The following is a 56,948-nucleotide window of genomic DNA, read 5'->3' as shown; positions in this document are numbered from 1 at the left end:
CGCACTGCTCCTCGGACCACGACTCGTACTGCTCCGCCGTGATCTGCTCGTGCATCCACGCCGGGGCCACCATCTCAGCCGCCATGGCATGCCTCCCGGACACTGTGCGGCGGGCCCGATCCCGCTGGGCTCAGCGTACTTTCCCCGCCCCGCCGACGCGTCGGACGCGTCGGGTGGGTCCGCCGTGGGACGGACCCACCAAGGAGCCGCGGCGCCTGTGCGGTGTGATGCGGGTGAGGACCTGGTGGCGGTCGGCGGCCTACTACGAGCAGGCCGTCGAGGCGGCGGGGAACCTGACGGCAACTTGCTCGAACGTGACACGCGAGGAGACCGACTCCGGAAAACTGTTAACCCCTTAATCGAGAAAGCTAGGGGCCAGCGTCGGCCACTGGAACGGTGCGAGGCCCGCTTTAAGCGCTTCTGTGCCTGGCTATTCCGTCTCCGTCGGGACCGTTGCGGGACGAAGTGCCTGCTGCGTCACTGAGGCCCACATGGTGAGCACTGTGAATGCGCATTAGGCGGGTTCGGCCCTGTCCCCGTACGGTCCTCACATCGAAAGCTCAACCGGCCAAACAACCAGGAGTCGACGTGCAGTTGGCGCACGACGAACAGAACGGTCTTGTCACCCGAACTCAGATCGCTGAACGTGCGGGCGTGGAGCGTCCGGCCGTGTCGAACTGGGCCCGGCGGCACAAAGACTTTCCCACCCCTGTGCGCTCCGGTGATACGGAGCTCTTCCAGGAGGCCGAGATCGCTCGGTGGCTGACGAACCGCACCGTTCCGCAACCGCATTTGCTCGAAGGGGAGCAGGCGGGAACCACCTACGCCGACCGATTCCTCCGAACCAACGGCGGCCGACCCCGGTCAGCGGAGCCGAAAGCCCCGCGGAGTACTCAGCGCATCGGGGCCGAGGACCAGAAGGCCGTCGACCAGCTGATGGGCCGACTCGCGGACCGGGTTCGAGGCCCGGCGCCGATGGCGGACTTCGTGAATCTCTGTCTCATCGTGATGTACGTACGACATGCTGAACCGGAGCGCTGGCGCCGGATCGAGGACGTCATGTCGGCAGGTCAAGGGGCCCGGGACGTGCAATCGCTGCTCCGTTCCCTCGGCGACATGGCGCAGGACACGCTGCGCCGGAACGGCGACCGCACTGACATGCGCAGCAGCTTGCTGCAACTGGAACCGCGGAGCTGGGCCGACCTCACCACGGCGGTACGGACGGCGGCAGGCACAGGCGTGGGTGCGTTCCAGCTCGTGTGGGAGTCCTTCAGCGCCCGGGAAGGGCTCCAGAGCTCGGAATTCTGCAGCCCGGTGGGCCTGGCCTCGTTGGCCGCGGCACTCGTACTGACCCCGGGGCAGAAGACCACGGTGCTCGACCCCTACATGAGAGGGGGAGAGATGCTGGCGGCTGCGTACCGCCACGTCGGAGGCGCGCGGGGGACCGTGTACGGCGAGACCCTCGACGGCCGGCTGCAAGCGGTCGCCAGCCTGTACCTCCTCCACCTCGGCGTACGGCCGAAGCTGACCAGCACCCGGTCCGATCGATGGCCACCGAATCACGAACACCGTGTCGACGTGGTGCTGACGAACCCTCCGTTCAACATGAGCGACGCGCCTGGCTCAGGGCGCCGGACGGGAAACTGGCCGTACGGATCACCACCACAGGGCAATGACAATCTCGCCTGGGTGCAGTACGCGCTCGGCGCGCTGGTTCCCGACGGTCGCGCGGTGGTGGTCATGCCGGTCAAGGCGGGCAACTCGGTGAACACCGCCGAGCGCGAGATCCGCCGCGCCCTTGTCCTCGGGTGGGCCGTGGAATGCGTCGTCACGGTGCCATCTCATCTGTTCTCCGCGACGCCTGTGCCGGTTTCCCTGTGGGTGCTACGACGAGCGGAGCATCCGGCGAGGGAAGGCATCCTGTTCGTCGACGCCCAGGAGTTGGGGACGAAGGTCCGACGTCGGCGCGTACTGCGGCACTCGGATCGCGACGCGATCACGGCCGTGGTCCGCCCGTGGCTCGACGGGGAGCAGTGCCCGGAGGACGAGTACGCGGTGCGTGCTGCCGAGCGAGGCTTCTCAGCAGTCGTCGTGGCCCGCGAGGTCGTCGCCGACGAGGAGTGTTCACTCCGTCCTGCCGACTACCTGGGGGACGGGAACTACGGCGCTGCTCCCGACACGGCCCGACTGCGCGAAGCCGGCGAGGCGGCGGCGGAGCATACGGACATGCTTCGTCTGCTGGAGCGGCGAGAGAGGGAAACGGGGAACGGCCACCGCACGGGTTCGGGACCCGGCGGCTGGAACGAGACAGTGCTCAAAGATCTGTGCGAGATCCAATCCGGCCCGTCCTACACCCGCCTACCAGCAGCGGCACGCACAGCGGACGCCGGTATTCCGCTCGTCTTCCCGCAGGATCTCGTCGAAGGGAGGATCGCGGACGAAACCCGGTACCGCGTGCCGTGGCAGACGGTCGAGCGCTTCAAGAAGTTCGAGTTGCTCCCTGACGACATCGTCTGCGTACGCACGGGCGCGCAGCAGCAACCCGCGCTGGTCTCCGGCCCGCAGGCCGGATGGCTGCTCAGCTCGAACGTGATGCGTCTGCGCGTACGCCTGGATGCCGGGATCGACCCTCTGTACCTCCATGCTTATTTGGGCCTCCGCTATGCGCGCGAGTGGATGTCCCACCGCGCGGCGGCTACGGCGGCCCCCTCGCTGAGCTCTGCGGCTCTGGGCCACCTTCCCGTGCGCTTTCCGTCGCTCGGACAGCAGCGGCGGAGCGTAGATCTTCTCGGTGCGCTCGGCCGACGTGCCGACGTGTACGTCTCGTACGCCTCGGCACTCGGTCGGCTGCGGGCCGAGCTCGCTGAACACCTGCTGCACGGCTCGGTCGAACCACTGTGACGGCCTGCCACCGCCGACTTCCCCCTGCGCGTTCCTTCTCCTCCTCGCCCGTGCCCTCGAAAGGATCGAGTCCATGCCCGAATCGACAGCGCGTTCCGGACGTACGTGGCAGCTGTGGCTGGCGCTGTACGTCGCCTGCTCCATGGTGGTCGGACTCTTCGTGAGCCTGTTGGTGCTCCGGTCAGGCGTTGACACGACTGATGTCGTTCTGGCAGGGGGAGGCGGCTTCGCCACCTCCTTCGCCCTGTGCCTCGCGCTGCCCGCGGCCGTGCGCGAACTCAAACGACAGAGCTGACCCGCACCGGCCGTCCGCGCGACTGAGCGCGGTCGGCCGAGGTCCTCGACTCACGAATGCGGTGAAGTCGGCGACGGCTTTCCGTAACGGCTCTGCCACTGTCCCCGGATGCTTCCGCTGCAGTTCTAGGCAACACGAAAGCCCCACATCTCTGATTTGGGGCTTTTCGCATAGAATGCATGGAGCGGGTGACGAGGATCGAACTCGCTCCTTTGGCTTGGGAAGCTGCGATCATGTTGGGCTCCATCGGGCCCTGACCTCCCGGACGGCTTTCGCTTCTACGACCTTCGTCAAGGCCGCGCTGATTTGTCAGCACTCGGACGACGAGCGGCAGCGGGACGTGGCCGCCGGGCTCGACGACATGGTCCGGGCCGAGCGTGCGAAGCACCACACCGACGACCATGCGCACCACAAGCAGAAGGCCACCGGCAGCTAGCAGCGCCCTTATGGTGCGGATGTGGTGCGCGCCCCGCCCACCGGTCTGGGCAACAAACAACCCCCGGGTCGATGACCTGGGAGTTTCTCATGGAGCGGGTGACGAGAATCGAACTCGCGCTCTCAGCTTGGGAAGCTGATGTTCTACCATTAAACTACACCCGCGTAAGACGTCAGCCAGCCGACCCATCGGTTGTGCCGAGCCGGTGTCTGATCGCCTCGTCACTGTACCTCATGCCAGGCCCCCGGCGCTGAAGCCGTGGGGTCTGAGTCTGTTTCAGGGGAGGGATCGGGCTGCGGGTGACCGGAGTTGGGGCGTACGGTGGGGGCGTTGGAGAGGGTCCGGGTGAGGTCGGAGTGCCGCCTGGAGGGCCATCCCGAACGTCCCGTAATGTGGCGTTTGTCGTCACGGCATCCCGCCAGATGTGACGCCGGCTCTTGGGGAAGGGACTCTAGGACTTGATGGAGCGCACCGTCGTCCGTTGTGCCGATGGGCACGTGTTCAGCACCGCTTCGTTCCCGATGCAGAAGGCCGAGCGACTCGGCCCCGGGCGGCTCGTCCGGTGTCCTCGCTGTGCGCGGTTGCGCAGCGCGGTACCGGTGACCTTGGAGAAGCGGTAGGGCCCAGCGAGGCCCACGGCCTGGCGCGCGGAGTCGTCCTGATGGTGGCGGGTCCGCGCGCCTTGCGTATCCTCGGGGCGTGCTTCTCTCAGACAAGGACATCCGGGCCGAGATCGACGCCGGGCGGGTGCGGATCGATCCCTACGACGAATCCATGGTGCAGCCGTCGAGCATCGACGTGCGTCTCGACCGTTTCTTCCGGGTGTTCGAGAACCACCGGTACCCCCACATCGACCCGTCCGTCGAGCAGGCCGACCTGACGCGGCTCGTGGAGCCGGAGGGGGACGAACCGTTCATCCTGCACCCCGGTGAGTTCGTCCTCGCCTCGACGTACGAGGTGATCACGCTTCCCGACGATCTCGCCTCCCGCCTGGAGGGCAAGTCGTCGCTCGGGCGGCTCGGGCTCGTCACCCACTCCACCGCCGGGTTCATCGACCCCGGCTTCTCCGGGCACGTGACGCTGGAGCTGTCCAACCTCGCGACCCTGCCCATCAAGCTCTGGCCCGGTATGAAGATCGGGCAGCTGTGCATGTTCCGGCTCAGCTCGCGGGCCGAGCACCCGTACGGCAGCGAGCGCTACGGCTCCCGGTACCAGGGCCAGCGCGGGCCGACCGCCTCCCGGTCCTTCCTGAACTTCCACCGGACCCAGGTATGAGCGACGTACGCGAGAACCTCACGTACGAGCAGTTCGGTACCGCCGTCCGCGAGCTCGCCCAGACCATCGCCGACGACGGGTATGAGCCCGACATCGTGCTCTCCATCGCCCGCGGCGGTGTCTTCGTCGCCGGCGGGCTCGCCTACGCCCTCGACTGCAAGAACATCCACCTGGTGAACGTGGAGTTCTACACCGGCGTCGGGACCACGCTCGAGATGCCCGTCATGCTCGCGCCCGTCCCCAACGTCATCGACTTCTCCGACAAGAAGGTCCTGATCACCGACGACGTCGCCGACACCGGTAAGACGCTCAAGCTGGTGCGTGACTTCTGCCTCGACGCCGTCGCCGAGGTGCGCACCGCCGTGATCTACGAGAAGTCGCACTCGCTCGTGAAGTGCGAGTACGTGTGGAAGCGGACCGACGACTGGATCAACTTCCCGTGGAGCGTTCTGCCGCCGGTGCGGAAACCTGGGGAAGCGGCCAAGCCGAACAGGGAAGCCCTCTGACCTGACCGTGTGAGCCCGGCCACCTCGGACCGGGCGCTTCCGGTCGGGGGACGCCGTCGTGTGCGGCCCCACCCCCGAGCGGGTTGAGTGGTCGTATGACCGGCCGCAGCAGCCCGCACGGCAGACGGGGTGACCTCCACCGGGGCGCCCGCTGGGGCGAGTGGCGGCAGAGCACCGTCCGTCGGGTCCGGGGCAGCCAGGCGGGCACGCTGTGGAGCCGGCTCTCCACGGTGGACTTCCTCGGGAACTCCTTCCAGCTCGCCGCGCTCGCCCTGCTGTGCTTCTTCCCGTTCCTCATCGTCGTGACGGCCGCGACCGGCCGGGACGCCGCCACCGCCCTCGTCGGCTGGCTCGGGCTGCACGGGCAGGCGGCGCAGGCCGTGGCGTCCCTCTTCCCGGCGGGCGAGGCCTCGGGCGGCGTCACCGCGGCGAGTGCTTGCCTGCTGGTCGTCGGCGCCGTGGCCGTCGCCGGTACCCTGCAGAGCTGGTACCGCAAGCTCTTCGACATCGCCCCCGGTGGGTGGCGGGACGTCGCGGCGCGGATCGGCTGGCTCGCCGGGCTCCTCCTCTACAGTGCCGCGCAGGCCCTGGCCGGCCGTGCGCTCGGCGGGAGCGAGCCGGTCCTCCAGGCACTGGTCGGCTTCGCGACGGCCACCTGCTTCTGGTGGGGCAGCATGTACGTCCTCCTCACGGGGACGGTCCGCCCGCGCACGCTCCTGCCGTCGGCCGTCGTCACCGCCCTGTGCTGGACGGGCCTGGGAGTGTTCTCCGCGCGCTACTTCTCCGGGCTGATCGTGGAGAACAGCCAGAGGTACGGTCCCATCGGCGTCGTCATGGTGATCCTGTCGTGGGTGATCGCGGTGGGGGTGGTCATCCACCTCGGCGCCGTGATCGGCTGCCTGTACCTGGAGCACCGTTCCGGGCGGCGTGAGCCCCACAGGTCGCACGGGTCACACCGTTGACGTCTGCTTCCGGACCCGCGAACGGGCCGGGGCCTCCCGATCGCCGGTGGATCGGGAGGCCCCGGCCGTTCACCCGGCGGGTTCGCGGGCGGCCCTCAGAACGTGCCCAGCTTCACGATCGACAGCAGGGCGACCAGCTGGATCGCGGACGCGCCCAGCGCCTTCGGCCACGGCAGGTCGTGGGAGCGGCTGACCATGATGGTCAGCAGGGCGCCGGCCGCCACCCAGGTCGCCCAGCCGAGGATCTGGACGAACGACGCGTCGCCGCCGAGGAACATGGCGACGACCAGCCGCGGGGCGTCGGTGAGCGACATGATCAGCATGGAGAGGCCGACCGTGGGCTGCCAGGCGCCGTCGCCGCCGAGCTGGCGGGCCAGGGTGTGGGTGACGACGCCGAGGACGAAGGAGCTCAGCACCATCGCGACGGCCGTCGTCAGGACTATCGGGATCGCGTTGGAGAGCGTCGCGTTGATCGCGTCCTCGCGCGCGGTGTCGAAGCCGAAGACGGCGAGCAGGCCGTAGAGGAACGTCACGATGAGGGCAGGGCCCCACAGCGTGTAGTCCCGCATCTGGAGGAACGTCTGGCTGGGCGACAGGACGACGCCCTTCAGCAGTTCCTTCCAGGGCAGGCGCGGGCCGACCGGGGCGGACGGGGCCGCCGCGGAGCCGGCGTGGTACGTCTCGCCCCGGCTGTACTGCTGGTGGTCGTCGATCGAGAACGCCTGGGTGTGCCCGGGGTTGTTCGCGGCGTAGGGGTCCGGGGTGCCCGGCCCGGCGCCGTACGACGACGGGTCGTCGCCGCCGAAGTACTCCGGCTCGCCGCCGCCCTGGCCGCCGTAGCCGCCGCCGTTCGCGGGAGGCCACTGGCCGCCCGCTCCGCCGCCGGTGGAGCCGTACGGGGGCTGCTGGCCGCCTCTGTACTGCGGCCGCTGCTGCGGGTACGGCTGCTGCGCCGGAGGGTAGCCGTACGACGGCCCCTGGGGCGCCTGCTGCCCGTACGGAGGGTCTTGGGGTCGCGCTTGCGGGGCGCGGCCGTCCCGGCCGCCACGTCCGATCCTGAATCCAGCCACGTCAACGAACGTACCTGGTCCCGGAGAGTGACGTGCCGGGCCTGCCCACCGGAGGCGGCTTTGCGGCCGACCTGTGACATCCCCTGAGGGGACCCGGACCCGGGGACGCTTCTGGCGGGGGCCGCACGGCACCACGGGATCGATCCCGGCGCCCGCACACGCCGGCGCCCGCACACGCCGACGCCCCCTGTCCGCGTCCGGGCGGAACAGGGGGCGTCGGCGGGGCTCGGCGGGCTCGGCGGGGTGCAGAGGTGCCGGGTGCCCGTGGCGGTCACTTGACCGGCTGGGGCTCCGGCTCGCTCTCCGTCTCGGACGTGCCCGCGGGGGGCTCGTCGTCGACGGGCGTCTTGACCGACTCCAGCAGGAGCTGGGCGACGTCCACGACCTGGATGGACTCCTTGGCCTGGCCGTCGTTCTTCTTGCCGTTGACCGAGTCGGTCAGCATGACGAGGCAGAAGGGGCAGGCCGTGGAGACGATGTCCGGGTTCAGCGAAAGAGCCTCGTCGACGCGCTCGTTGTTGATGCGCTTGCCGATCCGCTCCTCCATCCACATCCGCGCGCCGCCGGCGCCGCAGCAGAAGCCGCGCTCCTTGTGGCGGTGCATCTCCTGCTGACGCAGGCCCGGGACAGCCGTCATGATCTCGCGCGGAGGCGTGTAGATCTTGTTGTGGCGGCCCAGGTAGCAGGGGTCGTGGTAGGTGATGAGGCCCTCGACCGGGGTCACCGGGATCAGCTTGCCCTCGTCGACGAGGTGCTGGAGCAGCTGGGTGTGGTGGATGACCTCGTAGTCGCCGCCGAGCTGCGGGTACTCGTTGCCGAGGGTGTTGAGGCAGTGCGGGCAGGTGGCGACGATCTTCTTCGCCGACCTGGGCTTCTTGGTCTCCGGGGACTCGTCGTCCTCGCCGAACGCCATGTTCAGCGCGGCCACGTTCTCCATGCCGAGCTCCTGGAAGAGGGGCTCGTTGCCGAGGCGGCGGGCGGAGTCACCGGTGCACTTCTCGTCGCCGCCCATGATCGCGAACTTCACGCCCGCGATGTGGAGGAGTTCGGCGAACGCCTTCGTGGTCTTCTTGGCGCGGTCCTCCAGGGCGCCGGCGCAGCCGACCCAGTACAGGTACTCGACCTCGGAGAGGTCCTCGATGTCCTTGCCGACGACCGGGACCTCGAAGTCGACCTCCTTGGTCCACTCCAGGCGCTGCTTCTTCGCCAGGCCCCAGGGGTTGCCCTTCTTCTCCAGGTTCTTGAGCATCGTGCCCGCCTCGGACGGGAACGACGACTCGATCATGACCTGGTAGCGGCGCATGTCGACGATGTGGTCGACGTGCTCGATGTCCACCGGGCACTGCTCGACGCAGGCGCCGCAGGTGGTGCAGGACCACAGGACGTCGGGGTCGATGACGCCGTTGTCGTCGGCGGTGCCGATCAGCGGGCGCTCGGCCTCGGCGAGAGCGGTGGCCGGGACGTCCTTGAGCTGCTCCTCGGAGGCCTTCTCCTCGCCCTCCATGGTCTTGCCGCCGCCGGCCAGCAGGTAGGGGGCCTTGGCGTGCGCGTGGTCGCGCAGGGACATGATCAGCAGCTTGGGGGAGAGCGGCTTGCCGGTGTTCCAGGCGGGGCACTGCGACTGGCAGCGGCCGCACTCGGTGCAGGTGGAGAAGTCGAGCAGGCCCTTCCAGGAGAACTGCTCGACCTGGGAGACGCCGAAGACGTCGTCGTCGCCGGGGTCGGTGAAGTCGATCGGCTTGCCGCCGGACGTCATCGGCTGGAGGCCGCCGAGGGCCGTCCCGCCGGTCGCCTCGCGCTTGAACCAGATGTTCGGGAACGCCAGGAAGCGGTGCCAGGCCACGCCCATGTTGGTGTTGAGCGAGACCACGATCATCCAGATGAACGAGGTGCCGATCTTCACCATCGCGGTGAAGTAGACCAGGTTCTGGAGGGTGGTGACGCCCAGTGACTTGAAGGCCAGGACCAGCGGGTACGAGGCGAAGTACGCCGCCTCGTAGTGCTCCACGTGGTGGATCGCGCCCTCCAGGCCGCGCAGCACGTAGATGGCGAGGCCGATGGTGAGGATGACGTACTCGACGAAGTACGCCTGGCCGGCCTTGGAGCCCGCGAAGCGGGACTTGCGGCCCGGGCGGGACGGCAGGTTCAGCAGGCGGATGGCGATGAGTACGGCGATGCCGAGGATCGTCATCACGCCGATGAACTCGATGTAGAGCTCGAACGGCAGGAAGCCGCCGATGACCGGCAGCGTCCAGTCGGCCTGGAAGAGCTGGCCGAAGGCCTGCGCCAGGGTCGGCGGCAGCGTCAGGAAGCCGATGGCCACGAACCAGTGGGCGACACCGACGATGCCCCACCGGTTCATGCGCGTGTGGCCGAGGAACTCGCGGACCAGTGTCACGCTGCGCTGGTAGGGGTTGTCGGTCCGGGTGCCCGCCGGGACCGGCTGGCCCAGCTTGAAGTACCGGACGAACTGGCCGATGGCTCGGGCGAGCAGGGCGACGCCGACCACGGTCAGGGCCAGCGACACGATGATCGCGGCGAGTTGCATGGGGGCTCCTCGGGCCTGCGAGGGGGATACGGCGGGGACGTGTCGTGCGGCGCGTGCGCGGGTGCGCGGCGCGTCGGAACAGGTACCCGAAATTACTAAGCGGTAACTTATGTAGTCCGTCTGAGACTACCCCCATCTCCCGTCGCACTGTAGTCGGGCGGCGGGTGATCTGGGTCGCTGAGGGTCACCTCAGAATCAGACCGTGTTATTCATGCCAAATTGGTACTTTCATGACTAATTTATATCCGTGCTCTACGGGATCGCCGCCGCCACCGCCGCCCTGCTCCTCACCGCCTTCCTCGCCGCGCTGCTGCGCGGGCCCGCCCTGCGCGTCGGACTGGTCGACCGGCGGCAGCGGCGGCGGCGTGTGGCGCTGTCGGGCGGCGTGGCCGTCGTACTGACGACGTGCCTCGTCGCGACCGCCGGTGACCGGACGGGGGTGGCCCCGCTCGGCGAGGGCATGGGGGCGCTGCTCGTCGCGGGCGGCGGGGTCGCGGTGCTCGGGCTGGTCGTGGACCTGTGGCGGCTGAAGGCCCGGTTCGTGGTGGCCGGTACGGCGGTCGCGGCGGCCTTCGTGGTGCCCTACGGCGACACCGGCGTCGTCGCCGGAGTGGCGGCCGTCGGCTGGATCGCCTGCGTCGCGCTCGCCTTCCGGGCCCTGGACCACGCCGACGGGGTCGCCGGGACCGTGGGGGTCGTCACCGCCTTCGGCGTGGGGGCGTGCGCGGCGGCCGAGATGATGGACGGCCTCGCCGTGCTGCTGAGCGTGCTCGCCGCCGCTCTGACCGGGTTCCTGATGCACAACTGGCCTCCCGCGCGCGTGGCGCTCGGCGGCTGCGGCGCGCTCTTCACCGGCTTCCTGCTCGCCGCGGCGGCCGTCTCCGCGCGCGCGGGCCAGGACGCCGTGGCCGGCGCGGGCGTGCTGTTCGCGCTCACCGCGGTCGCCGCCGCCGACGTCGTCCTCGTCCTGCTGGCCCGGCGCACGGCCGGGCGCCCGCTGCTGCGGCGCGGGCCCGACCACCTGGCCCACCGGCTGCGGCGGCTCGGCCTCACCCCGCAGGGGGTGACGGTCCTGCTCGGCGTCGCGGCCTTCGCGGGGGTGCTCGTCGGGACCCTGGTGCACGCCGGCTGGGCGGACGCGCAGGCCGTGCTGTGGGTGGCGGGCGGCGTCCTGGTCGTCGTCCTCGGACTGTGGCGGGTGCCGGTGTACGCCCGGCCGGGGGAGGGCGGCGTGGTGCGGCGCGCCGGTGAAGGCGGGGGCGTGGTGCGGCGCGCCGGTGAAGGCGGTGTGGTGCGGCGGTCCGGGGAAGCGGGCGCGGGGCGGTCCGGGGAAGTGGGCGCGCGGCGGTCCGGGGAGGGCGCGGGGCGGCGTCAGGAGGAAGGTGCCGTGCGGGCCCGCGCCCGTGCCCGGCAGCCCTCCGTCTCCGCGGTGCAGCCCCCTCGGCGGTCGGCCGAGTCACCCGCGCGAGCATCTCGCCGTACGGTGTCGCCGCAGGTCGGCGAGGTATTGCGCGTAAGGAACGGATAAGAGTTGAGTCGGTGTGACTCAGGTCTGTTGACCGGGCGGCGGGTGTCGTGCACACTTGAGTCCGTTCCACTCAAGTCAGCTGGAGGAAGATCACCATGGCACGTGCGGTCGGCATCGACCTGGGCACGACTAACTCCGTCGTCAGCGTTCTGGAGGGCGGCGAGCCCACCGTCATCACCAACGCCGAGGGTGCCAGGACCACGCCGTCCGTCGTCGCCTTCGCCAAGAACGGCGAGGTGCTGGTCGGCGAGGTCGCCAAGCGCCAGGCGGTCACCAACGTGGACCGGACCATCCGTTCCGTGAAGCGTCACATGGGCACGGACTGGAAGATCGAGCTCGACGGCAAGAGCTTCAACCCGCAGCAGATGAGCGCCTTCATCCTGCAGAAGCTGAAGCGCGACGCCGAGGCGTACCTGGGCGAGAAGGTGGCCGACGCGGTCATCACCGTCCCGGCGTACTTCAACGACTCCGAGCGCCAGGCGACGAAGGAAGCCGGTGAGATCGCGGGTCTCAACGTCCTGCGCATCGTCAACGAGCCCACCGCGGCCGCGCTCGCCTACGGCCTCGACAAGGACGACCAGACGATCCTCGTCTTCGACCTCGGTGGCGGCACCTTCGACGTGTCCCTCCTGGAGATCGGCGACGGCGTCGTCGAGGTGAAGGCCACCAACGGTGACAACCACCTCGGTGGTGACGACTGGGACCAGCGCGTCGTCGACTACCTGGTCAAGCAGTTCCAGTCCGGCCACGGCGTGGACCTGTCCAAGGACAAGATGGCGCTCCAGCGTCTGCGCGAGGCCGCCGAGAAGGCGAAGATCGAGCTGTCCTCGTCCACCGAGACCTCGATCAACCTGCCGTACATCACGGCGTCCGCCGAGGGCCCGCTGCACCTGGACGAGAAGCTCACCCGCGCCCAGTTCCAGCAGCTGACCGCGGACCTCCTCGAGCGCTGCAAGACCCCGTTCTTCAACGTCATGAAGGACGCCGGCGTCTCCATCAACGAGATCGACCACGTCGTCCTCGTCGGTGGCTCCACCCGTATGCCCGCCGTCGCCGAGCTCGTCAAGGAGCTGACCGGCGGCAAGGAGGCCAACAAGGGCGTGAACCCGGACGAGGTCGTCGCCATCGGCGCCTCGCTCCAGGCCGGTGTCCTCAAGGGTGAGGTCAAGGACGTCCTGCTCCTCGACGTGACCCCGCTGTCCCTCGGTATCGAGACCAAGGGCGGCATCATGACCAAGCTCATCGAGCGCAACACCACGATCCCGACCAAGCGGTCCGAGATCTTCACCACGGCCGAGGACAACCAGCCGTCCGTGCAGATCCAGGTCTACCAGGGCGAGCGCGAGATCGCGGCGTACAACAAGAAGCTCGGCATGTTCGAGCTGACCGGTCTGCCGCCGGCGCCGCGCGGCGTCCCGCAGATCGAGGTCTCCTTCGACATCGACGCCAACGGCATCATGCACGTGACCGCGAAGGACCTGGGCACGGGCAAGGAGCAGAAGATGACCGTCACCGGCGGCTCCTCGCTGCCGAAGGACGAGGTCGACCGCATGCGCCAGGAGGCCGAGCAGTACGCGGAGGAGGACCACCGCCGCCGCGAGGCCGCCGAGGCCCGCAACCAGGGCGAGCAGCTCGTCTACCAGACCGAGAAGTTCCTCAAGGACAACGAGGACAAGGTCCCCGGCGAGATCAAGGCCGAGGTCGAGGAGGCCCTCTCCGAGCTGAAGGACAAGCTCAAGGGCGAGGACACCGCCGAGATCCGCACCGCCACCGAGAAGGTCGCGGCCGTCTCGCAGAAGCTCGGCCAGGCCATGTACGCCGACGCCCAGGCCGGCCAGGCCGCGGGCGGCCCGGAGGGCGCCACCGCCGGCGGTGCCAAGGCCGCCGACGACGACGTCGTGGACGCCGAGATCGTGGACGACGAGCGCAAGGACGGTGCCGCGTGACGGAGGAGACCCCGGGCTTCGAGGAGAAGCCCGACGTCCCCTCCGGCGCCACCTCCGACGACGCCGAGCCGAAGGCCGCTCCCTCCGACGAGGGGGCGGCCCCGGCCGGGGACGCGAACCAGACGGCCGGGCTGGTGGCCCAGCTGGACCAGGTGCGCACCGCGCTCGGCGAGCGCACCGCGGACCTCCAGCGGCTCCAGGCCGAGTACCAGAACTACCGCCGCCGGGTCGAGCGCGACCGGATCGCGGTCAAGGAGATCGCCGTCGCGAACCTCCTGACCGAGCTCCTGCCCGTGCTCGACGACATCGGCCGCGCGCGGGAACACGGCGAACTGGTCGGCGGCTTCAAGTCCGTCGGCGAGTCCCTGGAGACCGTCGCGGCGAAGATGGGCCTCCAGCAGTTCGGCAAGGAGGGCGAGCCCTTCGACCCGACGATCCACGAGGCTCTGATGCACAGCTACGCGCCGGACGTCACCGAGACGACGTGCGTGGCGATCCTTCAGCCCGGGTACCGGTTCGGCGAGCGCACCATCCGTCCCGCCCGGGTGGCCGTGGCCGAACCCCAGCCGGGGGCCCAGACGGTCAAGCCGGCCGAGGAGAGCGAGACGGCGGCCGACGACAAGGAGAGCGGTGGCCCGGACGAGGGCTGAGCGCGAACCGACGCGAGAGGAGGGACGTCGAGGATGAGCACCAAGGACTTCATCGAGAAGGACTACTACAAGGTCCTCGGCGTCCCCAAGGACGCCACCGAGGCCGAGATCAAGAAGGCGTACCGGAAGCTCGCCCGCGAGTACCACCCGGACGCCAACAAGGGGAACGTCAAGGCCGAGGAGCGCTTCAAGGAGATCTCCGAGGCGAACGACGTCCTCGGCGATCCCAAGAAGCGCAAGGAGTACGACGAGGCGCGCGCCCTCTTCGGCAGCGGCGGCTTCCGCCCCGGCCCGGGTGCGGGCGGCGGTTCCTTCAACTTCGACCTGGGTGACCTCTTCGGGGGCGCCCAGGGCGGCGCCGGGGGAGCCGGCGGCTTCGGCGGCGGGATCGGTGACGTCTTCGGGGGCCTGTTCAACCGCGGTGGTGCCACGGGCACCCGCACCCAGCCCCGGCGCGGCCAGGACATCGACACCGAGGTCACCCTCAGCTTCACCGAGGCGATCGAGGGCGCGACGGTCCCGCTGCGCATGACCTCCCAGTCACCGTGCAAGGCATGTTCCGGCACCGGCGACAAGAACGGCACCCCCCGGGTGTGTCCGACTTGCGTCGGCACCGGGCAGGTGGCGCGCGGCTCGGGCGGGGGCTTCTCCCTCACCGACCCCTGCCCCGACTGCAAGGGGCGCGGCCTGATCGCCGAGCACCCCTGCGCGGAGTGCAGCGGCAGCGGGCGGGCCAAGTCCTCCCGCACCATGCAGGTCCGCATCCCCGCGGGCGTCACCGACGGGCAGCGGATCCGGCTGCGCGGCAAGGGCGCCCCCGGTGAGCGCGGCGGCCCGGCCGGCGACCTGTACGTCGTCGTCCACGTCGACCCGCACTCGGTCTTCGGCCGCAAGGACGACCACCTCACCGTCACCGTGCCCGTCACCTTCACGGAGGCGGCCCTGGGCGGCGAGGTCAGGGTGCCCACGCTCGGCGGCCCGGCCCTGACGCTGAAGCTGCCGCCCGGCACACCCAACGGGCGCACCATGCGCGCCCGGGGCAAGGGCGCGGTCCGCAAGGACGGAACCCGCGGCGACCTGCTGGTCACCGTCGAGGTGAGTGTTCCGAAGGACCTGTCGGGGAAGGCTCGTGACGCACTGGAGGCGTATCGCGAGGCCACCGCGGGTGAGGACCCGCGGGCGGAGCTGTTCGAGGCCGCGAAGGGAGCTTGAGGGTGATGGACGGCCGTCGACGTAACCCGTATGAACTGACCGAGGAGACCCCGGTCTACGTCATCTCGGTGGCGGCCCAGCTCTCCGGCCTCCACCCGCAGACCCTGCGCCAGTACGACCGCCTCGGCCTGGTCTCCCCGGACCGTACGGCCGGGCGGGGCCGCCGCTACTCGGCCCGCGACATCGAACTGCTGCGCACCGTGCAGCAGTTGTCGCAGGACGAGGGCATCAACCTGGCCGGCATCAAGCGGATCATCGAACTGGAGAACCAGGTCGCCGCCCTCCAGGCCCGGGTGGCCGAGCTCCAGTCCGCGCTGGACGGCGCAGCGGCGGCCATGCAGCAGCGGGAGGCGGCGGTCCACGCCTCCTACCGGCGCGACCTGGTGCCGTACCAGGAGGTGCAGCAGACCAGCGCGCTGGTGGTGTGGCGGCCGAAGAAGGCCAAGGACTGACGGCGCGCGTCGACCCGTGTGAAGGGGCCCGGAGGACGAACCTCCGGGCCCCTTCGTGCTGCTCGGGGCCGGGCGGATCGTTTCCCTCTCGCTCGAACGGGTGAACAGGTGGCATGTGGGCCGGTCGGAGGCACGGCCGTCCCTACGGTGATCGCGTTGCTTGTGCCGCGTGCACCCCCGGCCCACACTTGAGGAGGTGATGCCGCCCTGTCGGAGAACGTCCCCGATCTGGACGAGGTCCTGTGGCAGGCGTGGAAGGCCATGGAGCTCCCTGAGGGCTACCGCGCTGAGATCATCGAGGGAGCCCTTGAGGTGTCGCCGACCGGCCGGTACTCACACAGCCAGATCATTTTCCTGCTGAGGGAAGCCCTGAGAGATCACTTGCGACGCGGGGATCTCGCCGTCCGCAGCGGCACGAACGTCATCCACGAAGGCTCGGCGTGGGTTCCGGATCTGTTCGTCGTCGCGAGAGACCCGGAGCGTTACGTGACCGATGACGGCCTCGGCCTGGTCGCCGCCGGAGTGAGGGCTGTCTTCGAAGTCACCTCCCCCGGCAAGCGCAGCCTCGAACGGGACCGGGTGAAGAAGCGCCGTGAGTACGCGCGTGCCGGCATCCCCGTCTACGTCCTCATCGACGACTACGACGGCCAGGGCGCCGTCACCCTCCTCACCGGGCCCCGCCCCGACACGGCCGACTGGGAGGACGTCCACCGTGTCCCTTACGGCACCGAGGTCACCGTGCCCGAAGGCCCCGCCAAGGGTTTCGTGATCGGTGAGGCGATCACTGGCCCGAAGCGGGGCTGAGGTGGATCGGACGCGTGAGGTGCGCTACGGCGCGGTCACGGTCCAGTCGCCGGCCGGCAGGGACTCGGTGCCGTCCTCCGCCACCGCGGTGACCCAGTAGTAGGTGGTGGTTCCGCGCTGCACGCTGGTGTCGGCGAACTCGGTGGTGCCGCTCGGGAGTGCGGCGATCGTCTCGTACGCGGAGGTCTCCGGGTTCCAGCGGTGGACGAGGTAGCCGCCCGCCTGCTCCGGTGCCGAGTCGGCGAGCCCCTGCCAGGTCAGCAGGTTGCCCTCGTCGCCCTCGGCGGCCGACACGGTGAGGGACAGGGGCGAGCCGTCGGGCGTCGGGACGCTCGGTGTCATGTCCAGCTCGGTTGCGGTCACGATCTGTGCCTCGCCGGTCCATCGGAACGCGGAGTTCCCGGCGTCGTCGACGGCGTCCACGACGAAGCAGGACTGCTCACCGTCGGGAAGGACGGTGTACGCGTACGAGGTGGTGCCGGCCGGTACGGAGTAGCCCGCGGAGAGGGAGCACACCCGCTCGTCGCCCTCGTCGCCCAGGAGCTCGCCACGGCGAACCGTGTAACTCGCCAAATCGGCGGTCGGGTTGGCGTCCCAGCCCACCAGGAAGCCGTACTCGGTCGGGGTGACCGTCACCCCGGTGACGGCCGACGGGGGCGTGAGGTCCCGGCGCTTGCCGCTCACGGCGGTGGACCGCGCTGACTCGTTGCCGGCCGCGTCCAGGGCGGTCACGCGGTAGAAGTAGGTGCCGTCCTCGGCGGCGGTGGTGTCCAGGTACGAGACCTGGTCCGCGCCGGTGCCGATCCGGGTGTACGTGCCGTCGGCGCTCGCCGCCCGGTACACGCCGTACGACGCCGCTCCCGTGACCTGGCTCCACAGGAGCCGCAGGCCCCCGGACTCGCTGCTGACGGACAGTCCGGCGGGCACGCCCGGGGCGGTCCGGTCCACGGTCGTGACGGTCTTGTCCGCCGTGCCCGCCGACTCGTTGCCCGCCTTGTCGTAGGCGCGCAGCTCATAGGCGTAGGCCGTGCCGGTCACCGGGAGGGTGGTGTCGGTGTACGTGGTGGAGGCGGTGGCGGTCAGCCTCGTCCAGGTCGTGCTCTCGGCGGGCCGACGGTAGATCCGGTACCCCGCGAGGTCCATCTCCTTGTTCGCCGCCCAGGTGAGCTTCGCCCGGCCGGTCGCGGTGTCGTAGGTAGCGGCGAGGCCCGTCGGGGTCAACGGCTTCACCTTGTCGACGGTGGCGGTGGTGCGGGGCGCGTAGGTGAAGGCGACGTTGGCGTTGCCCGTCCAGTTCACGTAGTCGACGCGGAGGGTGTGCTTTCCGGCGGGCAGGGTCAGGTTGACGGTCTTCTTCACCGTCGTCGACCCGTTCTTCCAGATGTCCACCTTGCGGACGCCGTCGACGTAGACGCGCAGTCCGTCCTGGACGGCGGCGGTGAAGGCGAAGGGGCCGCCCGAGCCGAAGTCGCGGGTGACTGTCCAGCGGACGCCGAAGTTGTTCGAGGACACCCCGGAGGCCGGGGCCTTGGCGCCCCAGTTCTCGCTGATCGCCGCGTCGCATCCGGTCTGCTTGGGCGTTCCGGAGAAGGTGGTGTTCGCGAAGATCTGCCGCTTGTAGACGGGGGAGGTACAGGTGGTCGCCGCGGCGGCGGGCGCGGCGGTGACGGCGCACAGGCCGCCCGCGGTGGCGAGCACGACGGTGGTCGCTGCGGCGGCGGTCGTGCGTCTGGCTCGGTTCATGCGGTCCTTCGGTCCGTACCGGCGACGGCGGTGATCAGCCGTCGCCGGAACGGACGGTTCAGGAGGGTGCAAGGTTGTACGGCGGATGCCGGGGGGACCGGGGCCGGCGTCAGGCCTCCCAGTAGTCGCTCAGTACGCAGCCGTCGACGAGGGCCGACTCCGTCCGGTAGTCGCTCGGCGGGGCGAAGTCCGCGTCGCAGGTGAAGAAGGCGAGTTCGGAGTGCGACAGGGCCTCGACCTGGTCGTCACCGACCGGGACGACCACGATGTTCTCGCCGACGGCGAACTCGTCACCACTGGCCTTGGCCTGGGTCTCGAACTTCTTCATGTCCGACACGGTCAGCAGGGCTATGGGATACGTGAAGTCCTTGCACACGGCGCGGCCCGTGATGCCCCAGGCGGGATCCGCCTCCTCCTCCTTGCCCCAGGCGGTGTCCGAGCCGTCGTGGGCGGCATCGTAGGCGTCGCCCGTCTCGACCTCCTTGCAGGAGGTGTACAGGTCGACGTACCTCGCGAGGGCGGTGGTGTCCGTCGCCTCGGGGAGCGCGCCGTCGAAGCCCTGTTCGGTGGTGCCGCCGAGCGACACGCCGCCGGTGGCGGGTGCCGTCGTACGGGCCCAGCTCGGCGCGGTGGTCGTCCCTGTGGTGTCGGCGGCGGCGGTGTCGTCGTCCTCGCATCCCGTCACCGCCGTCAACGCGACCAGTGTGATGCCGACCGTGAGTGCCCGCCTGATGCCCATGGTGTCCCCGTTCAACGCGTGATGATCGACTTGACCGTACACGGGCACCCCGGCGCGTCCCTCCGGTCGTTGTTCAGGAGGGTGCAAGGTTGTACGGCGGGTGCCTGAGGTGCTGGAGGAGGGCGGCGAGGGGGGCCGGGGTGGTGGACAGGACGGTGTCCGGGGCGTCGCTCTCGCGGAGGCGGATCCCGCCGTCAGCGGTGGGGGCGACGTAGAGGCACTCTCCTTGCGGGCCGCCGCTGAACGACGACTTCTGCCACGTGAGGTGTTCAGGCATCCGGGCCTCCTCAAAGGGTGTAGAGCAGGTGCTGGATGAGGGCCAGCGAGTCCTTCACGGAGTGTGCTTCCGGGGCCAACGATACGTCGACGGGAGCGAGGGCGTACTCGGCGAGACTCTCGAACAGCGTCCCGTACTGGGTCTGGCTGGGGTGGTCGCCCAAGTACTGGATGCTGCCGAAGTGTTCGAGTACCACTGTGCCCAGTTCGGCGACGGCGGGGACGACGTGGACGAAGCTGCTGGAGAGAGCCGGGTGAGCCCGCGAGGTGAACGGATAGATCTGCACGGTGACGTTGGGCAGCCGGGACAGTTCGATGAGGCGCAGCAGTTGACCACGCAGCACCTCGGTGCCGCCGAACCGCATGTGCAGAGCGGATTCATGGATCACGGCGTGTACGGCGGGCGGGTTGTCGCGGGTGAGTACGCGCTGCCGCTCCATACGGAACTCCAGTGCCTCATCGATCCGTTCGAAGCCCAGGCCCGGGGTGACGAAGAGCGCTCGCGCGTAGTCCGCGGTCTGGAACAGGCCCGGGATGAGCAACGGCTGGTGCACCCGTAGCGCGACGGCGTTTTCTTCCAGCTCCGCCATGTTCAGCGGGCCCTGTTCCATCGGCTTCTTGTAAGCGGTCCACCACCCCTTGCCGGTGGCCTCGGACATGGCGACAAGGGCGTCGATATAGGTCTCATCTTTGCATGCGTAGAGACGGCAGAGTTGGCGGAGCCGCTCCGTCAGGATGGTGGTCTTCGCCGTTTCGATCTGGCTCAGCTGGGCCCGGCCCATACCGATCCGTTCGGCGGCCTCACCGGCACTCAAACCTGCCTTTTCGCGCAGTTGTTTGAGTTCGAATCCGAGTCGTCGTTGGCGTTCGGTGATGGTGGTGCGCAGTCCCACGGGTCACTCCTAGTCCGGTCGCCCAAAGTCTCTCCCTGTCGGGTGAGTTCGTCCACCGATCTAGGTGAGTAGCTTGAAAATTGTAAACCTCTATCTCTACCGTAAGTGTGGAACCGGTCACGCACCGGAATCGCTCCCCCTGTGCCGCAAGGAGCCACCCTCATGAACCCAGCCCGCAGCGCCGCCCACCGGCCCGCGCGACTCCTCTGGGAGTACAGCCTGTTCGCGCCAGCGGACGTGACCTCGCCCCGCGTCTGCCGGGACTTCGTCCGCGCTGTCCTCGTCACCCATGACCGCGAGCCCCTCGTCACCCCTGCCGCCCTGTGCACCTCGGAACTCATCACCAACGTGCACCTGCACACCAAGGGCACGGCCATGCTCCGTCTCCGCCTCACCCCGGTGCGGCTGCGCGTCAGCGTCTTCGACGAGAGCCCGGACCCGCCGGTGGTCGGGTACCCGACCACCGGGGCCGTCGCCTGCTGGGGCAGGGGGCTCGCGCTCGTCGAGGAGATGGCGGATGTGTGGGGGGTCGCCGAGGAGCGGGCGGGGCGGTACGCGAAGGGGGTGTGGTTCGAACTGGGGCCAGCGACACCGGCGTGAGCGCGGCGTGCGGGCCCCGTGATCCGGTGCGTTACGGGCCGGTGGCTGCCGCTCCTCCGGCCGGAAGGGACTCGGTGCCGTCGGAGGCGACAGCGGTCACCCAGTAGTAGTGGGTGGTTCCGGGAGCAGGGTCGAGATCGTCGTACTCGAAGGTGTTCTGGTCGACTTCGGCGAGCTTCTCGTACGCAGACGTTTCCGGGTTCCAACGGTAGACGCGGTAGCCACCGGCCGCCTCGGGAGAGGACACCTCGAGGCCGGTCCACTCCATCCGGACGCTTCCGTCGTACCGCTGCTGCATCCGCAGGTACAGCGGCGATCCCTCGGGCGTCGTCAGGCTCGGCCGGGTGTCGAGCTCGGTCGACACCCGGAAGCCGGTGCCGCTCACCGATGTGAAGGCAGAGTTGCCATGCTTGTCGACCACGTTCACGAAGAAGCACGCCTCCTCGCCGTCCGCGGCGGTGAGGTACGTCATCGACGTTGCCGTCGTCCAGTCTCCCACCTCGTAGTACGAACAGGTCCTCTGCTCGCCGCTGATCAGGACCGTTCCCCGGTAGAGCCGGTAGTACGACGCGTCGGATGCCGGGCTGGCGTCCCAGCTCAGCTCGAAGCCGTACTCGGTGGGAGTCGGGGTCAGCCCCGTGACGGGGGGCGGCGGGACGCCGTCGCGGCCTCCCTCGACGACCTCGGAGGGCGCGGACTCGTTGCCCGCCGCGTCCACCGCCGTCACACGGTAGAAGAAGGACGACTGGTCAGGGATCGACGTGTCCGTGAACCAGCTCCACTGAGTAGTGCCCACCAGGGTGAACACGCCGTTCGGGTCTGCCGCCCGGTACACCCTGTACGAGGCTGCCTCGTCAATCACCATGGACCAGCTGAGGTGGGCACCGTCCTCGTTCACGGTGCCGTACAACGAGGGAGCCCCCGGCGCCGTCCTGTCGACGGTGACGATCGATTTCTCGGCGGTCGCACGCGAGTAGTTGTTCGCCTTGTCGTAGGCGCGGACCTGGTAGACGTAGGTCTGGCCCGCAGCCGGCGGGGTGTCCGTGTAGGAAGCCGACTTCGTCGCGAGCAAGGCGGTCCAGTCGTCCACGGTCTCGAGTCGGCGGTAGACCCGGTAGCCCACGAGATCCATCTCTTTGTTGCTCGCCCAGGTGAGCTTCGCCTTGCCGGTGGCCTTGTCGTATGCGACGGCGAACCCCGTCGGCGGCAGCGGCTTCGTCTTGTCCACCGACGCCGACGTGCGGGGCCCGTACGTGAACTTCACGTTCGCCTTGCCCGTCCAGTTGACGTAGTCGATGCGGAGGGTGTGCTTGCCGTAGGGCATGGAGAAGTTGAGCGTCTTGGAGACCGTCGACGAGACGTTCTTCCACAGGCTGATCTTGCGGGCGCCGTCGACGTACACCCGGATGCCGTCCTGGGCGGCGGCGGTGAAGGTGAACGGGCCGCCGGAGCCGAAGTCGCGGGTGACCGTCCAGCGGACGCCGAAGTTGTTGGACGGGACGCCGGAGGCCGGGGCCTTGGTGCCCCAGTTCTCGTTGATCGCGGCGTCGCAGGCGGTCTTCTTCGGGGTGCCGGAGAAGGTGGTGTTCGCGAAGATCTGCCGCTTGTAGACGGGGGAGGCGCAGGTCGTCGCGGCGGCGGCGGGGGTGGCGGCCACGGTGACCAGGCCGCCCGTCAGGGCGAGCGTGACGGTGGTCGCCAGTCCGACTAAGACTGTGCGCTTCTTGTTGTTCGAACGGCCCATGCGGTCCGTTTGCTCCTCTGCTCGGCGGGAGACGGCGGGGGCGGCCGTCCTGTGATCGACTCGCGAGGTGCCGTCGTGGTTGTGCGGTTCCTCGGTGTCTCCTGAGGTGCCGTCGAGTGAAGGGCCCGTAAAGGGTGTTTGGAGGGGAGTTCGCCTCATCTCCATGCGTCTTCACGCGCTAAGCGGAGGGTGATGTTGCTACTTCGTTAAGTAGTACCGCTTGACGTCGGTGGTCGCCGACGCGTTGGCTTTTGAAGTACCTGGGTCAGCATGCCGAACCCATGTCCGGAACATACGCACCTGAAGTGAGCCCCCTAATGCGCCGTCGTATCGCCATGGCCGTGGCCGCATCCACGCTGTCCCTCTCACTCGCCGGATGCGGGATGCTGAGCGCCACCGAGGACGCCGCCGACGCGACACCGGCCAAGGGCAACGACATGACCATCGGCATGCTGATGCCGGAGAAGACGAACACCCGGTACGAGCAGTTCGACTACCCCATCCTCAAGGAGAAGGTCGCCTCCCTCACCGGCGACAAGGGCAAGGTCGAGTATGCCAACGCGGCCGCCGACGCGGACACCCAGGTGACGCAGATGCAGCGGATGATCGACGAGAAGGTCGACCTCATCCTGCTGGACGCCGTCGACGCGGAGTCCATCGCGGACAGCGTGCAGAAGGCCAAGGACGCGGGCATCCCGGTCATCGCCTACGACCGCCTGGCCGAGGGGCCGATCGACGCGTACGTCTCCTTCGACAACGAGCTGGTCGGCGAGGTGCAGGGCCGCAGCCTCCTGGAGGCGCTCGGCACGGCCGACACCTCCGACGAGATCGTCATGATGAACGGCTCGCCGACCGACCCGAACGCCGCGCAGTTCAAGGCCGGCGCGCTGAGCGAGCTCCAGGACCAGGTGACGATCGCCGAGTCCTACGACACCAAGGACTGGAGCCCGGAGATCGCCCAGTCCCAGATGGCCGAGGCGATCGAGAAGATCGGCAAGGGCGACATCGCGGCCGTCTACTCCGCGAACGACGCCATGGCCGGCGGCATCATCGACGCCCTCCAGGCCGCGGGCTACAGCGACGCCGACCTGCCGCCGATCACCGGCCAGGACGCGGAACTGTCCGCCGTGCAGCGGATCGTCAGCGGCCAGCAGTACATGAGCGTGTACAAGCCCTACCCGGAGATGGCGGAGGCCGCCGCGGAGATGGCCGTCGCCAAGGTGCGGGGCCGGGAGATCCAGTTCGACTCCCTCACCCGTGACACGGTCGACAGTGCCACCGACAAGGACATCCCGGCCCAGCTGGTCACCGTGGTCGCGCTGACGAAGTCCAACATCGAGAGCACGGTCGTCGCGGACGGCATCTACGAGGTGTCCGACATCTGCACCGCCAAGTACGAGGCCGCCTGCGCGGCCATCAAGCTCAACTGACGCCGACGGCGCGGCGGAAGGGGGGTACGCGCATCGCGTGCCCCCCTTTCGTGTGCCCCGGTGCGCCGGCGGCTCCCGCGTCCCGCCGCTCCCCGCCCGCGTCCCGCCGCTCCCCGCCCCGAAACCCGGGCGGAACGGGCGGGCCCGAAACTTCTGACACCCCCAACTTGTTGCAGTGCGAACGGCGGAGGCCGGTAGATACCCGTACGTACCGAAGGATTTCGGCGGCTCGGGCGGGTCGAGCCGTGTTGCGGAGCCGGTCCGGTCCGCGCATAGTTGCGCTGCGGAAGCGGCGGACAGCGGGGGTGGGATGGGCGATGGCCGGGCACGGGACGGAGGAGCATCCTCACGGTGCTGACCGACTGTGCGAGGCCGGGGATCGCGTGTATTCCCGGGCCGTACGGCGGGGCCGTGTGCTGCGCCGGGACGCCGAGCCGGTGCCCTGTCTGCTGGAGCTCGCCCTGCTCCACCCGGACCCCGACGACATGGACTGGCTGGTGCCGACCTCCCCGCAGGAGGTCATGACCCGGCTGCTGCGCGGACTGTACGACGAGGTCAGCGCGAGCCAGCGGCGGATGGGCTCGGCAGTGGCCGCCTTCGAGTGGTACGCGGGCCTGGGCGGACCGGCGCCGGCCCCGGCGGCCGGGGAGGGCGCGGCGATCCGCGTCCTGGACGGCGCCTCCCGCATCCAGGCGGCCCTGGACCAGGCGACGGACGCGTGTACGACCGAGGTGCTGACGGTCCAGCCCGGCGGCATCCGGCGCGAGCACGAGCTGTCCGAGGGCCTGCACCGGGCGCTGGCGCTGCGCGGGCGGGGCGTGCGGATGCGGGACCTGTACAACCATGTGGCCCGGCACGGCCAGGGCCTGCTCAACTACTTGGAGCTGATGGGCGACACGGTCGAGGCGCGGACCCTGGACGAGGTCGTCGACCGGCTGATGCTCTTCGACCGGACGGTCGCCTTCATCCCCGCCAACGCCGACCGCACGATGGCGCTGGAGCTGCGCCACCCGGCCCTGATCGCCTACCTGGTCACCGTCTTCGAACGCCTCTGGCGGCTGGCGATCCCGCTGACCGCGCCGCTGCCCGACACCCGGATCGAGGGCATCTCGCACCGGGAGCAGTCCATCGCCGCGCTGCTGGCGGAGGGGCACCAGGACGCGGTGATCGCGGAGCGGCTGGGCATCAGCGTCCGCACCTGCCGGGCGCACATCGCCCGTCTGTCGGAGACGCTGGGCGCGGCGAGCCGTACCCAGCTGGGCGTGCGGATCGCGCAGGTGGGCCTGGACGGGCACCTGCCCGAGGTGTCCGCGCCGGTCATCGTTCCCGGTCGAGGATCCCCGACCGTCCGATGAGGTAGCCGAGCTGGGCACGGCTCTCACTGCCGAGGGTGGCGGCCAGTTTGGCGATGTGGACGCGGGCGGTGCGGACGTTCATGCCGAGGCGGTCGGCGATGACGGTGTCGGTGTGGCCCTCGACGAGGAGGGCGGCGATCGCGCGCTGGCGGGCGGTGACGCCGTTGAGACTGGGCTGCCGGACGGCCTCGGGGTACATCGGTGTCGCGAGCCGCCAGAGGCGGTCGAAGACGGTGGCGAAGTAGTCGATCAGGGCGGGGTGGCGGACCTCCAGGGCGAGGGTGCGGTCCCTGCTGGCGGGGAGGAAGGCAACGGTGCGGTCGACGATGAGGAGGCGCTCGGTGATCTCGTCGAGGGTGCGGGCCTCCACGTCGCCCCGCAGCCGTTCGTAGCGCGCCTGGACCGTCGGGATGTGACGGGTGGTGTGCTGGTAGAGCGTGCGGATGCGGCCGCCGCGGTCGAGGAAGGCCTGGTCGCGGTCGAGGGCCTCGGCGTGCACCTCGGGCGGCGGGCCCACGTGGCTCGCGTGCGGCTGGATGGCCAGCACCTCGCCGGTGGCCCGCGTCATGGTGCGCGTGATGACCTGGTTGATCCGGCCGAGCCCGCTGATCAGGACGAGTTCGGCGGAGTCCGCCGGGTCGGCACCGGGCACGGCGAGCGCGAGGAGCGGTGCGAACGCCTCGGCGAGCCGCGTCTCCTGCCGGCGCCGGCGGGCTATGTCCTCGGCGACGGCGCGCAGCAGGCGGGGCAGGGCGACGGCCGGGGCCAGCGGGTGCAGCCGGTGCGGGTCGCCGCGGTCGGGCCGCAGGAGCCCGGCGTCGACCAGGCAGGGGTACTGCTCCGCCTCGTGCGCCGGGACGCCGCCCGACCGCAGGGCGCGCGCGTAGAGCTCCAGGGCCGCCTCGCAGGGCCCGTCCGGACCGTGGTCGTGCGCTGCCGCAGTCACGAGTGACTCTCTCCTCGGGTGTGCGGTGCTCCCGGTTCAGCGTGCGGGGTGGTGTCGGGGGTGGCGCGGCCGGCCCGGGGGGCGATGGGGCCGTTGGGGCCGGACGGGCCGGTGGGGTTGGTGGGGAGCACCGTGGGCTGGTGGGGGGACCGATGGGCTGGTGAGGCCGTGAGGCCGTGGGGCCGTGGGGCCGTGGGGCCGTGAGGCCGTGAGACCTGGGCCGTGGGGCTGTGGGGCCGGTGGGGCTGGTGGGACCGCCAGGGCCGGCGGGTCCCGTGCGACGGGTAGGGCGATGCTGCCCGGGCGGCTGGTGCGGGATGCCCGGAGGGCCGTGCGGGACGGCTGGAGGGGTGAGGGCGGAACGGCCGGAGGGGTCGTGCGGGACGGCCGGAGGGGTGGGGTGGGACGGCCGGAGGGGTGGGGTGGGATGCCTGGACGGGTGGGGCGTGCTGCCCGGAGGGAGAGGGGGCGGGCGTGCCGGTCCGGGCGTCCCGGCGGGTGGGTCAGTGCTCCCGGTCGAGGATTCCCGACTGGGCGATGAGGTAGCCGAGCTGGGCGCGGCTGCCGCTGCCCAGGGCGGTGGCGAGCTTGGCGATGTGGGCGCGGCAGGTGCGGACGTTCATCCCGAGCCTGCGGGCGATGGCTTCGTCGACGTGTCCCTCGACGAGGAGCTTGGCGATGGAGTGCTGGATGTCGGTGATGCCGTCCGGGTCGGTCTCGTACGGTGTGCCGGCCCTGAGGGGCACCGCGCGGCCCCACATGAACTCGAAGACCTTGGTGAGGTAGCTGACGAGGCCCGGGTGCCGCAGTTCGAGGGCGACCTGCCGGTCGTCGCGGATGGGGATGAAGGCGACGGCCTCGTCGCAGATGATCAGACGCTCGACGAGTTCGTCGATGGTGCGGTACTCGACCTTGCCGTCGGTGAACTGGTCGACGTACGCCAGCCGGTCGGGGCTGTAGCGGGCCGTGTGCTGGTACAGGGTGCGGATGCGCACGCCGCGCTCGATCAGCGGCCTGTCGCGCTCCAGGGCCTCCAAAAGCCGGTTCTCGGGGCTGCGGCGGCCGCTGGGCTGCACGGTGAGCATCTCGGTGCGGCACTGCGAGGTGGCGAGGTCGAGCGCGGCGTTGATCCGGTCGAGGCCCTCCAGCACGGTGATCGAGTGGGTGGGGGCGGTCTCCTGGGCGCTGAGGGCCATGAAGGGTTCGAAGACGTCGGTGAGCGCGATCGACAGCCGCCGGCTCTCGGTGATCTCGCGTTCGAGGGGGTGCAGCCGCTGGGCCAGGGCGATGGACGGGGGAACCGGCCGCAGCCAGTTGGCGTCGTCGGGGTCGGGGTGGAGGAGGGCGAACTCCATCAGGCAGGGAGCGGGCTCGACGTCGGCACGGAGGATGCGGCCGGTGCGCAGGGCGTTCGCGTAGAGACGGCTTCCCTCCTCACACAGCTCGGTCACCGCATGGGGATGTGCCGCCTTAGTCCCATTTGTTGCCAAATCTCCACCCCCCAGGGTCCTGAACATGCAGGAACATGATGCACCGATCGTGTGGCCATGACGTGCCTGAATGAGCCATCGTCTTACTCGACGGGGGAAGAGGGGACCTTCAAGTGAGGACGAAGCCGACTATGCGTAAGAGAATGCTTCGCTCGGTGCTTGTCGCCGCCTTCTCCGCCGTTGTGGCCGTCGGAACGCTGGTCGGCCTCTCCGAAGCGAAGAGCGACGCGCACAAGACGGGTGGTGCTCAGACCGTGATCGCCGCGGTCTCCAGCGAGGACACGCAGGTCGTCCCCCTTGACAGCAGGTGGGACTGATCACGATGACCACACCACCCGACGATCGTTCGTTCCGCCGCGAGATGGCCACCGCCTACCGCTCCGGCTGGCACTTCATCGACCTGGTCACCGCCATCCCCCACAGCGGCGACTCGTTGATGGTGACCGTGTTCGGGGAGCCGGTGGTCGTGACGCGGGACGACGACGACGACGTACGGGCCTTCCGGTGTCTGCGGCGGCCCCGGGGTGCGCCGCAGCCCGTCCGGTGTGCCATCCGGTACGGAATGATCTTCGTGAACCTGGATCAGCGTGACCACCAGCTGGCGGAGCCGGTGAGCCCCGCCGCCCCCAGGACCATCTCAGCCACCCCCCGCAGTGCCTGACGCGATTCCCCCGTCGTAACAGATCGCCTCAGGTGCTTCCCCCCGCAGCGGCGTCACCGTGACCTGAACACGGTGACGCCGCTGCAGTTTGCGGTGACATGTCGGGTGCGGAATCCTCGAGCGGTGGCCGAAAAGCGGTGGGTGTGGAACTGGTCACCCTCGGTGCCGACCAGTGCCGACCGGTGCCGACCGGTGCCGACCGGTGCCGACCGGTGCCGACCGGTGCCGACCGGGCGGTCGGCCCGCCTTTCCGTCCGCTCCGCCCCCGCTCTCTCCGTCCGCCCCGTCCGCCCCGTCCGCGCCGTCCGCTCCGCGGTCCGCCGGCCTCAGCCCCGGCCCATGGCCCCGCTCAGTTCGATCTCGATCACCACGCGGGTGGGATTGGGGCGCGGGGCGTGCCCGTAGCGCTCCGCGTAGCGGCGCTCGGCCTCGGCGACGCGCTCCGGGTCCGCGTGGACGAAGGCCCGGCCCTCCAGGGTGGCCCAGCGGCGGCCGTCCACCTGGCAGACCGCGACGCGGGCCCCCGCGGGGCCGGCGGCCCGGACGTTGGCCGCCTTGGCGCTGGCTCCGTCGGTGATGACGCGAGCGATACGGGCCCCGGGATCGTATGTGACACCGACCGGAACCACGTGCGGGGAACCGTCCGGGCGTGGTGTGGTCAGGGTGCACAGGTGGCGTTCACGCCAGAAGGCGAGGTACGCGGCGTCGGGGGCGCCCGGGTTCTGCGGGTATGCGGCCATGGTGCGGAACTTAGTCGCCGCGTGACTCCCCACCACTGCCTTGAGTGGAATAGACTCAAGTTTGTGTACGTTGTGCGAGTCAGTGTGACGGCTGACGCAAGGAGGAGACAGCGAACGTGGACGCCGAGCTGACCAACCGGAGCCGGGACGCCATCCAGACGGCCGGCAACCGGGCCGTGTCCGAGGGACACCCCGACCTCACCCCAGGCCACCTGCTCCTCGCGCTGCTCCAGGGGCAGGACAACGAGAACATCGTCGATCTGCTCGCCGCCGTCGACGCCGACCAGGCGGCCGTGCGGGCCGGCGCCGAGAAGGTGATCGGCGCGCTGCCCAGCGTGACCGGGTCCACCGTCGCGCCCCCGCAGCCCAACCGCGAGCTGCTCGCCGTGATCGCGGACGCGCAGGCGCGGGCCCGGGAGCTGGGCGACGAGTACCTGTCGACCGAGCACCTGCTCATCGGGATCGCCGCCAAGGGCGGGCAGGCCGGTGATGTGCTCGCCCGGCAGGGCGCCACCCCGAAGAAGCTCCTCGACGCCTTCCGCAAGGCCCGCGGCGGACGCCGGGTGACCAGCGCCGACCCGGAGGGGCAGTACAAGGCGCTGGAGAAGTTCGGCACGGACTTCACCGCCGCCGCGCGGGAGGGCAAGCTCGACCCCGTCATCGGACGGGACACCGAGATCCGCCGTGTCGTGCAGGTGCTGTCCCGGCGCACCAAGAACAACCCCGTCCTCATCGGCGAGCCCGGCGTCGGCAAGACCGCCGTCGTGGAGGGGCTCGCCCAGCGGATCGTCAAGGGGGACGTGCCCGAGTCCCTCAAGGACAAGCGGCTCGTCGCGCTGGACCTGGGCGCGATGGTCGCCGGCGCGAAGTACCGCGGTGAGTTCGAGGAACGGCTGAAGACCGTCCTCGCCGAGATCAAGGACTCCGACGGGCAGATCATCACCTTCATCGACGAACTGCACACCGTCGTGGGCGCGGGCGCCGGCGGGGACTCCGCCATGGACGCGGGCAACATGCTCAAGCCCATGCTGGCCCGCGGTGAGCTGCGCATGGTCGGCGCGACCACGCTGGACGAGTACCGGGAGCGGATCGAGAAGGACCCCGCCCTGGAGCGGCGCTTCCAGCAGGTGCTGGTCGCCGAGCCGACCGTCGAGGACACCATCGCGATCCTGCGCGGGCTCAAGGGGCGGTACGAGGCCCACCACAAGGTGCAGATCGCGGACAGCGCGCTGGTCGCCGCCGCGACGCTCTCCGACCGGTACATCACCTCCCGCTTCCTGCCCGACAAGGCCATCGACCTCGTCGACGAGGCCGCCTCCCGGCTGCGCATGGAGATCGACTCGTCCCCCGTCGAGATCGACGAACTCCAGCGCGCCGTCGACCGGCTGAAGATGGAGGAGCTGGCCCTCGGCAGGGAGACCGACCCCGCCTCCCGCGAGCGGCTGGAGAAGCTGCGCCGCGACCTCGCCGACAAGGAGGAGGAGCTGCGCGGCCTCACCGCCCGCTGGGAGAAGGAGAAGCAGTCCCTCAACCGGGTCGGCGAGCTGAAGGAGAAGCTCGACGAACTCCGCGGCCAGGCCGAACGCGCCCAGCGCGACGGCGACTTCGACTCCGCCAGCAAGCTGCTGTACGGCGAGATCCCGGCCGTCGAGCGCGACCTGGAGGCCGCGTCCGAGGCCGAGGAGGAGGCCGCGAAGGACACCATGGTCAAGGAGGAGGTCGGCTCCGACGACATCGCCGACGTCGTCGCCTCCTGGACCGGCATCCCGGCCGGCCGGCTCCTGGAGGGCGAGACGCAGAAACTGCTGCGCATGGAGGAGGAGCTGGGCCGGCGGCTCATCGGCCAGGGCGAGGCCGTCCGCGCCGTGAGCGACGCCGTACGCCGGTCCCGGGCCGGCATCGCCGACCCCGACCGCCCCACCGGCTCCTTCCTCTTCCTCGGCCCGACCGGCGTCGGCAAGACCGAGCTCGCCAAGGCGCTCGCCGACTTCCTCTTCGACGACGAGCGGGCGATGGTCCGCATCGACATGTCCGAGTACGGCGAGAAGCACAGCGTCGCCCGGCTCGTCGGCGCGCCCCCCGGGTACGTCGGCTACGAGGAGGGCGGCCAGCTCACCGAGGCCGTACGCCGCCGCCCGTACAGCGTGGTCCTGCTGGACGAGGTGGAGAAGGCGCACCCCGAGGTCTTCGACGTCCTGCTCCAGGTGCTCGACGACGGCCGTCTCACGGACGGGCAGGGGCGCACGGTCGACTTCCGCAACACCATCCTGGTGCTGACGTCCAACCTGGGCAGCCAGTTCCTGGTCGACCCGGTGTCGACGGAGGAGGAGAAGAAGGAGCAGGTCCTGGAGGTCGTCCGGGCCTCCTTCAAGCCGGAGTTCCTCAACCGGCTCGACGACCTGGTCGTCTTCTCCGCCCTGAGCAAGGACGAGCTGGGCCGGATCGCCCGCCTCCAGATCGACCGCCTGGCCCGGCGGCTGGCCGAGCGGCGCCTCACCCTGGAGGTCACCGACGCGGCCCTGGCCTGGCTCGCCGACGAGGGCAACGACCCGGCCTACGGCGCCCGCCCCCTGCGCCGCCTCGTCCAGACCGCCATCGGCGACCGCCTCGCCAAGGAGATCCTGGCGGGCGAGGTCAAGGACGGCGACACGGTCCGAGTGGACGCCTTCGGCGACGGACTCCTCGTGGGCCCCGCCACGGCGGAGCCGGCGGCCAAGACGCTCTGACGGCGGCCGGGCGCACGGCACGGGCTCCGCACCGCCGCGGCGGTGCGGAGCCCCGGGAATCCGGGGCGGACCCGTGCGCTCCGCCGCCCGGGGAGGGCCGGGCGGCCGGATCCCGTCAGCCCGTGGCATACACACCGGGCCGGGGTTGCCATCCCCCGCCCCCTCTGGGGGAGGATGGCGGAATCCGTACGAAGGGAAAATCACGGTGAGCATCGACCCGTCCTCGATTCCGAACTTCGGGGGCCAGCCCGAGCCGCAGCCCCAGGGACCGGCGGGCCCCGTCGTTCCGGATCAGGACCTCGTGAAGCAGCTCCTCGACCAGATGGAGCTGAAGTACGTCGTCGACGACGAGGGTGACCTCGCGGCGCCGTGGGAGGAATTCCGTACGTACTTCATGTTCCGCGGCGAGGGCGACCAGGCGGTCTACTCGGTGCGTACGTTCTACGACCGCCCCCACAAGATCGACGACAAGCCGCAGTTGCTGGAGTCCGTCGACGACTGGAACCGTCGCACCCTGTGGCCCAAGGTCTACACCCACACCCACGACGACGGCACCGTCCGCCTCATCGGCGAGGCGCAGATGCTGATCGGCGCCGGGGTGAACATCGAGCTGTTCGTCTCCTCGACGGTGAGCTGGGTCCGCGCCGCCATCGAGTTCGACAAGTGGCTCGCGGAGCAGCTGGGCCTGGAGAAGGAGGTCAACGACGCGGACCCGCCCGAGGAGGGCGACGACGCGTGACGCCTCGCGACACGGCGTGAGGCCCGGCGGCGACGGCGTACCGGCGCGTACGACCGGACACGCCCCGTCCGCACGACAGAGCCCGGCCCGGGCCGCGACCACCACGGTCGCGGCGGGGCCGGGCTCTCGCCGTCGTCAGGAGGGGAAAATCGTCAGGAGGTGAAGGGCACGGCGTCCTGCGCGGCGGTGTGCCAGTTGGTGACGAGGGGCTGGTCCACGAGGACGGTGCCGACCTCCAGGGACTCCGGGTTGGGGTCGTCGGACGCGGCGGAGACGATCATCGTGGTGTATTCGACGCCCTCGTCCCCACTGGTGCTCTTGGGGCTGAGACCGGCGTAGGCCGTCGTGTCACCGGAGAGGGTGAGCTCGTCCCCGGCGACCTGCTCGGCGGCGGCGGCCTCTATGCCGCCGGAGCCGAAGGCCACCACGGGCAGACCGCCGGGCAGCACACAGGTGATGCCCTCCTTGGCCTTCACGCTGATCAGGAAGTAGCCGCCCGCCTGGCTCATCTCCTTGGCGCTCCAGGTCAGGTCGTTGGTACCGCAGGACTGGCCGTAGCCGGTCTTGTCCCCGGCCTCGTCGGAGGCGTCGGTGCCGGAGCCGGACGAGCCGCCGGACGTCGCGGAGGAGCCGCTGCCGCTCGTCCCCGAGCCCGAGGCACCCGGCGTGGCGGACCCCGACGCGGCAGACCCCGACGCGGCGGTCCCGGACGTGGTGGACTCCGCCGAGGCGGCGGGGGACGTCGCGGTGGCGTCGCCCTCGCAGGCGGTCATCAGCAGACCGGCCGAGACGGCGGCGGTGACGACGAGAGCGGTGCGCAGACGGCGGCTGTTCATGGGAGGTCCTTTCGGGGCAGCTCGTGCGCTGCCGTACGGCAGCCCGGTCAGCTGCTCGTTTCTCTCTTCCGATCAGCATGACGAGGGCGGAGGCGCGTGGGTTCGGCGCTGTCGTCCAGCAGTGACGGCTGTCACGCGGCTGTGACACTCCCGGTGGCCGGGGCGCGTCATTCCGGCCACCCCGGACCCGGGGGTGACCGGAAAGACGCGCCCCGGCCGGCGGCTAGCCCGCCAGCGCCTTCAGACGCCGCACCGCGTCCTCCAGCACATGCGTCTGCTTGCAGAAGGCGAACCGTACGAACGGCGCGCCCGCCTCGCGGTGGTCGTAGAACACGGCGTTCGGGACGGCCACCACGCCCGCCCGCTCCGGCAGCGCCCGGCAGAACGCGACGCCGTCGCTCTCGCCGAGGGGCCGGATGTCGGCCGTGACGAAGTACGTGCCGGCCGGCCGGAACACCGCGAAGCCCGCGTCCGCCAGCCCGGCCGACAGCAGGTCCCGCTTGGCCAGCAGGTCCGCGCGGAAGGAATCGAAGTAGCTGTCGGGCAGGGCGAGCGCCTCGGCGACCGCGTACTGGAACGGGCCGGACGCCACGTACGTCAGGAACTGCTTGGCCGACCGCACCGCCGTCACCAGCGCGGGCGCGCCCGTCACCCAGCCGACCTTCCAGCCGGTGAACGAGAAGGTCTTGCCGGCGCTGCCGATGGTGACCGTCCGCTCCCGCATCCCCGGCAGGGACGCCAGCGGCACGTGCTCCGCCCCGTCGAAGACCAGGTGCTCGTACACCTCGTCGGTGACGACCAGCAGGTCCCGCTCCACCGCCAGGTCCGCGATCGCGGTCAGCTCCGCACGGCTGAGGACCGTGCCGGTCGGGTTGTGCGGGGTGTTGATCAGCAGCAGCCGGGTGCGGTCGGTGACCGCGTCGCGCAGCTCGTCCAGGTCGAGCCGGAACCGGGCCCCCTCGGGGTCCGGCCGCAGCGTCACCGGCACGCGCGTCCCGCCCGCCATCGCGATGCAGGCCGCGTAGGAGTCGTAGTACGGCTCCAGGGCGACCACCTCGTCCCCCGGCTCCAGCAGCGCCAGCAGGGCCGCCGCGATGGCCTCCGTGGCGCCCGCGGTGACCAGCACCTCCGTGTCCGGGTCGAAGGACAGGCCGTAGCGGCGGCGCTGGTGCTCCGCGACCGCGGTCCGCAGCTCGGGGACGCCCGGCCCCGGCGGGTACTGGTTGCCGCGCCCGTCCCGCAGCGCCCGTACGGCGGCCTCCCGGATCTCCTCCGGGCCGTCCGTGTCGGGGAAGCCCTGCCCCAGGTTGATGGCTCCGGTCCGCACCGCCAGGGCGGACATCTCGGCGAAGATCGTCGTCCCGAAAGCGGCGAGGCGGCGGTTGAGGAAGGGGCGTGCGGTGGAGGTCATAAGGGTCATCCTGCGTCGAAGCTCTGGACTTCCTCAAGTGTGCTTTGGCCGGTGAGGGGGGCGGGCATCCCCCGTTCACGCACCGCTCGACCGGTGCGCGAGGCGCCCACGGGGGGTCGCTTCGGGGGACACGGAAGGAGGGTGACGCCATGATCATCGGCATCATCCTGGCGATGCTCGGACTCGTTGTCGTGGTGGGGGGTGTGGTCGGGTTCGTCCGCGCCGCGCGCCCCCGCCGCACCGCGCGGTCCGCGCGGACGGGCCGCGCCGGCCGCTCGCGCGGCTCCGCCGGCTCGCGCGGGTCCGGCGGCCACCACAGCAGCGCGGACAGTTCGAGCAGCTGGTGGGTGCTCGGCGGCGACATCGGCGCGTCCTCGTCCTCGGGGAGCGACTCCGGTGACTCCGACGGGCGTTCGGGCGGGCACTCCGGCCACTCCGGTGGCCACGGCGGCGGGCACTCCTGCGGCGGCGGATCGTCCTGCGGAGGCGGCTCGTCCTGCGGGGGCGGGGGCGGGGGCGGCGGATGCGGTGGCGGAGGCGGCTGACACGGGGCAGCCGAACTCCCTGCGGGGGAGCCGTGTCCGGCCCGCGGGGCGCCCCTGAGCAGGGCGCCCCTCGGTCGTATCCGGTCCGGCGGCGGGGCGCGTGGAGGTGCGCGTGAGCCGCACGGCGCACGCCGTGGTGGAACAGTTGAGCTGAGGAGCCCTCTGAGGGATGGAAACGTTACGAAGTTGGGTAAAAACGCTGTGGCGGCGCCACCGTTCATGATTCCCTCTAAGTCACCGACGCAGCCCCTCGGACCCCTCGGACGTCCCGCGCGGACGCCCTCCCCAGACCGGGCCGGCCGGGGCCGATCCCCCGGTGTCGGCCGGGGCGCGCGGGACCCTTCCTCTTCTTTGCGTTCTAGCGGAGCCGAGTCATGCTCACGACCCTGAACACCTCCTACACCGACACGTGCGCGGCCGACCTCGCCTGGGCCCTGGGCCGTGAACCGCTGCCCGCCCTGGCCACCCTCGACCTCGAACTGTCCGGAGCCAAGCTCCAGTTGCGGCTGCTCGGCGCGTCGCACCAGGTGCTGCTGGAGGAGGAACGGGGGTCGTGCTCCGAGACGGTCGCGTGCATCCCCGGCAGCAGCACCCCGCTCCCGCTCGGCGTGGCCAAGCGGCTGGGCGAGTGGGAGTACGAGTTCGCCGCCCGTGTCGAGGTCCTCACGCCCGACCAGTTCGCGGGCCGCGCCCAGGAGTTGCTGGCGCTCGTCGCCGAGCACCCGCACGGTCTCGCCGGTGTCTTCCCCGGCAGCCCCCACGCCTTCACCGCCCTCCTCGCCCAGCGCCACGAGGGGCATGTGCACTGGCGTACGTGGCACGCGTACCCGCAGGACGGGCAGTTGGTGGCGACCAGGACGCGAGTGGGCGTCCGCCGGGCGCCGGCCGGCCGGCCCGGGACGTCCGCGGGGTCCCTCGCCCGGGGAGTGTGAGGCCGGGCCGTCCGGGCGGACGCGACGGGGCCGGGAACCACGGCCCGGAGCGGCGACCGTCGTGGCGGCCGCCGCGCGGCCCTAAACCCGCGGCGGGCCGGGCATCCCGGGTTCCACACGTGTGGGTGACGTTGCATACCGCACCCGTGACGTAACGTCGCAGTCGTGATCGAGCCGCACGCCCCCGCCCCGCCCGGAGCCCCACCCCCGTGGCGCGGCCCCGCGCGGCTCCCCGTCCGGCCCGACACCGGACGGTTCCTGGTCCTCGCGTGCGTCTTCGTCTGCGCGGCCTGCGGTCTGGTGTACGAACTCGAACTGGTCGCCCTCGCCTCGTACTTGATGGGCGACTCGGTCACCCAGGCCTCCGTCGTGCTGTCCGTGATGGTCTTCGCGATGGGCATCGGCTCCCTCGCCGCCAAGCGGCTGCGCCCCCTCGCCGCGGCCGGGTTCGCCGCCGTCGAGGTGACCCTCGCCCTGGTCGGCGGATGCAGCGCGCCCGCGCTGTACGCGGTGTTCGCCTGGACGGGCGACTGGGGCGGCCTGTGGGCGAACGGCCCCCGCATCCTGCTGGTCGCCTTCTCCCTCGCCATCGGCCTGCTGATCGGCGCCGAGGTCCCGCTGCTGATGGAGCTGATCCAGCGCATCCGCCGCCAGGACGCGGGCGGCGCCGTCGCCGACCTGTTCGCCGCGGACTACGTCGGCGCGCTCGTCGGAGGGCTGGCGTTCCCCTTCCTGCTGCTGCCGTTCCTCGGCCAGCTGACCAGCTCCCTGCTGACCGGAACGGTCAACGTCGTCGCCGGCGGCACCCTGGTGCTGGGCCTGTTCCGGCGCGACCTCACCGGCCGGACCCGCTGGCTGCTGCCGGCCGCCACCGTCGCCGTGCTCGGCGTCCTCGGCTCCGCCGCCGTCCTCGTCGACGACTTCGAACAGGCCGCCCGCCACGCCCTCTACGGCGACGACGTCCGCGTCGCCGTGGAGACCGACGTCCAGGAGGTCGTCCTCACCGGCGGCACCCGGGGCCGCCCTCTCGGCCTCTACCTCGACGGCCGGCTCCGCGTCGACGGCCGGGACGAGCGCCGCTACCACCGGTCCCTGGTCCACCCCGCGATGGACGGCCCGCACGCCCGCGTGCTGATCCTCGGCGGCGGCGACGGCCTGGCCGCCCGCGAGGTGCTCACCCACCCCGGCGTCCACCGCGTCGACGTCGTCGAGCTCGACCCGGGCCTGATCCGCCTGGCCCGCACCGACCCGCCCCTGTCCCGCCTCAACGACCACGCCTACGCCGACCCGCGCGTCCACGTCACCGTCGGCGACGCCTTCCGCCACCTGCGCGACACCCCGGCCGCCGGCTACGACGTGGTGATCGCCGACCTCCCCGACCCCGGCATCACGGCCAGCACCAAGCTGTACTCCCAGGAGTTCTACGGCCTGGCCCGCCGGGTACTGCGCCCCCGCGGCCGCCTCGTCGTCCACGCCGGGCCGGTCGCCTCCCGCCGCCGGGTCTTCTGGACGGTCGAGACGACCCTGCGCGCGGCGGGCCTGCACACCACCCCCTACCGGGTCGACAGTCGCGACACCGGCGTCACCACCGGCCCCGACCGCACCGAGGACACCTCCCGCACACCCCGCGACTGGGGTTTCGTCCTGGCCGGCACCGCGGCCCCGCCACCGCTGCGCCCGCACCACGACGAGCGGCCGCCGGGGCGGCCGGTACCGGGCGTGCGCCCCTCCACCCTGGTGCACCCGCGGTACTGACGACGGACGCGGACGCGGGCGCGGCGGTGGGGGCGGGAGGGGATGCGCGGCGGGCGGGCCAGTGGGGGCGGGAGGGTACGCGAGGCGGGCGCGGCGGCGGTGCGAATCATGGTTTCGGCGGGTGCTTTTCCGCACGCCGTGGGTAGGCTCCGCTTCCATGGAGCATGAGGTGTTCGTTCCGGTTCCCGTCGAGCGGTTGAGGGCGGCCCTCGCCGATCCCGCGCAGGTGGCCCGGGCGGTCCCCGGACTCCAGCAGGACGCCGGGAGCGAGCCCGTCGCGGGCCGGCTGAAGGTGCGCGTCGGCGGCCACACGATCACCTACCGGGGCACCCTGCGCGTCACCGCCCGGGAGGACGGCACCCACGCCGTGGGGGGCGACGCGAGCGAGGTGCGCGGCACGGGCACGGTCGAGTTCGCGCTCACCGTGCGGCTCGGCGTGTCCGAGGGCGGCACCACACTCGGCTTCGAGGGCACCGCCTCCGCGAGCGGCCGGATCGCCCAGCAGCCCGGCGAGGCCGTGGACGGCGCGGTCGTACGACTGCTGAACCGCTTCGCGGAGAACCTGGGAGCGGGGGCCGGGGCAGGGGCGGCGGACGCCGCGCCCGAGCCGGAGCCCGAGCCGGAGTCCGAGCCCGAGCGGCCGCTCCCCGCCGACGAACCCCCGGCCGTCCTCGACACCGGCATCCCCCGGTCGGACCCGGCCGCCGCCGACGACCGGCACGACGTCGACGGCCTCGACGGCGGGGACGACACCGACGGCGGGGACGACGTCGACGGACTCGACGAAGAGGACGAGGTGGACGAGGTGGACGAGGTGGACGGTCTGGGCGGCCTCCCACCCTCCTCCGAACCCCCCGCCGAGGCCGCGCACGCCCGCCGGACGATGATCGGGCGCAGCGCCGAGGAGGTCGACCACGCCCCGCCCCGCGGCCGGTACGCGCCCGTCCCGGCCGCACAGACCGTCACCCCGAACAGCACCCTGCGCTGGGCGGGCCCGGCCGCCGCGCTGGTGGTGGCGTCGGTGATCGTGGTCGGCAGGGCGCTGCGCCGCCGCCGCCCGTGAAGCCGACGCACACTTGATCGCCTCGATAGGGTCGTCCCGTGAGCGACGAAGACATCACGCTGACCGCGGGTGACGCGGAGGTGACCGTGCAGCCCGGCAACGGCGGACGGGTCGGAGGGCTGCGCGTCGGCGGTGCGGAACTGCTGCGGCAGGGGGAGCGTTTTGGCTGCTTCCCGATGGTGCCCTGGTGCGGGCGGGTCCGGGACGGCCGGTTCCGGGACGGCGCGACCGTCCAGCAGATGCCGCTCAACTCCCCGCCGCACGCCATCCACGGCACCGTCCGCGACGGCGCCTGGCGGGTCGCCCGCAGGTCGGCCGACGAGGCGGTCCTGACGTACGACCTGGTGGAGCCGTGGCCCTACCCCGGCCGGGTCACCCAGGTGGTCGCGCTCGCCGAGGACGCGCTGACGCTGACCATGGCGGTGGAGACGTACGGTTCGTCGTTCCCGGCGCAGATCGGCTGGCACCCCTGGTTCAACCGCACCCTCGACGGCGCGGACGGCGAGCGGGTGCGGGTCGCCTTCGACCCGGCCTGGCAGGAGGAGCGCGGCGACGACCACCTGCCGACCGGCCACCGGATCGACCCGGAGCCGGGCCCCTGGGACGACTGCTTCGGCATGCCGGACGGCGTCCACGTCACCCTCACCTGGCCGGGACGGCTCCGGCTGGAGGTGACCAGCCCGGAGAAGTGGGTCGTCGTCTACGACGAGCAGGAGGCGGCCGTGTGCGTGGAGCCGCAGACCGGCCCGCCCGACGGCCTGAACACCCACCCGCGCCTGGTCACCCCCCTGGAGCCGCTGGAGGCCACCACGACCTGGCGCTGGACCCGTCTCTGAGCCGGCCGTACGCGGCTCTAAGCTGGCCGTATGAGTGACGTACGTGGCGCGCTGCTGGAGCAGATCAAGGACAAGGCCGTGGTGCACGGCAAGGTGACCCTGTCGTCGGGCCTGGAGGCCGACTACTACGTCGACCTGCGCCGCATCACCCTCGACGGGGTGGCCGCCCCACTGGTCGGCCAGGTGCTGCTGGACCTGACCGCCGAGCTGGAGTTCGACGCCGTGGGCGGCCTGACGATGGGCGCCGACCCGGTCGCCGCGGCCATGCTGCACGCCGCCGCGGCGCGCGGCCGCCGGCTGGACGCCTTCGTGGTGCGCAAGGCGGCCAAGGCGCACGGGCTCCAGCGGCGCGTGGAGGGGCCGGACATCAAGGGCCGCCGGGTCCTGGTGGTGGAGGACACCTCCACCACCGGTGGTTCGCCGCTGGCCGCCGTGGAGGCCGTGCGCGAGGCGGGCGCCGAGGTCGTGGCCGTCGCGACCATCGTGGACCGGGCGACCGGTGCCGCCGAGAAGATCCAGGAGGGCGCGGGGGTGCCGTACCTGTTCGCCTTCTCGAAGGATGAACTGGGTCTGGACTGACGAGCGACTTCGACCTGGACTTGACCGGCGCGTGGACCGACCGCGCATGTCTGGAAAGATGGGCGCGACGATGACGTCGAACCCAAGGTCTAGGTCAGGGCCGTAAGCACGCAGTACGCCAACCCGCACACTCAAGGAGCGGACGAATGCCCATCGCAACCCCCGAGGTCTACACCGAGATGCTCGACCGGGCGAAGGCAGGCAAGTTCGCCTACCCGGCCATCAACGTCACCTCGACCCAGACCCTGCACGCGGCTCTGCGCGGCTTCGCGGAGGCGGAGAGCGACGGCATCATCCAGATCTCGACCGGCGGCGCCGAGTTCCTGGGCGGCCAGTACAGCAAGGACATGGTGACGGGCGCGGTCGCCCTCGCCGAGTTCGCGCACATCGTCGCCGAGAAGTACCCGGTCACGGTCGCCCTGCACACCGACCACTGCCCGAAGGACAAGCTCGACGGGTACGTGCGTCCGCTGCTGGAGATCTCCCGCAAGCGCGTCGAGGCCGGTCTCGGCCCGCTGTTCCAGTCCCACATGTGGGACGGCTCCGCGGAGACCCTGGCCGACAACCTGGCCATCGGGCAGGAGCTGCTGGAGAAGGCCCGCGCCGCGAAGATCATCCTCGAGGTCGAGATCACCCCGACCGGTGGCGAGGAGGACGGCGTCTCGCACGAGATCAACGACTCCCTGTACACCACGGTCGAGGACGCGATCCGCACGGCGGAGGCGCTCGGCCTCGGCGAGAAGGGCCGCTACCTGCTCGCCGCGTCCTTCGGCAACGTCCACGGCGTGTACAAGCCGGGCAACGTCGTCCTCCGCCCCGACCTGCTGAAGGAGCTGAACGAGGGCGTCGCCGCCAAGTTCGGCCAGCCGGCCGGCTCGCAGCCGTTCGACTTCGTCTTCCACGGCGGCTCCGGCTCCACGGAGGAGGAGATCGCGACCGCGCTGGAGAACGGCGTCGTCAAGATGAACATCGACACGGACACCCAGTACGCCTTCACCCGTCCGGTCGCCGACCACATCCTCAAGAACTACGACGGCGTCCTCAAGGTCGACGGCGAGGTCGGCGCCAAGAAGACCTACGACCCGCGGACCTGGGGCAAGCTGGCCGAGGCGGGCATGGCCGCCCGGGTCGTCGAGGCGACGCAGAACCTGCGCTCGGCCGGTACGAAGATCAAGTAGGTCCTCGTACGGCTGATGGCGGACGAGCCCGGTGCCCCGGCACCGGGCTCGCTGTATACCTGGGGCCATGCCCGACGTCCGGCTGGCCTCGCCCCAGGGCACGTGGGTCCTGCTCGCCACGGTCCTCGGCTCCAGCATGGCCATGCTGGACTCGACCGTCGTCAACGTCGCCCTGCCGCGCATCGGCCGTGACCTCGACGCCGACCTGGCCGCCCTCCAGTGGACGGTCACCGCGTACATGGTCACGCTGGCCGGTCTGATCCTGCCGGCCGGCTCGCTCGGCGACCGCGTCGGCCGCCGGAAGGTGTTCGTGGCCGGCGTGGTGTGGTTCGCCGCCGCCTCCCTCCTGTGCGGGCTCGCGCCCGACGCGGCCGTGCTGGTCGCGGCACGGGCGTTGCAGGGCGTCGGCGGCGCCCTCCTCACCCCCGGCTCGCTCGCCCTCATCCAGGCCTCCTTCCACCCCGACGACCGGGGGCGGGCCGTCGGCCTGTGGTCCGGCTTCGGGGGCGTCGGGGCGGCCGTGGGGCCGTTCCTGGGCGGCTGGCTGGTGGACGGGCCCGGCTGGCGGTGGGTGTTCTGGCTGAACGTCCCCCTGGCGCTGCTGTGCGTCCCGGTGGCCCTGCGCCACGTCCCCGAGTCGCGCGACCGGCGCGCCCACGGCCGCTTCGACGTGCCCGGCGCCGTCCTGGCCGCGCTGTCGCTCGGGCTGGTGACGTACGCGCTGATCGAGGCGGGCGCGGGGACGCCGGCCGTCGCCGTCGCGGCGGTGGCCGGGGTCGCCGCCGGGGCGGCCTTCGTCCGAGTCGAGCGGCGCGGCCCGGACCCGATGCTGCCGTTGGACGTCTTCGCCTCCCGCCGGTTCACGGCCGTCAACCTGGTCACCCTGTGCGTGTACGCGGCCTTCGGCGGGTTCTTCTTCCTCTCCGCGCTCCAGCTCCAGACCGTGGCCGGCTACTCCGCCGTCGGCGCCGGTACGGCACTGCTGCCGACGACCGTGCTGATGCTGCTGCTGTCCGCGCGCTCCGGTGCGCTCGCCGACCGGATCGGCCCGCGTCTCCCGCTCACCGTGGGCCCGCTGCTGTGCGCCGCGGGCATGCTGCTGATGCTCCGGGTGGGCCCCGGCGCCTCCTACGCGGTGGACGTCCTGCCCGCCGTGCTGGTCCTCGGCCTCGGCATGGTCACCCTCGTCGCCCCGCTCACGGCGACCGTCCTGGCCTCGGTGGACGACAGCCGCGCGGGTCTGGCCAGCGGCGTCAACAACGCGGCCGCCCGCGCGGCCGGCCTGATCGCCGTGGCCGCGCTGCCCCTGGTCACGGGGATGGGCCCGGAGGCGTACCGGTCCGCGGAGGCCTTCGAGGGGGCGTTCCGGCGGGCGATGGCGCTGTGCGCGGGCCTGCTCGTGGTGGGCGCCGGGGTGGCGTTCGCGACGGTGCGGCGGCCGGGGCCGGACTGCCGGCGGCCGGAGTGCAGGTGTCACGGCGGCGTGACGGCACCGCCGTTGGAGGCGGGGCGGTGAGCCGATCGGCCAGACTGGACCCATGTCCATTCACGAGAACCTCCTCGGGGGCCCGCCCCCGACGCACCTCCCCGACGACCCGGAGCCCCGTGAGCTCCTCGCCGCCGGCACGGCGCCCGCCGACGTCGCCGCCGGGCACCCCACCTCCTCCCTCGCCTGGGCCCAGCTCGCCGACGACGCGTTCGAGCGGGGCAGCGTGGTCGAGTCGTACGCGTACGCCCGTACGGGCTACCACCGCGGCCTGGACGCCCTGCGCCGCAACGGCTGGAAGGGCCACGGCCCCGTCCCCTGGGAGCACGAGCCGAACCGCGGCTTCCTGCGCGCCCTGCACGCCCTCGCCCGGGCCGCGCAGACGATCGGCGAGCAGGAGGAGTACGAGCGCTGCTCGCAGTTCCTGAAGGACTCCTCGCCGACGGCGGCCCAGACGCTGGGCTAGGGCGTGTTGCGAAAGTAGCGCCGGCCGCCCGAAGGGCGGGCCCTGCGGCGTCTGGTGCGTGTGATCGCAAGGCGGAGGGTCGCCCTCGTACTGGGCGTACGTGGGCGATCCCGACAACGCAGCGAGCGCGCGTGCCAGGCGTCGCAGGGCAGGCGGGACTTTCGCAACACGCCCTAGAGGCGGCTCCCTGCGCGGGCCCGGCCGTGATCCCCGTGATCCGGCCGGGCTTGCACCGGTCCGGGGTGACGGCTGAGGATGCCGGTGGGGACCGGGGCCCCCGTGTCGGTAACGGCAGGGGCGGACCGCTACCCGGAGTACACAACAGGAGACAGCGATGTCCCATGAGGCTCAGGAACCGTACGAGCCCGAGACCCCGCATCTCGACTTCGGGGGCACGACGCCGTACGAGGACTACGTCAGGGCGGACGTGCTCACCCACCTCCAGCACCCCCTCTCCGACGACCCCGGAGAGATGGTCTTCCTGGTCACGACCCAGGTGATGGAGCTGTGGTTCACCGTCATCGTCCACGAGTGGGAGACGGCGGCGCAGGCCCTGCGCCAGGACCGGGTGCCGGTGGCGACCGCCGCGCTGAAACGTTCCGTACGGGAGCTGGAGGCGCTGAACGCCTCCTGGCGGCCGCTCGCCCAGCTCACCCCCGCCCAGTTCAACGCCTACCGCTCCGCCCTCGGCGAGGGGTCCGGCTTCCAGTCGGCGATGTACCGGCGGATGGAGTTCCTGCTCGGCGAGAAGTCCGCGTCGATGCTCGTCCCGCACCGGGGCGCGCCCCGCGTCCACGCCGAGCTGGAGAAGGCGCTGCACGAGCCGAGCCTGTACGACGAGGTGCTGCGGCTGCTGGCCCGCCGCGGGCACGCGGTCCCGGACTCGGTCCTGCGGCGCGACGTCGCGCTCCGGTACGAGCCGTCGCCGGAGGTGGAGGCGGTGTGGACCGCGCTCTACGCGGGTGACGAGAGCGACGAGCTGGCCCGCCTCGGTGAGGCGCTGACCGATGTCGCCGAGCTGGTGTGGCGCTGGCGCAACGACCACCTCGTCGCCACCCGCCGCGCGATGGGCGCGAAGACCGGCACGGGCGGTTCGGCCGGTGTGGCCTGGCTGGAGAAGCGTGCGCGCAAGAACGTGTTCCCCGAGCTGTGGACGGCGAGGTCCCATGTCTGACCTGACCCTCAGGGCGAGCGAGCTGGACGCCGGTGACGAGCTGGCCGCCCGGCGCGCCGAGTTCCTCCTCGACCCCTCGTCCGGCCCGGAGGCGGGCGACCCGGTCGTCTACCTCGACGGCAACTCCCTGGGCGCCCTGCCGGTGTCCGTCCCCGGCCGCGTCGAGGACGTCGTACGCCGTCAGTGGGGGGAGCTGCGCATCCGTTCCTGGGAGGAGAGCGGCTGGTGGACGGCGCCGGAGCGGATCGGCGACCGGATCGCCCCGCTGGTGGGGGCGGCGGCCGGGCAGATCGTGGTCGGGGACTCGACGAGCGTCAACGTCTTCAAGGCCCTCGTGGGCGCCGTGCGTCTCGTGGACGACCGCCGCGACGAGATCCTCGTCGACGCGACGACCTTCCCGACCGACGGGTACATCGCCGGGTCGGCGGCCCGGCTGACCGGACGCACCCTGCGGCCGGTGACCCCGGCGGAGGTGCCGGCGGCGCTGTCGGACCGTACGGCCGCGGTGCTGCTGAACCACGTCGACTACCGCACCGGCCGGCTGCACGACCTGCCGGGGCTGACCGCCGCCGTGCGCGCGGCGGGCGCGATCGCCGTCTGGGACCTGTGCCACAGCGCGGGCGCCCTGCCGGTCGGCCTCGACGAGCACGGCGTGGACCTCGCGGTCGGCTGCACCTACAAGTACCTGAACGGCGGGCCGGGTTCACCGGCGTACCTCTACGTCCGGCGCGGTCTCCAGGACCGCTTCGACTCCCCGTTGCCCGGCTGGAACTCCCATGCGGAGCCCTTCGGCATGCACCCCGGGTACGAGCCCGCCCCGGGCGCCGCGCGCGGGCGGGTCGGGACGCCCGACATCCTGTCGATGCTCGCGCTGGAGGCGGCGCTCGACGTCTGGCGGGGCGTGTCGATCGAGGCCGTCCGCGCGAAGTCCCTCGCGCTGACGGACTTCTTCCTGGAGTGCGTGGCGGCCTACCTCCCCGCCGGGCGCGTGGAGTCCCTGACGCCGGTCGCCCACGAGGAACGCGGCAGCCAGGTGGCCCTGCGCTGTGATGATGCCGGGGACGTCATGAAGCGCCTGATCGACCGGGGCGTCATCGGCGACTTCCGCCACCCGGACGTCCTCCGCTTCGGCTTCACCCCGCTGTACGTGGGCTTCGCGGACGTGGAACGGGCGGCGCGGGTGCTGGGGGCGGTGGTGAGGGGGTAGCACGGGCCCGGCGGCCACCGGGCGCGGACGTACGCCCCGCCCTGCCACGGCGCCCCGGCGGACCGCCGGGGCGCCGGACCCCTCGCCCCCCGCCCGGGGACCGCTCCGAGGGGGCCGGACCCCGGTTCGCCGGGGTGCCGGTCCCGTCGTCCCGCACCCGGGGACCGCTCCGAGGGGGCCGGACCCCGGTTCGCCGGGGTGCCGGTCCCGTCGTCCCGCACCCGGGGACCGCTCCGAGGGGGCCGAACCCCTCTCCGCACAGGACGTTCCCGGCCGCCCGCGGCACGGCCGTACGGGCCCGCGCCGTGCGCCCACCAGGACGTGCCGTGCCGGGTTCGCCGGAGATGTCGACCTCCGTCGCGCCCCGCCGATCGGCGTGACGGGAGGTCATGACCCCAGATCCCTCACCGAGCGTGACATCCCCGTGTCCGCGCACGTCACCGGCCTGGTACCGTCCCCGCCAACGGCCGAATCCCCACCTGGTCCGCCACATCCGTCCCGTCCAATTACGTTACGTTGCTGAGAGGTTGGAGCATGCCGGACGACGTCGTCGCAGCCCGGGCCGCCGCCGAAGAGGAGTCGGCCTTCTCGCACCCGGCGGTCGACCCCGACACCACCGCCGCCTACGGCGACCACCCCGACCAGGTGATCGACTTCTACGCGCCGCGGGCCACGGCCGGGGCGGGTGCCTCCGGCGGCGCCGCCCCGCTGGTCGTCGTGCTGCACGGCGGCGCGTGGCGGGCGCCGTACGACCGGCGGCACATCACGCCGTTCGCCGGCTTCCTGGCACGGCGGGGGTTCGCCGTGGCCAACGTGGAGTACCGGCGGGGGGCGGCGGGCGAGGCCCCGGGGGCCAAGGCGCCGGTCGCGGGCCGCTGGCCCGACACCTTCGACGACGTCGCCGCCGCGCTGGACGCCCTCCCCGCCCTCGTGCGCCGGGCCCTGCCGCAGGCCGACCCGCGCCGCACGGTGCTCACCGGCCACTCCGCGGGCGGCCACCTCGCCCTGTGGGCCGCGGCCCGGCACGTGCTGCCCGCCGACGCGCCCTGGCGCACCGGCGGCCCCGCCCCGCTGCGAGGGGTGGTCGCGCTCGCCCCGATCGCGGACTTCGAGGTCGCCGGGAAACTGGACGTCTGCGGGGGCGCGTGCCGCCAGCTCCTGGGCGGGGACGAGCACGTCGCCGAGCGACAGCCGTACGCCGACCCCGCGCTGCTGCTGCCGACCGGCATCGCCACCACGCTGGTGCAAGGCCGCACCGACCTGGACGTCCCGCAGGCGGTCGCCGAGTCCTACGCGGAGGCGGCGGCGAAGGCGGGGGAGGTGGTGGGCGTGACGCTGCTGGAGGACGTCGGGCACTTCCCGCTGATCGACCCGGTGGCGGACGCGTGCGCGGTGGTGGCGGAGGAGATCGCTCAGCTGGCGTGGTGAGACGCCTTCTGCCCCCGGCTCCCCGGCTCCCCGGCTCCCCGCCCCCGGCCCCCCGGCCCCCCTCGACCCCCCTGGTCAGCGGCGCGGTCGGCGGGTAGCGTCCGGTCATGGCAGCAGTCGACGACCTTCGCTTCGATCCCTGGGACCCGGCGTTCGTGGCCGACCCGTACCCGGCCTATGCCGAGCTGCGGGAGCGGGGCCGGGTGATCCGGTACGAGCCCACCGGCCAGTGGCTGGTGCCGCACCACGCGGACGTCTCGGCGCTGCTGCGCGACCGGCGGCTGGGGCGGACCTACCAGCACCGGTTCACGCACGAGGACTTCGGGCGGACGGCGCCCCCGGCGGAGCACGAGCCGTTCCACACGCTCAACGACCACGGGATGCTCGATCTGGAGCCGCCGGACCACACCCGCATCCGGCGCCTGGTGTCGAAGGCGTTCACCCCGCGCACGGTCGAGCGGCTGAAACCGTACGTGGAGCGGCTGGCCGGCGAGCTGGTGGACGGGCTGGTGGCGGCCGGCGGGGGAGACCTGCTGACGGACGTCGCCGAACCGCTGCCGGTGGCGGTGATCGCCGAGATGCTGGGGATCCCGGCGTCGGAGCGGGCCCCGCTGAGGCCCTGGTCGGCGGACATCTGCGGGATGTACGAGCTGGGTCCGTCCCAGGAGACGGCCCGCCGGGCGGTGCGGGCCTCGGTCGAGTTCTCCGGGTACCTGCGGGAGCTGATCGCGGCCCGCCGCAAGGAGCCCGGCGAGGACCTGATCTCGGACCTGATCGCCGCCCACGACGAGGGCGACCGGCTCACCGAGCAGGAGATGATCTCGACGGCCGTGCTCCTGCTGAACGCAGGCCACGAGGCGACCGTGAACGCCACGGTCAACGGCTGGTGGGCGCTGTTCCGCAACCCGGACCAGCTGGCCGCCCTGCGCGCGGACCACTCCCTGGTGCCCTCCGCCGTCGAGGAGCTGATGCGCTACGACACCCCGCTCCAGCTCTTCGAACGCTGGGTCCTCGACGACATCGAGATCGACGGCACGACGATCCCCCGGGGCGCGGAGATCGCGATGCTGTTCGGCTCCGCCAACCACGACCCGTCGGTCTTCGCCGCCCCGGACCGCCTGGACCTGACCCGGGCGGAGAACCCGCACATCTCCTTCAGCGCGGGCATCCACTACTGCATCGGCGCCCCCCTGGCCCGCATCGAACTGGCCGCCTCGATGCGGGCCCTCCTGGAGAGGGCCCCGGCGCTGACCCTGGCGGCGGAGCCGTCGCGCAAGCCGAACTTCGTGATCAGGGGGCTGGAGGGGCTGAACGTGACGGTCGGCTGAGCCGCTCACGTCGGTCAGGTTCGGCTGAGCCCCTCTCGTCGTGAGGTCCGGCTGAGCCGCTTCTCGTCGTGAGGTTCGGCTGAGCCACTTCACGTCGTGAGGTTCGGCTGAGCCCCTCATGTCGTCGGGTTCGGCTGAGCCGCCTCACGTCGTCAGGTCCCGCCGCCGCAGCGCGGTGACGCCGGCCGCCACCAGCCCCGCGGCCAGCGCCGTCAGGGTCAGGACCGGCCCCCACTCCATCCGTCCGCCCGGCAGCTTCGGCAGGTGGCCGAAGGAGGAGAGGTCCAGGACCGCCCGGGGGACGTCCAGCACGGGCCCGATCCAGCCGACCAGCAGGACCGCGCCCGCCACCCCTCACGCGGCCGGGGCCAGTCGCGGGGCGAGGCCGTACAGGAGGACCGCGAGGCCGCCGACGACCCACACCGCCGGGACCTGGACCAGGCAGGCGGCCAGGAGGGGGCCCGCCCGCCCGCCGTGGCCCACGGCGAGGCCCACGCCCGCCAGCAGCATGATCAGGGCCGCGCCGCCGAACGCGGTCACCAGATGGCCGGCGGCCCAGCGCAGCCGGCCGACGGCGCCGGCGAGGACCGGCTCGGCCCGGCCGGAGGTCTCCTCGCCGTGCAGCCGCAGGACGGAGCCGACGACGTAGAGGGCCGCGACCAGGCCCAGGGTGCCGGTCATCGCGGCGAGGAAGGTGTCCGTGAGCGCCGCCCGGCCGCCCATCCGCTCGAAGATCTCGCGCGCCCGCTCGTTGTCGCCGACCAGGTCGGCCGCGCCGTCCGCCATCCCGCCGTAGACGAGCCCGGCGAGGAGGAAGCCGGCGCTCCATCCGAGGACACCGCCGCGTTGCAGCCGCCGGGCCAGGTCCCCCGCCGTGCGCAGCCGGCCGGCGGCCGGTCCCGGGCGGGCCGGCAGGAAGCTCGCGCCGACGTCCCGGCGGCCCGCGAGCGGCTCTTCGGGGACCAGCCCCCTGGGTGACCGGGGGAGGGACGGCCCGGTGGCCTGGTGATCGGGGAAGGCGCGGCCGGAGCGCTGGGTGATCCGGGAAAAGACCGCCCGGCGCTCCGGCCGTGCGCCCTCGCCCTCACCGCCCCGGCAGCACCAGCCCCAGCGCGCCCTCCCGCACCGTCCACGTCCTCCTGCGGACCGGGCCCACGACCGACGCGTCCGCCCGGTAGCGGAAGTCCACGCCCGAGACGGTCACCGTCCGCCCCCGGGCCTCCAGCGGTGACGCCTCGGCGCCCAGGGACAGCGGGCGCACCTCGACCGTCGCCGTGCCGGTGGCGCCGGAGGCCACCGAGACCTCCTCGACCGGCTGGTCCAGGTCGACCAGTGTCACGCCGTCGACCTCGACCCGCAGCCGGGCCGGGCCGGGCGGGGGAGGGGCCGAGGCGGTCCGGGCGGGCCGCGCCGGCACCAGGGTCCGTACCAGGTGCTGGCAGGTCCGCAGCCAGGGGTGCGCATGAGCCCCGCCCGGGGCGGCCGCACCGTCCGGCGCGTCCCGCGGGGCCAGCGGCACCGGCGGGATGCGCAGCGCCCCCAGCACCACCCCGTCGCTGTCGTCGACCAGCAGGTCCAGCCGCCGCTCGGCCCCGTCGAGGACCGCCCGCGCCGCCGCCACGGCCCCCGTGGGCACCCCCAGGGCGTGCGCGACGCCCAGGGAGCTGCCCACCGGCACCACCGACAGCACGCAGTCGGCGAGCTCCCGCCGGCGGTGCAGCAGGGCCACCGTCCGGCTCAGGGCGCGGTCGTCGCCGACGACCACCGGCCTGCGGGAGCCGCGGCGGTCCAGCATGCGGGCGAATTCCTCCGGCCCCTCCGGAAGGCACACTTTCGCTGCCGCACCCGCGCTGAGCACGTCTTTCGCGATTCTCACGGACTCTCCGTCCGTCGTCCGGGCGACCGGATCGATGATCACCAGCAGCTGGTCCGGCGTCGCGAAAGTCGCCACCTCGGTCCTGCCTCGCTTCCTCGGGTAGCATCTTTGTGCAAGAGCCCCTTGCGCTATTGCGCCAGGGGCTTCGTCTATTCCGGGGCATCCGGGTCCGACGGTGTGCGACCGGTGACGGTCGCACGGCGGCCAACGACGGTCGCGGTGCACGCGGTGGTAAGCGCCTTCGCGTACGCCCCTGACCCTGGACATGCCCCACCCGGAAGGGGTGTACGCGCGTGCCCGCACTTGTGCTGCTCGGTGCTCAGTGGGGTGACGAGGGCAAGGGGAAGGCCACCGACCTGCTCGGTGGCTCGGTGGACTACGTAGTGCGTTACCAGGGCGGCAACAACGCCGGCCACACGGTCGTCGTGGGCGACCAGAAGTACGCACTCCACCTCCTCCCCTCCGGGATCCTCTCCCCCGGATGTACGCCCGTCATCGGAAACGGCGTCGTCGTCGACCCGTCGGTCCTGCTCTCCGAGCTGAGCGGTCTGAACGAGCGCGGCGTCGACACGTCGAAGCTCATGATCAGCGGCAACGCGCACATCATCACGCCGTACAACGTCACTGTCGACAAGGTGACGGAACGCTTCCTCGGAAAGCGCAAGATCGGCACCACGGGCCGCGGCATCGGACCGACCTACGCCGACAAGATCAACCGCGTCGGCATCCGCGTGCAGGACCTGTACGACGAGTCGATCCTCCAGCAGAAGGTCGAGGCGGCGCTCGACGTCAAGAACCAGCTGCTCACCAAGCTCTACAACCGCCGGGCGATCGCCGTCGACCAGGTCGTGGAGGAGCTGCTCGGCTACGCCGACAAGCTGGCGCCGTACGTCGCCGACACGGTCCTGGTGCTCAACCAGGCCCTGGAGGACGACAAGGTCGTCCTCTTCGAGGGCGGGCAGGGCACCCTCCTCGACATCGACCACGGCACGTACCCGTTCGTCACCTCCTCCAACCCGACCGCCGGCGGCGCCTGCACCGGCGCGGGCGTCGGCCCGACGAAGATCAGCCGCGTCATCGGCATCCTCAAGGCGTACACGACCCGCGTCGGCGCCGGCCCGTTCCCGACCGAGCTGTTCGACGCGGACGGCGAGGCGCTGCGCCGCATCGGCGGTGAGCGCGGTGTCACCACCGGCCGTGACCGCCGCTGCGGCTGGTTCGACGCGGTGATCGCCCGCTACGCCACCCGCGTCAACGGCCTCACCGACTTCTTCCTCACCAAGCTGGACGTCCTCACCGGCTGGGAGGAGATCCCGGTCTGCGTGGCGTACGAGATCGACGGCAAGCGCGTCGAGGAACTCCCGTACTCCCAGTCCGACTTCCACCACGCGAAGCCGGTCTACGAGACCCTCCCCGGCTGGTCCGAGGACATCACCAAGGCGAAGTCGTTCTCCGACCTGCCGAAGAACGCCCAGAACTACGTCAAGGCGCTGGAGGAGATGTCCGGCGCCCCGATCTCCGCGATCGGCGTGGGCCCGGGCCGGGACGAGACGATCGAGATCAACTCGTTCCTGTAGGCCGGACGCCGTCACGACCGTCAGGCCGTCACGACCGTCAGGCCGTCACGCGGGCACGACCGTCGCGCGGGCACGACCGTCAGGCCGTCACGACGGCACGACCGTCAGGCCGTCACGCGGGCACGACCGTCACGCGGGCACGACCGTCACGCCGTCACGCCGTCACGCCGTCACGCCGTCACGCCGTCACGCGGGCACGACCGTCGCGCGGGCACGACCGTCGCGCCGGCGCACCGTCACACCGGCCGGGGCCGGTCCGGGACATCCCGGACCGGCCCCGGCCTTTTCGGCACAGGGTGAAACCGCTTGCACCCCGTTGATCGTCTCCTGTGGGCGACGGCCGGAACCGGTAGCCGTGTCGACGGGGGTGGCGGGACGATGATCGTGACTCGTTTCCAGGGGGCGCTGCTGATCGCGGTGTCCCTGGTCTCGGCGGCGGCCTGCTGGTTCGCCTTCGCCACCTGGCTGTCGACCGACCTGGACCTCTACCGGGAGTACACCTCGGCCGCGCCATGCCCCGACGGCGTGGCGCCCCGGCGCTCCGAACGCTGCCTGCGGACGGTCTCGTTCACCGTCGAGGGCACGAGAGTGAAGAAGGGCAGGAACCCCGAGTACCGGGCGGCCCTGTCCGGTACTCCCTACTGGGACGGTGTCGTGGTCTTCGGCGACCCGGGCCCGCTGCTGGAGGAACTCGCTCCGGGCGACCGGGTCACCGGCACGGTCTGGCGCGGCGCGGTCATGACGATCGGCAAGGGGAGCGTCCGGCAGAGCACCGCCGACGAGCCGCGCGACGAACCCCAGATGGCGGCCGCCCTCGGCACGGGCGCCGGTCTCCTGGCCGTCCTGGGGCTGGTGTTCGGCACGGCGCGGCTGCTGCGGCCGGACCACCACGAGCGGTTCGCCTGGCGGCCCTACGGCAAGCGGCTGCTCCTCATCACCGTGATCGTCTGTTTCGTCGTCGGGCTCCTGGGCGTGTGGTCCGGCATTCCCTGGTGGCTGGTGCCCGGCCTCGCCGTCCTGCTCGTCGCGGGGGGCGTGAAACTGGTCTACGGGTGGGACGAGCAGCAAGGAGACAACCGGCGGACGGACGTCTCCTGAGCGGCGTCGGGGCTCAGCTGAACACGATCATCGACCCCTGCGCGAGGCTTCGCGTCGCGGCGGCGTGCAGCCCGAGCCACACGTGCCGCTCGCGGGCGAACGGGCTGGGGTCGTACGGCGCGGGAACGGCCGGTTCCTCCAACTCGGTCGGGGCGGCAGGGGGTTGGGGAGCCGTCGGGGGGTTCGCCGGGTCGATGCCGATCGACGGGGCGACGTACTCCAGCTCCCGCAGCAGGGCCTGCGAGGAGCCCAGCGGGCCGCCTCCGGCGAGGAGGTCGTCGTTGGAGAGCGGATGCGGGAAGTCGACGGGGACGTACGCGCCCGCGTGGTCGTAGTGCCACACCAGGTGGGACTGCTGGGCCGTCGACTCGAACATCTCCAGGAGCTGCTCGTAGTCGCCGCCGAGTTCGTCGACCGGGGTGACCGGGAGGCCGCACACCTGCAACAGGTAGGCGCGCCGCAGGAAGTGCAGGGCGTCGTAGTCGAAGCCGGCCACGGGGGCGACGTCGCCGGACAGGCCCGGCATGTACTGGTACACCGGCACGGGCGGGAGTCCCGACTCGGCGAGCACCTTGTTGTACTGCGCGAGTTCCTCGGCGAACGGGTTGTCGGGGGTGTGGCACAACACGTCGACGAGCGGTACCAGCCACAGGTCACAGGCCAAAGAGAGCTCCTCACCCAGCGCGATCGTCACGCCATTGCCGTTGCCATTGCCGTTGTCATTGCCGTTGTCGTTGCTACTGCCGTTTGCCTCTGGCATGCCATTGCGTTGCCATGTCATTGCCCGGTCTGCGAAGGGTAGTCGGTGCGGCATGCCATGGCGCCCCTCGTGCGTCACTGCGTGCAGGTCCCCTACCCACCCACCGCCCGCTCACTTACCGGGACGGCCCACGATCGGCCGGAGAGGCGCTGTTCCCGCTTCCGCCGCCTGCCGCTCGATCAGCGCGATCGAGTGGGCGTGGTAGGCGTCGAGCATCGAGCGGGCGGTGGCGGTGTCGTGCCGGTGCAGGGCGTCGACCAGGTCGGTGTGGCCGGACCAGAGGCGGCCGCGCAGCTCGGTCAGCCGCCGCAGGTGCTGCACGAGGCACACCCAGGACTGCACCCGCAGCCGGTGCAGGAAGTCCGCCAGGTACGGGTTGCCGAACAGGGCGCTCAGCTCGCGCCAGAACCGCAGGTCGTAGCCGATGAGGACGGTGAGGTCACCGGCGGTGGCGGCCCGCTGGGCCTCCTCCCCGCGCCGGCGCACGCCCGCGACGGCGGCGGCGATCCGCGGGTCCTCCATGTTCTGGAGGCGCCGGCTGTCCTGGTCGAGGGCGAGGAACATGCTCTCGGTGATCAGGCTGCGCGCCTCGATCATGCCGCGGAAGTCCTCGACGGAGTACTCGTGGACGCGGAAGCCGCGGTGCTGGTCGGCCTCCAGCAGCCCCTGCGCCGACAGGTCGACCAGGGCCTCGCGCACCGGGGTCGCGGAGACGCCGTACTGCTCGGCGATCTCCTTCACGGTGAACGCCTGGCCCGGCTGGAGCCGTCCCCCCAGCACCTCGTCGCGAAGCGCGTCGGCGATCTGCTGCCGCAGGGTGCTGCGGGTCACGGCGCCGCTGCCGCTGGTGCCGGGCATGGTCGGGGCGTCTCCCTCGTCGCGGACGTTCGGTGGCGTGCTCGTGCACGGACCGCGCCGGCACTCGCGCTCGCACGGGTGCGGATGCGCGTACCGGCAGCCGACCGGCCGTCGTACCGGCGGCCACAGCGGCCGCCGTGCCGCCGGCCGGGCCGGCGGTCGTACTCGCACACACACTCGTACTCATCTACGAGCACGCCACCTTACGCGTTCGACGGGGCCGGGCGCTCTCCGTGTTCGGACCCCGCCCCGCGCCGGTCCCGCCGGCCGTCGTCTACTCCGTGTACGCGTCCGCCACCGACAGTGCCGCGTCCAGTGCCGCCAGGCCCTCCTTCACCTCGGACTCGCTCGCGTTGCACGGCGGCACGAAGTGGGTGCGGTTCATGTTGACGAACGGCCACGCGCCGGCCTGCTTGGCCGCAGCGCCGAAGGCCGCCATCGGCGCGTTCGCCTCACCGGTCGCGTTGTACGGCACCAGCGGTTCGCGCGTCTCCCGGTTCTTCACCAGCTCGACGGCCCAGAACATGCCGACGCCCCGCACCTCGCCGACGCTCGGGTGGCGCCGCGCCAGCTCGCGCAGTCCCGGCCCGACCACGGTGGCGCCCAGCCGCTTCGCGTTCTCGACGATCCCCTCCTCCGCCATGACGTTGATCGTCGCGACGGCGGCCGCGCAGGCCAGCGGGTGCCCGGAGTACGTCAGACCACCCGGGTAGGGCCGCTTGGCGAAGGTCTCCGCGATGGCGCCCGAGATGGCGACACCGCCGAGCGGCACGTATCCGCTGTTGACGCCCTTGGCGAAGGTCATCAGGTCGGGCACGACGTCGAACAGGTCGGCGGCGAACCACTCGCCGGTGCGGCCGAAGCCGGCCATGACCTCGTCCAGGACGAAGACGATGCCGTACCGGTCGCAGAGCTCCCGCACACCGGCCAGGTAGCCGGGCGGGGGGACCATGATCCCGGCGGTTCCGGGGATGGTCTCCAGGATGATCGCGGCGATCGTCCCCGGTCCCTCGAAGGCGATGGTCGTCTCCAGGTGCTCCAGCGCCCGCGCGCACTCCTCCTCCTCGGTCTCCGCGTAGAAGCGGGAGCGGTAGAGGAACGGCGCCCAGAAGTGCACGACCCCGGCGGAGGCGCCGTCGGAGGCCCAGCGGCGCGGGTCGCCGGTGATGTTCACGGCCTGCTGGGTGCCGCCGTGGTACGAGCGGTACGCCGAGAGCACCTTCGCCCGGCCCGTGTGCAGCCGCGCCATGCGCACGGCGTGCTCGACGGCGTCGGCGCCGCCGTTGGTGAAGAAGATCTTGTCCAGGTCGCCGGGGGTGCGTCCGGCGATCAGCCGGGCGGCCTCGGAACGGGCCTCGACGGCGAAGGCGGGCGCGAAGGTGGTCAGGTGCGCGGCCTGCTCCTGGATCGCGGCGACGACCGTCGGGTGCTGGTAGCCGATGTTCGTGAAGACGAGCCCGCTGGTGAGGTCGAGGTAGCGCCTGCCGTCGTAGTCCCAGAAGTACGACCCCTCCGCGCCGGCCACGGCGAGCGGGTCGATGAGCTCCTGGGCGGACCAGGAGTGGAAGACGTGCGCGCGGTCGGCGGCCTTCACGGCGGCGCCGGCCCGGGGGTCGGTCTGAGGGGTCATGCGGTGAGCGTAGATGTCCGCGATGCGGAAGCGATATCGGCGTCATGTCTGCGGACGGGCGCTTTCCGCGACAGGTTGTCGACGGCCCGTACCGAAGACCGACCCGCTCGGCCGCACGGTCCCGTGCCCGGGCTGCCGGGCCCCGGGCCGGGCTGTCGGGTCCCGGGCCGGGCTGTCGGGTCCCGGGCCGGGCTGTCGGGTCCCGGGCCGGGCTGTCGGGTCCCGGGCCGGGCTGTCGGGTCCCGGGCCGGGCTGTCG

At 71.6% G+C, this 56,948-nt stretch carries 49 protein-coding genes, 1 tRNA gene and 3 pseudogenes (1 of these 53 cut by a window edge); 34 read left to right on the top strand and 19 right to left on the bottom strand.

Annotated features, from left to right (window positions below):
* Window positions 1-85 (bottom strand): annotated as a pseudogene (locus ACIP67_RS05395) (Uma2 family endonuclease); it reaches 478 nt to the left of the window's first position.
* A 503-nt stretch (window positions 86-588) separates the two neighbouring features.
* Here ACIP67_RS05395 and ACIP67_RS05390 point away from each other — a divergent pair.
* The 3 genes and pseudogenes from ACIP67_RS05390 to ACIP67_RS05380 form a co-directional block, all read left to right on the top strand.
* Window positions 589-2,901: an N-6 DNA methylase gene (locus ACIP67_RS05390; protein WP_401687683.1), complete on the top strand. Its 2,313-nt coding sequence runs from the start codon at window positions 589-591 to the stop codon at window positions 2,899-2,901.
* Between the two features lie 73 nt (window positions 2,902-2,974).
* The gene (locus ACIP67_RS05385; RefSeq protein ID WP_328845614.1) at window positions 2,975-3,196 is read left to right on the top strand and encodes a hypothetical protein; all 222 of its coding nucleotides are present in this window, start codon (window positions 2,975-2,977) and stop codon (window positions 3,194-3,196) included.
* 292 nt (window positions 3,197-3,488) lie between these two features.
* Window positions 3,489-3,632, top strand: a pseudogene (locus ACIP67_RS05380) (integrase); the annotation flags it as partial.
* 90 nt (window positions 3,633-3,722) lie between these two features.
* Here the strand turns inward: ACIP67_RS05380 and ACIP67_RS05375 are convergent.
* Window positions 3,723-3,796: transfer RNA gene (locus tag ACIP67_RS05375), tRNA-Gly, on the bottom strand.
* Window positions 3,797-4,331: 535 nt separating this feature from the next.
* Here ACIP67_RS05375 and dcd point away from each other — a divergent pair.
* The 3 genes from dcd (at window position 4,332) to ACIP67_RS05360 (ending at window position 6,375) form a co-directional block, all read left to right on the top strand.
* On the top strand, window positions 4,332-4,907 hold the full coding sequence (gene dcd / locus ACIP67_RS05370) for a dCTP deaminase (protein ID WP_401687679.1): 576 nt from the start codon (window positions 4,332-4,334) through the stop codon (window positions 4,905-4,907).
* The gene (locus tag ACIP67_RS05365) at window positions 4,904-5,413 is read left to right on the top strand and encodes a phosphoribosyltransferase (protein ID WP_401687677.1); all 510 of its coding nucleotides are present in this window, start codon (window positions 4,904-4,906) and stop codon (window positions 5,411-5,413) included. Before dcd ends, ACIP67_RS05365 begins: the two co-directional genes overlap by 4 nt.
* A 95-nt stretch (window positions 5,414-5,508) precedes the next feature.
* Window positions 5,509-6,375, top strand: coding sequence for a YhjD/YihY/BrkB family envelope integrity protein (locus ACIP67_RS05360; RefSeq protein WP_401687674.1), 867 nt, complete (start codon window positions 5,509-5,511; stop codon window positions 6,373-6,375).
* 95 nt (window positions 6,376-6,470) lie between these two features.
* On the opposite strand, the gene ACIP67_RS05355 is transcribed toward ACIP67_RS05360, so the two are convergent.
* Both ACIP67_RS05355 and ACIP67_RS05350 read right to left on the bottom strand, forming a co-directional pair.
* Entirely contained in the window at window positions 6,471-7,445 is a 975-nt protein-coding gene (locus ACIP67_RS05355; protein WP_401687671.1) for a Yip1 family protein, read from the bottom strand.
* A gap of 271 nt (window positions 7,446-7,716) precedes the next feature.
* A complete protein-coding gene (locus ACIP67_RS05350) occupies window positions 7,717-9,993 on the bottom strand; it encodes a heterodisulfide reductase-related iron-sulfur binding cluster (protein WP_401687668.1) in 2,277 nt (758 codons plus the stop codon).
* A gap of 247 nt (window positions 9,994-10,240) precedes the next feature.
* On the opposite strand from ACIP67_RS05350, the gene ACIP67_RS05345 reads away from it, so the two are divergent.
* The 6 genes from ACIP67_RS05345 (at window position 10,241) to ACIP67_RS05320 (ending at window position 16,585) form a co-directional block, all read left to right on the top strand.
* Entirely contained in the window at window positions 10,241-11,521 is a 1,281-nt protein-coding gene (locus tag ACIP67_RS05345; RefSeq protein ID WP_401687665.1) for an MraY family glycosyltransferase, read from the top strand.
* A gap of 95 nt (window positions 11,522-11,616) precedes the next feature.
* Window positions 11,617-13,467, top strand: coding sequence for a molecular chaperone DnaK (dnaK, locus tag ACIP67_RS05340; RefSeq protein ID WP_401687662.1), 1,851 nt, complete (start codon window positions 11,617-11,619; stop codon window positions 13,465-13,467).
* Entirely contained in the window at window positions 13,464-14,117 is a 654-nt protein-coding gene (gene grpE / locus ACIP67_RS05335; protein ID WP_401687659.1) for a nucleotide exchange factor GrpE, read from the top strand. Before dnaK ends, grpE begins: the two co-directional genes overlap by 4 nt.
* Window positions 14,118-14,150: 33 nt before the next feature.
* Window positions 14,151-15,329 carry a molecular chaperone DnaJ gene (gene dnaJ / locus ACIP67_RS05330; RefSeq protein ID WP_401687656.1) on the top strand — a complete coding sequence of 393 codons (1,179 nt, stop codon included), beginning with the start codon at window positions 14,151-14,153 and terminating at the stop codon, window positions 15,327-15,329.
* A 5-nt stretch (window positions 15,330-15,334) separates the two neighbouring features.
* The gene (locus ACIP67_RS05325; RefSeq protein WP_401687653.1) at window positions 15,335-15,781 is read left to right on the top strand and encodes a heat shock protein transcriptional repressor HspR; all 447 of its coding nucleotides are present in this window, start codon (window positions 15,335-15,337) and stop codon (window positions 15,779-15,781) included.
* Window positions 15,782-16,042: 261 nt separating this feature from the next.
* A complete protein-coding gene (locus ACIP67_RS05320; RefSeq protein ID WP_401687651.1) occupies window positions 16,043-16,585 on the top strand; it encodes a Uma2 family endonuclease in 543 nt (180 codons plus the stop codon).
* Between the two features lie 24 nt (window positions 16,586-16,609).
* On the opposite strand, the gene ACIP67_RS05315 is transcribed toward ACIP67_RS05320, so the two are convergent.
* The 4 genes from ACIP67_RS05315 to ACIP67_RS05300 form a co-directional block, all read right to left on the bottom strand.
* Complete coding sequence (locus ACIP67_RS05315) at window positions 16,610-18,328, bottom strand: fibronectin type III domain-containing protein (RefSeq protein WP_401687648.1); 1,719 nt, start codon at window positions 18,326-18,328, stop codon at window positions 16,610-16,612.
* 109 nt (window positions 18,329-18,437) lie between these two features.
* A complete protein-coding gene (locus ACIP67_RS05310) occupies window positions 18,438-19,082 on the bottom strand; it encodes a hypothetical protein (protein WP_401687645.1) in 645 nt (214 codons plus the stop codon).
* A gap of 58 nt (window positions 19,083-19,140) precedes the next feature.
* Entirely contained in the window at window positions 19,141-19,344 is a 204-nt protein-coding gene (locus ACIP67_RS05305) for a DUF397 domain-containing protein (protein WP_401687642.1), read from the bottom strand.
* A gap of 10 nt (window positions 19,345-19,354) precedes the next feature.
* Entirely contained in the window at window positions 19,355-20,236 is an 882-nt protein-coding gene (locus tag ACIP67_RS05300) for a helix-turn-helix domain-containing protein (RefSeq protein ID WP_401687639.1), read from the bottom strand.
* A gap of 162 nt (window positions 20,237-20,398) precedes the next feature.
* Between ACIP67_RS05300 and ACIP67_RS05295 the strand changes: the two genes are divergently transcribed.
* Window positions 20,399-20,836, top strand: coding sequence for an ATP-binding protein (locus tag ACIP67_RS05295; protein WP_401687636.1), 438 nt, complete (start codon window positions 20,399-20,401; stop codon window positions 20,834-20,836).
* A gap of 31 nt (window positions 20,837-20,867) precedes the next feature.
* On the opposite strand, the gene ACIP67_RS05290 is transcribed toward ACIP67_RS05295, so the two are convergent.
* Window positions 20,868-22,580 (bottom strand): PA14 domain-containing protein, encoded by a 1,713-nt coding sequence (locus ACIP67_RS05290; protein WP_401687633.1) that lies wholly within the window; start codon window positions 22,578-22,580, stop codon window positions 20,868-20,870.
* A gap of 317 nt (window positions 22,581-22,897) precedes the next feature.
* Between ACIP67_RS05290 and ACIP67_RS05285 the strand changes: the two genes are divergently transcribed.
* Together ACIP67_RS05285 and ACIP67_RS05280 are read left to right on the top strand one after the other, a co-directional pair.
* The gene (locus ACIP67_RS05285) at window positions 22,898-24,010 is read left to right on the top strand and encodes a sugar ABC transporter substrate-binding protein (RefSeq protein WP_401687630.1); all 1,113 of its coding nucleotides are present in this window, start codon (window positions 22,898-22,900) and stop codon (window positions 24,008-24,010) included.
* A 317-nt stretch (window positions 24,011-24,327) separates the two neighbouring features.
* Window positions 24,328-25,365, top strand: coding sequence for a LuxR C-terminal-related transcriptional regulator (locus tag ACIP67_RS05280; RefSeq protein WP_401687627.1), 1,038 nt, complete (start codon window positions 24,328-24,330; stop codon window positions 25,363-25,365).
* Here ACIP67_RS05280 and ACIP67_RS05275 read toward each other — a convergent pair.
* Window positions 25,328-26,311 (bottom strand): LuxR C-terminal-related transcriptional regulator, encoded by a 984-nt coding sequence (locus ACIP67_RS05275; RefSeq protein ID WP_401687624.1) that lies wholly within the window; start codon window positions 26,309-26,311, stop codon window positions 25,328-25,330. The two genes, ACIP67_RS05280 and ACIP67_RS05275, sit on opposite strands and share 38 nt — an antisense overlap.
* 503 nt (window positions 26,312-26,814) lie before the next feature.
* Window positions 26,815-27,828, bottom strand: coding sequence for a helix-turn-helix transcriptional regulator (locus ACIP67_RS05270; protein ID WP_401687621.1), 1,014 nt, complete (start codon window positions 27,826-27,828; stop codon window positions 26,815-26,817).
* A gap of 128 nt (window positions 27,829-27,956) precedes the next feature.
* Between ACIP67_RS05270 and ACIP67_RS05265 the strand changes: the two genes are divergently transcribed.
* Window positions 27,957-28,118: a hypothetical protein gene (locus tag ACIP67_RS05265; protein WP_401687618.1), complete on the top strand. Its 162-nt coding sequence runs from the start codon at window positions 27,957-27,959 to the stop codon at window positions 28,116-28,118.
* Between the two features lie 5 nt (window positions 28,119-28,123).
* Window positions 28,124-28,462, top strand: coding sequence for a hypothetical protein (locus ACIP67_RS05260; protein WP_401687615.1), 339 nt, complete (start codon window positions 28,124-28,126; stop codon window positions 28,460-28,462).
* Between the two features lie 326 nt (window positions 28,463-28,788).
* Here the strand turns inward: ACIP67_RS05260 and ACIP67_RS05255 are convergent, their stop codons facing one another.
* Window positions 28,789-29,202 carry a pyridoxamine 5'-phosphate oxidase family protein gene (locus ACIP67_RS05255; protein ID WP_401687612.1) on the bottom strand — a complete coding sequence of 138 codons (414 nt, stop codon included), beginning with the start codon at window positions 29,200-29,202 and terminating at the stop codon, window positions 28,789-28,791.
* Between the two features lie 116 nt (window positions 29,203-29,318).
* Here ACIP67_RS05255 and clpB point away from each other — a divergent pair, with 116 nt between their 5' ends.
* Both clpB and ACIP67_RS05245 read left to right on the top strand, forming a co-directional pair.
* Complete coding sequence (gene clpB, locus ACIP67_RS05250) at window positions 29,319-31,928, top strand: ATP-dependent chaperone ClpB (protein ID WP_401687609.1); 2,610 nt, start codon at window positions 29,319-29,321, stop codon at window positions 31,926-31,928.
* A 205-nt stretch (window positions 31,929-32,133) separates the two neighbouring features.
* Window positions 32,134-32,667, top strand: coding sequence for a YbjN domain-containing protein (locus ACIP67_RS05245; protein ID WP_401687606.1), 534 nt, complete (start codon window positions 32,134-32,136; stop codon window positions 32,665-32,667).
* Between the two features lie 152 nt (window positions 32,668-32,819).
* Here the strand turns inward: ACIP67_RS05245 and ACIP67_RS05240 are convergent, their stop codons facing one another.
* The gene (locus tag ACIP67_RS05240; RefSeq protein ID WP_401687603.1) at window positions 32,820-33,503 is read right to left on the bottom strand and encodes a DUF4232 domain-containing protein; all 684 of its coding nucleotides are present in this window, start codon (window positions 33,501-33,503) and stop codon (window positions 32,820-32,822) included.
* Window positions 33,504-33,726: 223 nt separating this feature from the next.
* Entirely contained in the window at window positions 33,727-34,923 is a 1,197-nt protein-coding gene (locus ACIP67_RS05235; protein WP_401687600.1) for a pyridoxal phosphate-dependent aminotransferase, read from the bottom strand.
* 140 nt (window positions 34,924-35,063) lie between these two features.
* Here ACIP67_RS05235 and ACIP67_RS05230 point away from each other — a divergent pair, with 140 nt between their 5' ends.
* From ACIP67_RS05230 to ACIP67_RS05170, 13 genes are all read left to right on the top strand, one after another.
* The gene (locus ACIP67_RS05230; RefSeq protein ID WP_401687597.1) at window positions 35,064-35,459 is read left to right on the top strand and encodes a hypothetical protein; all 396 of its coding nucleotides are present in this window, start codon (window positions 35,064-35,066) and stop codon (window positions 35,457-35,459) included.
* Window positions 35,460-35,833: 374 nt separating this feature from the next.
* Entirely contained in the window at window positions 35,834-36,391 is a 558-nt protein-coding gene (locus tag ACIP67_RS05225; protein ID WP_401687595.1) for a DUF2617 family protein, read from the top strand.
* Between the two features lie 165 nt (window positions 36,392-36,556).
* Complete coding sequence (locus ACIP67_RS05220) at window positions 36,557-38,146, top strand: polyamine aminopropyltransferase (protein WP_401687592.1); 1,590 nt, start codon at window positions 36,557-36,559, stop codon at window positions 38,144-38,146.
* 157 nt (window positions 38,147-38,303) lie between these two features.
* Window positions 38,304-39,209 (top strand): SRPBCC domain-containing protein, encoded by a 906-nt coding sequence (locus tag ACIP67_RS05215; RefSeq protein WP_401687589.1) that lies wholly within the window; start codon window positions 38,304-38,306, stop codon window positions 39,207-39,209.
* 38 nt (window positions 39,210-39,247) lie between these two features.
* On the top strand, window positions 39,248-40,045 hold the full coding sequence (locus ACIP67_RS05210) for an aldose 1-epimerase (protein ID WP_401687586.1): 798 nt from the start codon (window positions 39,248-39,250) through the stop codon (window positions 40,043-40,045).
* Window positions 40,046-40,075: 30 nt separating this feature from the next.
* Window positions 40,076-40,624: an orotate phosphoribosyltransferase gene (gene pyrE, locus ACIP67_RS05205; protein ID WP_401687583.1), complete on the top strand. Its 549-nt coding sequence runs from the start codon at window positions 40,076-40,078 to the stop codon at window positions 40,622-40,624.
* 146 nt (window positions 40,625-40,770) lie between these two features.
* Window positions 40,771-41,802 carry a class II fructose-bisphosphate aldolase gene (gene fbaA, locus ACIP67_RS05200; protein WP_401687580.1) on the top strand — a complete coding sequence of 344 codons (1,032 nt, stop codon included), beginning with the start codon at window positions 40,771-40,773 and terminating at the stop codon, window positions 41,800-41,802.
* 67 nt (window positions 41,803-41,869) lie between these two features.
* Window positions 41,870-43,318 carry an MFS transporter gene (locus ACIP67_RS05195; protein ID WP_401687577.1) on the top strand — a complete coding sequence of 483 codons (1,449 nt, stop codon included), beginning with the start codon at window positions 41,870-41,872 and terminating at the stop codon, window positions 43,316-43,318.
* Between the two features lie 22 nt (window positions 43,319-43,340).
* Window positions 43,341-43,754 carry a DUF3151 domain-containing protein gene (locus ACIP67_RS05190; protein ID WP_401687574.1) on the top strand — a complete coding sequence of 138 codons (414 nt, stop codon included), beginning with the start codon at window positions 43,341-43,343 and terminating at the stop codon, window positions 43,752-43,754.
* A gap of 334 nt (window positions 43,755-44,088) precedes the next feature.
* On the top strand, window positions 44,089-44,928 hold the full coding sequence (locus ACIP67_RS05185) for a tryptophan 2,3-dioxygenase family protein (RefSeq protein ID WP_401687571.1): 840 nt from the start codon (window positions 44,089-44,091) through the stop codon (window positions 44,926-44,928).
* Window positions 44,921-46,135 (top strand): kynureninase, encoded by a 1,215-nt coding sequence (gene kynU, locus ACIP67_RS05180; protein WP_401687568.1) that lies wholly within the window; start codon window positions 44,921-44,923, stop codon window positions 46,133-46,135. The genes ACIP67_RS05185 and kynU overlap by 8 nt, the downstream gene beginning before the upstream one ends.
* Before the next feature lie 534 nt (window positions 46,136-46,669).
* A complete protein-coding gene (locus ACIP67_RS05175) occupies window positions 46,670-47,563 on the top strand; it encodes an alpha/beta hydrolase (protein WP_401687565.1) in 894 nt (297 codons plus the stop codon).
* Between the two features lie 107 nt (window positions 47,564-47,670).
* Window positions 47,671-48,891 (top strand): cytochrome P450, encoded by a 1,221-nt coding sequence (locus ACIP67_RS05170; protein ID WP_401687562.1) that lies wholly within the window; start codon window positions 47,671-47,673, stop codon window positions 48,889-48,891.
* 144 nt (window positions 48,892-49,035) lie between these two features.
* On the opposite strand, the pseudogene ACIP67_RS05165 reads toward ACIP67_RS05170, so the two are convergent.
* Both ACIP67_RS05165 and ACIP67_RS05160 read right to left on the bottom strand, forming a co-directional pair.
* Window positions 49,036-49,839: pseudogene (locus ACIP67_RS05165) on the bottom strand (ABC transporter permease); the annotation flags it as partial.
* Between the two features lie 136 nt (window positions 49,840-49,975).
* Window positions 49,976-50,842, bottom strand: a complete 867-nt coding sequence (locus ACIP67_RS05160; RefSeq protein ID WP_401687559.1) for a diacylglycerol kinase — start codon at window positions 50,840-50,842, stop codon at window positions 49,976-49,978.
* Between the two features lie 218 nt (window positions 50,843-51,060).
* On the opposite strand from ACIP67_RS05160, the gene ACIP67_RS05155 reads away from it, so the two are divergent.
* Both ACIP67_RS05155 and ACIP67_RS05150 read left to right on the top strand, forming a co-directional pair.
* The gene (locus ACIP67_RS05155; protein WP_389519310.1) at window positions 51,061-52,344 is read left to right on the top strand and encodes an adenylosuccinate synthase; all 1,284 of its coding nucleotides are present in this window, start codon (window positions 51,061-51,063) and stop codon (window positions 52,342-52,344) included.
* A gap of 378 nt (window positions 52,345-52,722) precedes the next feature.
* Window positions 52,723-53,442, top strand: coding sequence for a hypothetical protein (locus tag ACIP67_RS05150; protein WP_401687556.1), 720 nt, complete (start codon window positions 52,723-52,725; stop codon window positions 53,440-53,442).
* A gap of 13 nt (window positions 53,443-53,455) precedes the next feature.
* Here the strand turns inward: ACIP67_RS05150 and ACIP67_RS05145 are convergent, their stop codons facing one another.
* The 3 genes from ACIP67_RS05145 to ACIP67_RS05135 form a co-directional block, all read right to left on the bottom strand.
* Entirely contained in the window at window positions 53,456-54,106 is a 651-nt protein-coding gene (locus ACIP67_RS05145; protein ID WP_401688121.1) for a hypothetical protein, read from the bottom strand.
* Window positions 54,107-54,313: 207 nt separating this feature from the next.
* Window positions 54,314-55,060 (bottom strand): GntR family transcriptional regulator, encoded by a 747-nt coding sequence (locus ACIP67_RS05140; RefSeq protein WP_401687553.1) that lies wholly within the window; start codon window positions 55,058-55,060, stop codon window positions 54,314-54,316.
* Window positions 55,061-55,334: 274 nt separating this feature from the next.
* Window positions 55,335-56,690 carry an aspartate aminotransferase family protein gene (locus tag ACIP67_RS05135; RefSeq protein ID WP_401687550.1) on the bottom strand — a complete coding sequence of 452 codons (1,356 nt, stop codon included), beginning with the start codon at window positions 56,688-56,690 and terminating at the stop codon, window positions 55,335-55,337.
* Between the last annotated feature and the right edge of the window lie 258 nt (window positions 56,691-56,948).

This window comes from Streptomyces sp. NPDC088812 (genome assembly GCF_044750285.1).
Classification (GTDB): domain Bacteria; phylum Actinomycetota; class Actinomycetes; order Streptomycetales; family Streptomycetaceae; genus Streptomyces.
This window is presented reverse-complemented; position numbering and strand designations above follow the sequence as displayed.

Bases quoted from the DNA above. Each gene is read 5' to 3' on its own strand.
- ACIP67_RS05195 (WP_401687577.1), top strand. From the start codon at position 41,870: ATGCCCGACGTCCGGCTGGCCTCGCCCCAGGGCACGTGGGTCCTGCTC.
- ACIP67_RS05290 (WP_401687633.1), bottom strand. From the start codon at position 22,580: ATGGGCCGTTCGAACAACAAGAAGCGCACAGTCTTAGTCGGACTGGCG.
- ACIP67_RS05260 (WP_401687615.1), top strand. From the start codon at position 28,124: ATGACCACACCACCCGACGATCGTTCGTTCCGCCGCGAGATGGCCACC.
- ACIP67_RS05225 (WP_401687595.1), top strand. From the start codon at position 35,834: ATGCTCACGACCCTGAACACCTCCTACACCGACACGTGCGCGGCCGAC.
- ACIP67_RS05285 (WP_401687630.1), top strand. From the start codon at position 22,898: ATGCGCCGTCGTATCGCCATGGCCGTGGCCGCATCCACGCTGTCCCTC.
- ACIP67_RS05185 (WP_401687571.1), top strand. From the start codon at position 44,089: ATGTCCCATGAGGCTCAGGAACCGTACGAGCCCGAGACCCCGCATCTC.
- ACIP67_RS05350 (WP_401687668.1), bottom strand. From the start codon at position 9,993: ATGCAACTCGCCGCGATCATCGTGTCGCTGGCCCTGACCGTGGTCGGC.
- ACIP67_RS05360 (WP_401687674.1), top strand. From the start codon at position 5,509: ATGACCGGCCGCAGCAGCCCGCACGGCAGACGGGGTGACCTCCACCGG.
- ACIP67_RS05140 (WP_401687553.1), bottom strand. From the start codon at position 55,060: ATGCCCGGCACCAGCGGCAGCGGCGCCGTGACCCGCAGCACCCTGCGG.
- dnaJ (WP_401687656.1), top strand. From the start codon at position 14,151: ATGAGCACCAAGGACTTCATCGAGAAGGACTACTACAAGGTCCTCGGC.
- ACIP67_RS05230 (WP_401687597.1), top strand. From the start codon at position 35,064: ATGATCATCGGCATCATCCTGGCGATGCTCGGACTCGTTGTCGTGGTG.
- ACIP67_RS05215 (WP_401687589.1), top strand. From the start codon at position 38,304: ATGGAGCATGAGGTGTTCGTTCCGGTTCCCGTCGAGCGGTTGAGGGCG.
- ACIP67_RS05385 (WP_328845614.1), top strand. From the start codon at position 2,975: ATGCCCGAATCGACAGCGCGTTCCGGACGTACGTGGCAGCTGTGGCTG.
- kynU (WP_401687568.1), top strand. From the start codon at position 44,921: ATGTCTGACCTGACCCTCAGGGCGAGCGAGCTGGACGCCGGTGACGAG.
- ACIP67_RS05190 (WP_401687574.1), top strand. From the start codon at position 43,341: ATGTCCATTCACGAGAACCTCCTCGGGGGCCCGCCCCCGACGCACCTC.
- ACIP67_RS05365 (WP_401687677.1), top strand. From the start codon at position 4,904: ATGAGCGACGTACGCGAGAACCTCACGTACGAGCAGTTCGGTACCGCC.
- ACIP67_RS05270 (WP_401687621.1), bottom strand. From the start codon at position 27,828: ATGTTCAGGACCCTGGGGGGTGGAGATTTGGCAACAAATGGGACTAAG.
- ACIP67_RS05255 (WP_401687612.1), bottom strand. From the start codon at position 29,202: ATGGCCGCATACCCGCAGAACCCGGGCGCCCCCGACGCCGCGTACCTC.
- fbaA (WP_401687580.1), top strand. From the start codon at position 40,771: ATGCCCATCGCAACCCCCGAGGTCTACACCGAGATGCTCGACCGGGCG.
- ACIP67_RS05240 (WP_401687603.1), bottom strand. From the start codon at position 33,503: ATGAACAGCCGCCGTCTGCGCACCGCTCTCGTCGTCACCGCCGCCGTC.
- ACIP67_RS05135 (WP_401687550.1), bottom strand. From the start codon at position 56,690: ATGACCCCTCAGACCGACCCCCGGGCCGGCGCCGCCGTGAAGGCCGCC.
- ACIP67_RS05295 (WP_401687636.1), top strand. From the start codon at position 20,399: ATGAACCCAGCCCGCAGCGCCGCCCACCGGCCCGCGCGACTCCTCTGG.
- ACIP67_RS05235 (WP_401687600.1), bottom strand. From the start codon at position 34,923: ATGACCCTTATGACCTCCACCGCACGCCCCTTCCTCAACCGCCGCCTC.
- pyrE (WP_401687583.1), top strand. From the start codon at position 40,076: ATGAGTGACGTACGTGGCGCGCTGCTGGAGCAGATCAAGGACAAGGCC.
- ACIP67_RS05315 (WP_401687648.1), bottom strand. From the start codon at position 18,328: ATGAACCGAGCCAGACGCACGACCGCCGCCGCAGCGACCACCGTCGTG.
- ACIP67_RS05175 (WP_401687565.1), top strand. From the start codon at position 46,670: ATGCCGGACGACGTCGTCGCAGCCCGGGCCGCCGCCGAAGAGGAGTCG.
- ACIP67_RS05320 (WP_401687651.1), top strand. From the start codon at position 16,043: ATGGAGCTCCCTGAGGGCTACCGCGCTGAGATCATCGAGGGAGCCCTT.
- ACIP67_RS05325 (WP_401687653.1), top strand. From the start codon at position 15,335: ATGGACGGCCGTCGACGTAACCCGTATGAACTGACCGAGGAGACCCCG.
- ACIP67_RS05150 (WP_401687556.1), top strand. From the start codon at position 52,723: ATGATCGTGACTCGTTTCCAGGGGGCGCTGCTGATCGCGGTGTCCCTG.
- dnaK (WP_401687662.1), top strand. From the start codon at position 11,617: ATGGCACGTGCGGTCGGCATCGACCTGGGCACGACTAACTCCGTCGTC.
- ACIP67_RS05280 (WP_401687627.1), top strand. From the start codon at position 24,328: ATGGCCGGGCACGGGACGGAGGAGCATCCTCACGGTGCTGACCGACTG.
- ACIP67_RS05170 (WP_401687562.1), top strand. From the start codon at position 47,671: ATGGCAGCAGTCGACGACCTTCGCTTCGATCCCTGGGACCCGGCGTTC.
- ACIP67_RS05305 (WP_401687642.1), bottom strand. From the start codon at position 19,344: ATGCCTGAACACCTCACGTGGCAGAAGTCGTCGTTCAGCGGCGGCCCG.